This window comes from Ruegeria sp. CDSB086 (genome assembly GCF_059611065.1).
The window spans coordinates 166814-221326 of record NZ_JBXWOV010000007.1; the positions used below are offsets into that span (position 1 = coordinate 166814).

Consider the following 54513-nt stretch of genomic DNA (forward strand, 5'->3'; position numbering starts at 1 on the left):
AACGGGTTTGGACGTGTTGATTGACGGGCCTCCGCCAAGGCCGCCGGGCTCACATGCCGCGAGGAATGCGGCGGTTGCCAGGATCGCGGCGGATTTCGCCAGCTTGCGAACGGGCTTGCAAACGGTAAACATCTAAATGAAAACTCCCTGTCCCGGCGGCTTGGGGTACCACCAATCTGTTATGCCGCGATAATAAACGTCACGCTGTGAGGGTCCAGCTTTGAATTTTCAAAAAGTAAGATTGGGCGCGGGCCTGTATTTTGTTGCCACTCCGATCGGAGCGGCGCGCGACATCACGCTCAGAGCGCTGGATGTGCTGGCCTCGGCTGACGTCATTGCCGCCGAAGACACGCGCAGCCTGCGCCGGTTGATGGAGATTCACGGCGTACCGCTGGATGGGCGGCGAATCCTAGCCTATCACGATCACAGCGGCGCGGGCGCGCGCGGCAAAATCCTTGATGCGTTGCTGGACGGGAAGTCTGTCGCTTATGCATCTGAGGCCGGAATGCCGCTGATTGCCGATCCGGGATACGATTTGGGGAAGCAGGCCGCCGAAGCGGGTCATACGGTGACCTGCGCACCGGGACCGTCAGCGGCGCTAATGGCGCTGACACTGGCCGGGCTGCCGACAGATGCGTTCTTTTTTGCGGGCTTCTTGCCGAACGCGACGGGCGCGCGCCGGTCGCGGATCGAGGCATTGCGGGACGTGCCGGGCACACTGGTGTTTTACGAATCTCCGAAACGCGTAGCGGCGTGTTTGTCGGATCTTTCAACCGTGCTAGGCAATGACCGTCAGGCCGCAATGTGCCGCGAACTGACAAAGAAATTCGAAGAGGTTCGTCGCGGGACGTTGGAAGAACTGGCGGCCAACCTGCATGGGCAGACAGTCAAAGGTGAAATTGTGCTGCTCGTGGACCGCGGACATTCAGAAACTGTTAACGAATCCGACGTAGAAGAGGCGTTGAAACGAGCCTTGGAAACCCATTCAGTTCGCGATGCGGCCGATCTGGTATCAGAGATGTACAAGCTGCCGCGCCGCCCGATCTATCAGAAGGCTCTGAAATTGGGAAAGGGATGACATGGCTGCACGATCCGTTCGTAGTTCGGTGTCCTATCATGCCGGGCAGGCGGCGGAGCAGCAGGTTGCGTCAAATTATGAACAACGCGGCTATTCCATCATGAATCGCCGCTGGCGCGGCGCCGGTGGGGAGATCGATCTTATTGCGCGCGACGCTCACGGGATTGTCTTTGTCGAAGTGAAAAAAAGTGTCAGTTTCGATGCCGCTGCCGCCCGGATCAATCGGCGCCAAATGGATAGGATCTGCGCATCGGCGGCCCAATTCCTGGAAACCGAACCAAACGGGCAATTGACCAATGTGCGGTTTGACGCGGCTTTGGTGGATGCCTCGGGCGCCGTTCAAATTATCGAAAACGCCTTCGGTTTAGCCTGATCCCCATTGAACCCCCGACGTGGCTGGGCCATGTATCTGGCGTGAAACTGAGGGACACGCCATGAAAATCGCCTTTCAGATGGACCCAATCGGGGCCGTGGATATCAATGCCGACAGCTCATTCCGTCTGGCCGAAGAGGCGCAGGCGCGCGGACATACGCTGTTTTTCTACAGCCCGGATCAGCTGGCCTATCAAGAGGGGCGGATCACCGCGCGCGGTCAGGACATGAAAGTTCAACGGGTGGCGGGCAATCCGGCGGAACTTGGCCCCGAACGTGAAGTGGACCTGGCAGAGTTCGACGTGATCTGGCTGCGTCAGGACCCGCCGTTTGACATGCATTACATCACATCGACCCACTTGCTGGACCGTCTAAAGGGGCAAGTATTGGTTGTGAATGATCCGTTCTGGGTGCGGAACTACCCCGAAAAACTACTGGTTCTGGATTTCCCGGACCTGACGCCGCCCACAACGATTGCGCGGGATCTGCAGACCATCAAGGCGTTCAAGGAAAAGCACGGCGACGTCATCCTCAAACCGCTTTATGGCAATGGCGGTGCCGGAGTTTTCCGGTTGGATGCGAATGATCGCAACCTGACGTCTTTGCATGAGCTGTTCACCGGGTTCTCGCGCGAGCCTTTGATTGTTCAGAAATTCCTGCCGGATGTCAGCAATGGCGACAAACGTGTGATTCTGATTGATGGTGAAGCCGTAGGTGCGATCAACCGCGTACCGGCCGCGGGTGAAACACGTTCGAACATGCATGTAGGCGGTCGTCCCGAAAAGATTGGCCTGTCCGAGCGCGACCTGGAAATTTGTGCCGCGATCGGACCGCTGCTGAAGGAAAAAGGCCAGATATTTGTCGGCATCGATGTGATCGGCGATTACCTAACGGAAATCAATGTGACCTCGCCAACAGGCATTCAAGAGCTAGAGCGGTTCAACGGCGTGAACGTCGCCGAAAAGATTTGGCAGGCGATTGAAGCCAAGCTTTAAGATGCCGCCTTGGCGCTGATACGAAAGCTCAGCGCCTCGGCTATATGAGGGCGCCGGACATCCGGTGCCCCGTCCAGATCAGCGATAGTGCGCGCTACGCGCAGGATGCGGTGAAAAGCGCGGGCGGACAGGCCAAATCGCTCGGCTGCCTTCAGCAACAGGTCTTTGCCTTCAGCATCCGGGGCGGCAATTTCGTCCAGCTGCTTCCCCTCTACGTCGGCGTTCTGACGGGTGGACGGTGTATCGCGAAACCGCTCTGCCTGAATTGAACGGGCTTGTTCGACACGCGCGGCAACGGTGGCGGAACTGTCGCCAGAGGGTGGCAGGTCCAGATCGGTGAAACCGACCGGAGGCACCTCAATCCGCAAATCGAACCGATCCATCAGCGGTCCGGAGATTCGGCTCAGATAATCCTCTCCGCAAACAGGAGCGCGGGAACAAGCGCGCCCGGGATCGGTGAGGTAGCCGCATTTGCAAGGGTTGGCCGCCGCGACTAGCATGAACCGGCAGGGGTATTTCACATGGGCATTTGCACGCGCGACCATGACCTCTCCAGTTTCAATAGGCTGGCGCAGGGTCTCAAGAACCGTGCGCGGAAACTCCGGGAACTCGTCCATGAACAGAACGCCGTTGTGGGCCAGTGAAATCTCACCCGGCTTTGCCCCCCTGCCGCCACCAACGATCGCAGCCATGGACGCCGTGTGATGAGGTTCGCGAAACGGCCGGCTGCGGCTGATCCCACCTTCGTCCAATAGCCCGCACAACGACTGAATCATCGAAGTTTCTAACGCCTCGGTCGGTGTCAGCGGCGGTAAAATCCCGGGCAGGCGTGCAGCCAGCATGGATTTGCCGGAACCGGGTGTGCCGGTCATGATCAGATGGTGCCGACCTGCTGCGGCGATTTCCAGGGCGCGCTTTGCACGTTCTTGCCCTTTGACGTCGCGCAGGTCACGCGCGCTGGGCTCAAGTGTGACTTCGCCGGGCTGTGCGGCGGATAGCGGAGACTGGCCAGAGAAATGCCGCACCACGTCCCCAAGCGACCCAGCGCCGATCACCTGTGTTGCATCAACCCAAGCAGCTTCGGCACTGGAGGCGCGGGGGCAGAGCAAGGCCCGATCCTCAGCCGCCGCAGTCATTGCAGCGGGCAGGGCACCGACCACAGGCACCAGTGAGCCGTCCAAAGATAGCTCGCCTAGCGAAACCGAACCTTCGGCGGCGTCCCGCGGAATGATCTCTAAAGCAGACAGCAAGGCAACTGCGATGGGCAGGTCGAAATGGCTGCCCTCTTTGGGTAGGTCGGCAGGCGACAGGTTGATGGTGATCCGTTTTGACGGCAACGCGATCGCCATCGAGCTCAGCGCGCTGCGGACGCGGTCCCTCGCCTCCGACACGGCTTTGTCGGGCAGCCCGACGATGGAAAATGCGGGCAGGCCCGGTGAGACGGCGCACTGCACCTCGACCGGGCGGGCATCGACCCCTTGAAAAGCAACAGTGTGGGCGCGGGCAACCATGAATGACCTTTTTTGGTTAACAGGTCGTTGCTGCCACGGCTGCGGTTTAAGAATCGTTAACGGCGCGGGTCATCTCGGTGAATTTTGGCCAGGCACCGGGATCAGCGACTGTTTTGTCACGGCAAAACTGGTTGCAGAACCCCCAACGCTGGCCGTTCAGTTCAAGAACTGCGGTGATGGCTTTGCCGGAATAGGGGCAGGCGTCGTTGATTGACATATTTCCGTTCACGGCTTTTGCCTGAGAAGAACCGGCAATTGGCCAAGGTTCGGATGGCAGATCCACGGGGTATGGAAAAGGGTCGTAGTTGACCGTCAGCCCCATCGCACGCCACTGGCGGACAGAAACATCCGACAGCAAATCAAGGCAGTATTCACGATTGGCCTCAGCGACTGGTAAGCCATAGCCAATAATCCGTGCCGCGACCGGCGTATAGAACACGTCCGCAAGGGAATAGTGGCCGAACAAAGGACCGGAGTCCGCGCCTGACACATTACGGGCATGGGCCCACAAGGTCTCGATCCTTGCAAGATCGGTGCGTGTTTCGGTCGACGGAGCGAACCCCTGCCAGCACTGTTTGAGCTGCATTGGACACTGCCCGCGCAACGCGCCAAACCCGGCCACCATTTCAGCACATAGCCACCGCGCGGTGGCGCGCGCGGCGGGGTCTTTGGGCCAAAGCCCCGTTTCGGGATGTAACTCGGCAAGGGTTTCCGCCATCGCCAGGCTTTCCCCAACCACGGTGCCGTCGGGCAATCGCAGGGCCGGGACAAGGCGGGCCGGCGCGAGGGGTTTCATATCCTCGGCCATGGTACCGGAATAGAGGCCGATCATGTGGGAACGATAGGGCAAGCCGAACTTTTCCAGCATCAGCCACCCGCGCATGGACCAGCTGGAAAACAGGCGGTCTCCGATAAACAAATCATAAGTCATGCGGCTAGGATGGCGTGGCCGATCCATTCCGTAAATCAGTGATTTGTGCGCGGTTGCATCACGGAAGATGATTGATCGGTCCGACAGACCAGCGATCGCCGTGATGCGTGATTTCGGTAACCGAAAGGTTGTCGATGCGATGGCCAAAAGCCTCTTGCGCGTCAACGTCGAGCGCCCTTTGGACCTGGGTTAGGATCACGCCAAAATGCGCCACGACCACCAGATCGCATCCTGTGTGTTGTTGGATCAATTGGTCAACGGCTGCGTCGACGCGTTCGCGGACCTCGTTCCAGCTTTCCCCGTTTGGAGGGCGCACATCGCCGGGGTTGTCCCAATATGCAAAGGCAAGTTCGGGGTCTTCAGCCTCAATCTCTTTGAAGGCGCGCAGCTCCCAAGTGCCGAAATTGATTTCGCGCAGCGCAGACTGATGTTGCAGCCGCCGCCGTGTGCCTTGAATGGCCGATGCAGTATCGGCGGCGCGGCTCAGGTCAGAGGAAACAAAGATAGCGTCCGCAGGCAGGTGGTCATGCAACCGGGCAACGGCGGCACGATCGCTGAGGTCAGCAGGCAGGTCGGACCAGCCAACCATCGTTTTGGCGTGGGTCGGGCCGTGACGCACGAGATGCAGACGTGTCAATCCAGTCGCCCCTTCAATACCAACGGCAGGCCAGCCGTGACTTGCACCACCAGATCGGCTTCGGCGGCCAATGCGATGTTCAGCCGTCCCTGCGCTTCGCGAAACCGGCGGGACAGCGCGTTGTCAGGGACGATCCCTTGTCCAACCTCGTTCGAGACGATGACGACCTGTGCGGAACACAGGCGTAGCGATTGTAAAAGCGCGCTTTGCGTCTGTTCCAGATCGTTTTCTGCAAGCAGGTGATTGGTCAGCCACATGGTGGCACAGTCGATCAGACAGACAGAGTTCGGGGGCAAATCCGCCAATGTCGGGCCAAGGTCAAACGGTGCCTCGATCGTCTTCCAGCCTTCGCCCCGTTGGGAAACATGGCGCTGGACCTTATCTTGCATCTCGTCATCAAACACTTGTGATGTTGCAAGATAAACCCTCTTTTTTCCTGATGAAACAACAAGATGTTCGGCAAAAGCCGACTTGCCCGAGGCCGCGCCGCCCAACACAAAGGTTAAATCCGGACTCACGATAATTACCTTCCATGTGATCCACCCGGTTTTGTTTTGCGTATCGTTCATAGGTCGGCAAAGCAACCCCGGCCCGCGCCTGTGAAAAGGGGAGATTTCAATGGCACTGGACAATGCGAACGACTTCTCGATGTCCCGGAGGGCAATGAAAGCCGAGCTTCTGGACGCGGAAACCGAATTAAAGTTGGCATATGCGTGGCGGGACGACCGCGATGAACAGGCCCTTCACCGATTGATCACGGCCTATATGCGGCTGGCCATTTCGATGGCGGCCAAGTTCAAACGCTATGGGGCGCCGATGAATGATCTGATCCAGGAAGCCGGGTTAGGCTTGATGAAAGCCGCCGACAAGTTCGACCCCGACCGGGGCGTGCGGTTTTCGACTTATGCGGTCTGGTGGATCAAGGCGAGCATTCAGGACTATGTGATGCGCAACTGGTCAATGGTGCGCACCGGGTCCACGTCTTCGCAAAAATCCCTGTTCTTCAACATGCGACGTGTGCAGGCCCGGCTAGAGCGTGAGGCCGCGTCCGATGGCATGGATCTTGACCGTCATCAATTGCATCAGATGATTGCCGCAGAGATCGGCGTTCCGTTGCGGGACGTGGAAATGATGGAAGGTCGTTTGTCCGGCTCCGATTTCTCGTTAAATGCCGTTCAATCGGCAGATGAAGACGGCCGGGAATGGATCGACGCGCTGGAAGATGAGCGCGAACAAGCCGCTGAAGCTGTCGAAAACAGTCACGATACCCAGCAATTGCGTGAATGGCTGGTGACGGCAATGCAGGCTTTGAATGATCGCGAGAGGTTTATTGTCCGCGAACGCAAGTTGCGCGAACCCGCCCGAACGCTGGAAAGCCTTGGGCAGGAACTTAGCCTGTCCAAAGAACGCGTGCGTCAGCTTGAGGCTGCGGCTTTTGTGAAAATGCGCAAGAACCTTGAAGCCCAATCGCGTGAGGTGCAACACTTCATCGCATGAAACATCTTGCGATTCTGCTTTGTGCACTGGTGGTTATGGCCAACCCTGGCCATGCCGATGAGCTGATACCCGACGACGTTGTGTCTGCGATGACGTCTGCGGACGTCGTCATATTAGGCGAAATTCACGACAACCCGCAGCACCACATCATTCAGGCCGAGGCGTTGAAGGCCATCAATCCCTCGGCGGTTGTCTGGGAAATGGTGACTGAAGAAGGTGCTCAGAGATTGGCGGACAAGGCCATTTCCGATCCGGAAGAGCTTGCCAGAATACTGAAGTGGCTCGAATCCGGCTGGCCGCCGCTTAGCATGTACTACCCGGTCTTTCAGGCCTCAGACGCGCCGGTTTACGGTGCCATGGTTCCGCGCGCGGCGGCGCGCGCGGCAATGGAACGTGGCGCTGCGACGGCTCTGGGTGCTGATGCCGCCCGTTATGGATTGACGGTGCCACTGCCGAAGGATGAGCAGGTCGAGCGTGAGGCTGATCAACTCGCTGCCCATTGCAACGCAATACCAGAGACTGCGCTGCCGCAACTGGTCGCAATCCAGAGGTTGCGGGACGCGGTTCTGACAAGGGCCATATTGCGCGCTGTGGATGATACCGGTGGACCGGTTGCGGTGATCACTGGCAATGGTCATGCCCGTATGGACAGAGGGATTCCAACCTTTCTGTCCCGGCTACGCCCCGGTTTGAAAGTTTTCGTGCTGGGTCAGTCCGAGGATGGCGTCATTGACGGTGAGTTCGACGCTGTGATCGACAGCCCCAGCATCGAACGTGAAGACCCTTGTCTGGCGTTTGAGACACAGAATTAACCGCTGGAACTGTCCGTTGGCCTTGCCTAATGTCGGGCCGACCGGGACGGGAAGGGCAAAATATGCTGGCATCGAAACGCATTCTTCTAATCATCGGCGCTGGAATCGCGGCCTATAAGTCGCTGGATCTGATCCGGCGGCTGAAAGAGCGTGGTGCCTCTGTAACACCGGTTCTGACAGGCGCGGCCGAAGAGTTCGTGACCCCGTTGTCGGTGTCGGCGCTGGCCGGAGAGAAGGTTTATCGCGATCTGTTCGACCTGACGGATGAGGCCGAGATGGGCCATATTCAGCTGTCTAGGTCCGCCGATCTGATCGTGGTCGCACCGGCAACGGCGGACATGATGGGAAAGATGGCGGCTGGGCTAGCCAACGATCTGGCCTCGACCCTGCTGATGGCGACAGATACCCCGGTTTTGTGCGCACCGGCGATGAATGTCCGCATGTGGGACCATCCGTCAACACAGCGCAACTTCAAGCAACTACAGGCAGATGGTATTCGGTTCGTTGGCCCAAATGAAGGCGACATGGCTTGTGGAGAGTACGGCCCAGGTCGAATGTCGGAGCCTCTTGAGATTGTGGCCGCGGTCGAGGCGCAACTTGGCAACGGTCCGCTGAAGGGCAAGCGCATTCTGGTCACCTCCGGCCCGACACATGAACCGATCGACCCTGTGCGCTACATCGCCAACCGGTCCTCGGGCGCGCAGGGCACCGCGGTGGCACGGGCGTTGTCTGCGCTGGGCGCTGATGTGGTTTTTGTTACCGGCCCTGCCGATGTTTCGCCGCCCGAAGGGGTGCAGGTTATCCGCGTGGAAACCGCGCAGCAGATGTCTGACGCGGTCGACGCTACACTGCCGATAGATGCGGGTGTTTTTGCTGCTGCGGTTGCGGATTGGCGCATGGCGGCGCCTTCAGACAAGAAGCTGAAGAAAAGCCGCGATGGTCTTCCGGTGCTGGAGTTTGCTGAGAACCCGGACATCCTCAAACGCGTGTCCAGGCTGGATGCGGGGCGGCCGACCTTGGTGGTTGGCTTTGCCGCAGAAACTGACAACGTGCTTGAACACGCCACTGCGAAACGCGCGCGCAAGGGCTGTGACTGGATCGTCGCCAATGATGTCAGCCCTGCGACGGGCATCATGGGGGGATCGGAAAACGCGGTCACCCTGATCTCGGACGAAGGGGCCGAAGAATGGCCGCGCATGGACAAGGATGCAGTGGCGCAACGTCTGGCGCAAAAGATCGCCGACGCTCTGACAAGCTGAACAAGAGGTGCAGTGATGGTAGCAATTCGTGTGATCCGCGAAGACGGGGCCGATCCGGCCATCGCTTTGCCGTCTTATGAAACGACTGGCGCGGCGGGAGCGGATGTCAGGGCGAATCTGCCGAATGGAAATTCGATCATGTTGGAACCGGGGCAGCGCGCTTTGATTCCCACGGGGCTTCGGATCGAGATTCCAAATGGGTACGAGGTACAGGTTCGACCCCGATCCGGCCTTGCGCTGAAACACGGGATTACTCTGCCTAATACGCCCGGCACGATCGACAGTGACTATCGCGGCCCGCTGGGGGTGATCCTGCTGAACGCCGGTCAGGAAAGTTTTGAGATTGCGCATGGCGAACGAATCGCGCAACTGGTCGTCGCCCCAGTCGTGCAGGCTGCGTTTGAACCCGTTGAGGTGCTCAGCGACACGGATCGCGGCGCAGGCGGTTTTGGCTCGACTGGACGCGGTTGATGCTTCTGGTTCTGATCCTTGCCGGTGCTCTGTGGGGCATTGGGTACGTAGCGGGGGTGTCCCGAACTGCTCGCTCCGTGTCGGTCAGCGTTTTGCTGATCGGAGTACTTGTTATCCAACTGACGTTGCCGGGTGGGCACCCGCTGCGCGAGGCAACCGGCGGGTCTGCGGCATTGTGGTTGATCCTAGGTGGTGCCGCGGTTTTGGTATTGAGCTATGGCAAGGTGCTCAAAACGCTGCGCAACCGTGCCGCGCCACAGCCAGCCGAGGAAACCGCGATGCAGTCTGACAAGTTCTCTGAGACCGAGTTGGAGCGGTATGCCCGCCACATCGTCCTGCGCGAACTGGGCGGGCCGGGGCAGAAAAAGATGAAACAGGCTCGTGTGCTGGTGATCGGCGCGGGCGGTCTTGGTGCGCCTGCGTTGCAGTATCTTGCGGCGGCCGGTGTGGGCACCATCGGCGTGATCGACGACGATATTGTTGAAAACGCCAATCTGCAGAGGCAGGTGATTCACCGCGATGCCGACATTGGCATGCCCAAGGTTTTCTCGGCCCAGCAAGCCATGCAGGCGCAAAACCCGAACGTGATTGTTCTGCCCTACCATCGTCGTCTGACTGATGAGATTGCAGCAGACCTGTTCGCCGATTTCGACTTGATCCTCGACGGTACCGACAATTTTGACACGCGCTACTTGGCCAACCGTACTGCGGTCGCACTGGGAAAACCGCTTATTTCAGGTGCTCTGTCACAATGGGAAGGTCAGCTAAGCGTCTTTGACCCCGCCAATGACGCGCCTTGTTATCAGTGTATCTTCCCTGAGGCACCGGCCCCCGGTCTGGCCCCGTCCTGTGCCGAAGCAGGGGTTGTTGGCCCGTTGCCCGGCGTTGTGGGGTCCATGATGGCGGTTGAGACGATTAAGGTGATCACTGGGGCCGGGCAGGCTCTGCGCGCCGAAATGCTGATCTATGACGCGCTCTATGGCGAAAGCCGCAAGATCACCCTGACCCGACGCTCTGATTGCCCCATTTGCGGAGAAGTCGACGCGTAAGCCTACTGTCGCGCTAGATTGGCTAGAGATTTCGGCTGTATCGCGGGCACCCCCTCTGGACCATTTCGGCCCGCCTCCCTAGCTTGACCAGCAAAGGAGATCCGCATGACCAACCCGATCCTGTCCGCCTGGACCACTCCATTTGAAATCGCGCCATTTGCCGAGATTTCGGATGATGATTTTGCGCCTGCATTGGACGAGGCGTTGGCTGCCCATAACGCGCAGATCGACGCGATTGCCAACAACTCCGACCCAGCCAGTTTTGCCAATACAATCGAGGCGCTTGAGGCGGCCGGAGAGCAGATGGACAAGGTGCTGTCTGTCTTTTTCACCGTTTCGGGTGCCGACAGCAACCCGGCACGGGAAGAGCTGCAACGCGCGTTTTCGCCCAAACTCTCGGCGCATTTTTCGGGAATTTCGTCAAACAAGGCGCTGTTTCGGCGAGTTGCGGACCTGTGGGTGCGCAAGGATCTGCTTGACCTGACCGATGAACAGGCCCGCGTTCTGATGCTGACCCATCGCGGTTTTGTGCGCGCTGGTTCGGCTTTGGAAGGCAACGATGATACCCGCATGCAAGAGATCAAGTCGCGCCTTGCCACGCTGGGGACGTCCTTCACCCAGAACCTTTTGGCGGACGAGCGCGAATGGTTCATGAACTTGACCGAGAATGATCTGGAAGGATTGCCGGGTTTCGTCGTGGATGCAGCCCGCGCTGCCGGGGAAGAGAAGGGGGCTGATGGTCCTGTCGTCACTCTGTCGCGGTCGTTGATTGTTCCGTTTCTACAATTCTCACCGCGCCGCGATTTGCGTGAGAACGCGTATCGGGCCTGGACCGCGCGTGGTGCCAATGGTGGTGAAACGGACAACCGCGAGATTGCGGCCGAGATCCTGAACTTGCGCGAAGAACGGGCCAAGCTATTGGGATATTCCAGTTTCGCGGACTACAAGCTGGAAACTGAAATGGCCCGAACGCCGGACCGCGTTCGCGATCTGCTGATGCAGGTTTGGGGGCCGGCAAAGGCAAGGGCTGACGCCGACGCCGAAACCTTGACCGCGATGATGCAGGAAGACGGCATCAACGGTCCGCTCGAGGCGTGGGACTGGCGCTACTACGCCGAAAAGCGCCGCAAGGCTGAACATGATTTGGACGAGGCTGCGCTGAAGCCGTACTTGCAGCTGGATCGTATGATCGAGGCCGCCTTTTCCTGCTCCAACCGGCTGTTCGGGCTGGAGTTTGCCCCGCTGGATGTACCGCTTTATCACTCCGATTGCCGGGCTTGGGACGTAACACGCGACGGGCAGCATATCGCTGTTTTCATCGGTGACTACTTCGCGCGGGGTTCCAAACGATCGGGCGCATGGTGCAGCGCCATGCGGAGCCAGGCAAAGTTCCCCGAGGTACAGGCCCCCGTCGTGATCAACGTTTGCAACTTCGCCAAGGGCGACCCGGCGCTGCTGTCTTATGACGATGCGCGCACGCTTTTCCACGAGTTCGGTCACGCATTGCACCAGATGTTGTCCAACGTGACCTATGAAAGCATCTCTGGCACCAGCGTCGCGCGTGACTTCGTAGAGCTTCCCAGCCAGCTTTATGAACACTGGCTGGAGGTGCCCGAAGTACTGGCCGAATTTGCAACCCATGCCGAAACTGGTGAACCGATGCCGCAAGATATGCTTGAGAAAGTTCTGAAGGCCGCGAATTTTGATCAGGGGTTCCAGACCGTGGAATACGTAGCCTCAGCCTTGGTCGATCTGGCGTTCCACCAAGGCGAAGCGCCAGCTGATCCGATGGCGAAACAGGCCGAGGTTCTTGATGGTATCGATATGCCGCATGCCATCGGTATGCGCCACGCGACACCGCATTTTGCTCATGTCTTCGCTGGCGATGGCTATAGCTCGGGCTATTACAGCTACATGTGGTCCGAGGTCATGGATGCCGACGCATTCGCGGCCTTCGAAGAAGCCGGGGGAGCCTTTGACACAGAGCGCGCCAAAGCACTGGAGGACAATATCCTGTCCACCGGCGGCTCGCGCGAAGCTGAGGAGCTGTATCTGGCGTTCCGCGGGCGTTTGCCGGGGGTCGAGGCGCTGTTGAAAGGTCGCGGGCTTATCGCGACCTGACCGGATCAGTAGCCCAGATTGCGGTCGACGAGGTGGAGGAAGGGTTTGCCTTCCTCCCCTCGTATAATGTTCTGGCAGATCACCTGGGCCGCAGTTGTCGGACGGGTTTCCGACGCGATATGCGGCGTGACGGTCACATTGGCGTGCGCCCAATACGGGTGTTCCGGCGGCAGGGGTTCCACGCGGAATACGTCTAACGTGGCGTGGGCAATGTGTCCGGAATCCAGTGCGGCCAGCAACGCGTCGTCGTCGATCAATGGACCGCGACCGGGATTGATGATCCGAGCGCCTTTGGGCAGCAAGGCCAAAGTGTCCGCATTCAGTGCGTTTTCCGTTGCGGGGGTGTCGGGCAGCAACAGGACAACGATCTCGGCACTGGACAACGCGGCGCGCAAGCCGTCGGTGCCATGCAGGCACGTTACCCCCGGGATGTCCTTTGCGGTTCTGCTCCAACCGGTCACTTTGAAATTCAACGCGGCAAGCGCGGTTGCGGCGGCTTCTCCCAACGCACCAAGGCCCAGCACACACACATTCCGTTCACTGGCAAGCGGTGGGGCATCGGGCGTCCACACGCCGTCCTGCACGGTGATATAGCGGTCCATGCCCAGGTGATAGCGCAGCACGTGGCCGACGACCCACTCAGTCATGCCATGCATCAGCCCGTGGTCCACCATCCGGGCCAATGGCACGGTCAGCGTTTCGTTGCCCGCGATTTTTTCAACACCTGCCCAAAGACTCAGAACCGCCTTCAGTTGTGTATAGGGTGAAAAATCCAGCAGCCCGCTTGTTGGTGCATAGACAACATAGTCGACCTGATCAGGCGCAAACTCGGTTGCCAGACGGAAGTCCAGATCGGCCTGCGACAGCCCTTTTGTAAGTAGAGGTTCATACACGGGCCATTGTTCTGGGCGCGCGGAAAACAGGACGTTGACGGGCATGAGGGGCCTTTCAATTCAGCGGGGGCGGTGAATATGCGCGCTTTGAACAATGCCGAAGGCGGCCATTAGAACCAGCATGGCGGACCCGCCGTAGCTGACCATCGGCAGGGGCACGCCCACAACCGGCGCAAGGCCCATGACCATGGACATATTGACCGCAAAGAACAGGAAGAAGTTGAGCGCAACGCCCAAGGTGACCAGGGATGAGAACCGGTCCTTTGTCGCCAAAGCCGTAACCATGCAGAAGATAATAATCAGGGCGTATAGGGTCAGCAAAGTGATGCCTCCGACAAACCCGAATTCCTCGGCCAACGTGGTAAAGATGAAGTCCGTGTGCTTTTCGGGCAGAAAGTTCAGGCGCGACTGCGTCCCTTGCATGAACCCGCGCCCGTTCCAGCCGCCTGACCCCAGCGCAATTTTCGACTGGGTAATGTGATAGCCTGCACCCAGCGGATCGGTGGAGGGATCAAGGAAAGTGTCTATTCGGCGGAACTGATAATCCTTGAGCAACTGCCACTCGGTGCCCCGACTGTTGAACACGGTCGCAATCAAGCCGACCACTGCCGCGATAACGGCGGCGAAATAAGCCCAGTGCACACCAGCCAGGAACATCAGTCCCCCTCCCGCCGCTAACAACAGGATCGAGGTGCCCAGATCGGGCTGCTTCAGAACCATAGCCGTAGGGATCAGGATCAGGATGACCGGAATAAACACCCAGAGCGGTCGCGATGTCTTATGAGAAGGCAACCAATCGTAGTAGGCCGCCAGAACCATGACCAGTGCAATCTTCATGACTTCGGAAGGCTGGAGCCTCATGAAGCCAAGGTCGATCCAACGCTGCGCACCCATGCCGATGGTGCCGAAGAGTTCCACAAATATAAGCAAAACGATCGAGCCGAGATAGGCCAGGACGGACATGTTGCGCCAGAACCAGATCGGCACCAACGCGATGATGAACATAACGGTCAGTCCCAGTCCGAACCGCTCAATCTGGGGTTCGGCCCAAGGCATCCAGGACCCGCCCGCGACCGAGTACAGCATCAGGAATCCGGCGCTGGCGACGCTGATCAGCAACAAAGTCAGCGGCCAATTCATGTAGAGGAACTTGCGAAACCCCGTTGGCGTGGATTTGACGGCGTACTCAAGATAGCTCATGCGCGGTCCTTTTCATCAGGTCGCGCTTTGGGGCGACGGTCGCCCTCAAGCCGTTTTTGTTGTTCCTTGATGCGGTCACGATCTGCAACCGGATAAGCCTCAAGCGGTGGGGTGCCGTTGTACAGAGCCTGCAGCATGATGTCCCGCGCGACCGGGGCCGCTGCCTTGGATCCGCCACCGCCGTGTTCCACCACCACCGCCACGGCGTATTTCGGGTTGTCGTAAGGCGCATAGCTGACGAACAGCGCGTGGTCGCGCCGTTCCCACGGCAGGTCTTCGTTGCGGATTACGCCAGCCGCGCGTTCGGCCTTGGTGATGTTGCGTACCTGGCTGGTGCCGGTTTTACCGGCCATGCGGAATTCATCATTGATGATACGGCTGCGATAGGCGGTGCCTGCCCTATCGTTCGAGACCGAGAACATCGCTTTGCGCACCTGATTCAGGTTGTACGGATTGACGTCCAGCGGCTCACCTGCTCCTGACGGTTCCTCGACGCCATTGACGGACCGCACCAGACGGGGTGTCACGGCCCGGCCCGTGGCGATCCTTGCCGTCATGACCGCAAGCTGTAGGGGCGAGGCCAGCATGAACCCTTGCCCGATCGAGGCATTCGCGGTGTCGCCCACCAGCCAACCTTCACCGTGGACCCGCTCTTTCCATGCCTGATTGGGGGCCAAACCCGCGGCGACAGCTGACATCGGGATGTCGTGCTTGACGCCCAGTCCGAACTTGCGCGCCATTTCAGAGATTTTGTCGATGCCGGTACGCACCGCGACATCGTAATAGTAGACGTCGCAGCTGCGCTTTAGCGACAAATTGAGATCCACTGTCCCATGCCCGCCGCGCTTCCAGCAGTGGAAGCGGCGGCTACCGACCTTCAGGTGGCCGGGGCAATAGACGGTGTTGCCGGGGCCAACAACTCCGGCCTCAAGTGCGGCAAGCGCAGTGATCATCTTGAAGGTCGAACCCGGCGGGTAGGTGCCCTGAACCGTCTTGTTGGCCAGCGGGCGGTAGTTATCTTCAGTCAATGCCCGGTAGTCCGCGACCGATATCCCGCGCACGAATAGGTTCGGGTCGAAACTGGGTGCAGAACTGATGGCCCGGATATCCCCGGTTTCGCAGTCGATGACGACTGCAGCCGCGCTTTCACCGGCCAGGCGCGCCTGGGCGTATTGCTGCAGGTCCGCATCAACGGACAATTGCAGATCGGCCCCTGCCTCGCCTTCTTGCCGGTCAAGCTCGCGCATGATGCGGCCTGTGGCGTTGACCTCGACACGTTTTGCGCCAGCTTTTCCGCGCAGGCTGATTTCCTGTTTGGACTCCAGACCGACCTTGCCGATCTGGAACCGGGGGATACGCAGCACCGGTTCGGGATCTTCGATCAGGCTGAGATCATAGTCACTGACCGGCCCGACGTAACCAACGACATGAGCGAAATCCTCGTAGCGGGGATACTGACGGGCCATGCCCACCTCAGGCGTAACGCCGGGCAGGGCGGGCGCATTGACAGCGACCTTGGAGATATCCTCCCACGTGACCTGATCGGCCAGTGTGACTGGCAGGAACGGGGCAGAACGGCGCATCTCGGTCTTGGCGCGATTAATCTCTTCCTGAGTCAGCGGGATAAGCTCTGAAAGTTTGGCGATGACTTTGTCGACGTCGCCCGCATCTTCGCGGACCATAACAATACGATAGGACTGCGTGTTTTGTCCGATGATCTGGCCGTTGCGGTCATAGATGCGCCCGCGCGTTGGCGGGATCAGGCGAATGTTGATCCGGTTTTCTTCGGCCAGCAGACGGTACTCGTCAGCCTGATCCACTTGCATAAAGCGCATTCGCGCTGCCAGGCCGCCGATAAACGCAGTCTGCAACCCACCCAGGATCAACGCGCGGCGCGGCAGGCGTTTATAGGCCAATCCTTGCGCTTTGGGATTGCGTTGTTTCATGCCCTGGCCCCTCTTGTGCCGGGGTCCGACACTGACACGCGCCGAACGCCAAGCACATTCTGGCTGAGAAGTACGACGAGAGGATAAACCGCAATTGTCAGAACCACTTGTATCACCACAGGACCCAAAGCTGCTTGCTGTACCGATAGAATAGCAAGAATGACACGGTTCAATATGAAAATTCCCGCGATCACCACAGCGGCCGTTGTCCATTCAGCCATAAACCCGGCGTCGCGCATTCCGGGCGCGGCCGAGCGCAGATACGACGATCCCAAAACCACAAGTGCTGCCAGCAGGCCCGGAGGTCGTTGCAGCAGCAAATCGGCCATCAGCATCACCGCAGCAACCAGAAAAATGGGAACGTATTCCGGTCGGCGAAGAACCCAGGCGAACGTTAACGCAATAAGCATGTCCGGAAACGGCCACCGGTCCGGCTGTGTATCCAGAGGCAGAAGATGCAGGAACATAATCAGTAACGCCAGGAACACGTACAAACAGCGTTTGAGCCAAAGATGAGAGGTTTGCCTATCCATCGCCGACCTCCGGTGGGGTCAGGGCAGCCTCGGGTTGCCGTGGGCCCACGATGCCGCCAGGATCCGAGATCACCGGGGCCAAGTGGAAGCGCAGAACGCGAAGGAATTCCAGTCGTTCAAAATCTGCGGAGAGGCGCACCCGCAAACGCCCGCCTGGGTCTTCGGTGATCTGCCCGATCAGCAACCCTCCGGGGAACACGCCGCCATCACCCGAGGTTACAACGCGGTCGCCGGGACGTACCAGTTCGCGGTTTTCCAGAAACTCCACCGACGGGGATTGCGTGTTGTCGCCGGTGATCAGAGCGGTTTGGCCAGACGGTTGAATCGTGGCAGGAATTGCACTGGATGCATCTGTCATAAGGATGACACGCGCGGTGTCGGGGCCAACGCCCGAGATACGCCCGACGACGCCAATCCCGTCCATGGTGGCCCAGCCGTCCCTGATCCCATCCCTTTCACCCACGTTCAGCAGGACCGACTGGCGGAAGGGCGAGCCGCTATCGGCCATGACCACCCCGGTGATATAGGTCAGGCGCGGATCAAGACGCACGTTGTTCAGGTCCAGAAGCCGGGCATTTTCCTGCTCCAGCTGCAACGCGGCCTCTTTCCAGGCGCGCATGATGCGCAATTCGCTGCGCAATTCCTGGTTCTGATCACTCAGCCGTTGGTAACTTTGGAAATCGCGCACCAGATTGACGGCGGCGGTGACAGGAACCATGGCCCATTCCATCGACGGCACAACACTGTCCACGACCTGTGCGCGAAACCGTTCCACGCGCGGGCTGTCGATCCGCCAGATCAGAAAGATGCCTAGCAGACACAACACAACAATCCCCAGCAACAGGCGGCGCAAGGGGGTTGTGTATTCATCGCGCTGTGATCGGTCTTTTGCCACAGGACTCCTTCCCGTGCTGCTCGTGCCGAATTTACCCAATGTAGTAAAGGGTGCGCGCCTTAGCTTTCGTAGTCAATCGCGTGGCGCAGTTGTTTTTCGTATTCCAGCGCCTTGCCGGTGCCCAAAGCCACACAATTAAGGCTTTCGTCGGCTATCGACACGGCCAAGCCGGTCTGTTCGCGCAGGGCAAGGTCCAGATCGCCCAACAGTGCACCGCCGCCGGTCAGCATCACGCCCCGGTCCACAATGTCCGCCGCCAGATCAGGCGGAGTGGTTTCCAGTGCGGTCATTACCGCCTCGCAAATCTGCTGGACGGGTTCGGACAGCGCCTCGGCCACTTGGGCCTGGCTGATTTCAATTTCCTTGGGCACACCATTCAGCAGGTCGCGTCCGCGAATGTGCATCGACTGGCCGCGGCCGTCGTCGGGCATGCGCGCAGTGCCGATGGTGGTCTTGATCCGCTCGGCCGTGGATTCACCGACCAGCAGGTTCTGCTGGCGGCGCAAGTACGAGATGATCGCCTCATCCATACGGTCACCGCCGACGCGGACCGAGCGGGCATATACGATGTCACCCAGCGACAGAACAGCAACCTCGGTGGTACCCCCGCCGATATCGACAACCATGTTGCCGGTCGGGTCGGTGATGGGCATGCCCGCTCCAATCGCGGCAGCAATAGGTTCGGCAATCAGACCGGCGCGGCGGGCGCCTGCGGACAGAACCGACTGGCGGATCGCGCGTTTTTCAACAGGGGTCGCGCCATGGGGGACGCAGACGATGATTTTGGGTTTCGAGAAAGTTGACCGCTTGTGCACTTTGCGGATGAAGTGCTTGATCATTTCCTCGGCAGTATCAAAGTCGGCAATCACGCCTTCGCGCATCGGGCGGATGGCTTCGATCGATCCGGGGGTCCGGCCCAGCATCAGCTTGGCGTCTTCGCCAACAGCCAGAACCTTTTTCACGCCGTCCTTGACGTGATACGCCACCACAGAGGGTTCAGACAGGATAACACCGCGACCCTTGACGTAAACCAGCGTGTTCGCTGTACCAAGGTCGATAGCCATGTCCGCTGTGAACAGGCCGCCCAGATTGCCAAAGATCCCCATATTTTTCCCTGATCCTGTATGTCAGTTTTCTACTGCCCGCGACTCGACGGTTCCGGGACGGATGACTTATAGGGTGCCAACTCGCCCGGTAAAAGGGCTGATTCCGCGACAATCAGCACCTTTCCGCCTTAATTGCAGGGACTTTAGAAGGCATCATGCTCTCATATCAACATATTTACCACGCAGGTAACCTTGCGGACGTCCATAAGCACGCAATTTTAGCAGAAACGTTGGCCTATCTGACCCAAAAGGACAAACCGCTAAGCTACATCGAAACCCATTCGGGGCGGGGGCTGTACCAGTTGGACTCGGATCAAGCCGTTCAGACTGGTGAAGCAGCTGCGGGAATTGAACGTGCGTTGACCGAAGGCTGGTTTGACGCCGATCATCCCCTGAGCAGGGCCATTGCCGCTGTTCACGATCGGCATGGCAAAACGGCGTATCCGGGGTCGCCGCTGATCGCGGCGAACCTGCTGCGGCCGCAGGATAAGATGCATCTTGCTGAATTGCATCCGCAGGAATACCGCGCGCTGTCTGACGCCATGATCACGACCGGTGCCCGGACCTATCAGCAGGATGGCTTTGAACTGGCCCAGTCCCTGCTGCCGCCAACGCCGCGCCGTGGCGTTTTGCTGATTGATCCAAGTTATGAGATCAAATCCGATTATGACAGACTGCCCGGCATCATCGCATCGCTGAATCGGAAATGGAATGTGGGTGTGATCGCGCTGTGGTATCCGATACTGGCCAATGGGCGACATCAGGCCATGCGCGACGCTTTGGCGAAACGGGATTTCGCCAAGGTTCTACACCACGAGGTCCACTTTCCGGCCGCACGCGAAGGGCACGGTATGATTGGATCGGGAATGTTTGTTGTGAACGCGCCCTATGGTCTGAACGAGTGCGCCGAAACGCTGGACGGCCTGTTTGGCAATCTGCGCGGATGAGCAATCAGTGATCACATGTGATTTTCCTAAAGTAAGCCTCGCAGGTATGAAATCTGCTGTGACAGCAATGAGCTTTCAGGAAAAACCGTTTTTTTAAACACCGGGACCTTGATTTCCGGCGATGATCTCGTAAATAAACTATCACAGGTGACAGCAAACGGGAATCGGATTGCTTCGATGGACTTCCTAAGCCGCCATATCAGTGACTTTCATCTGAATTACTGGGAAACCTTGATTGACGATTGGTTCTTCGTCTTCGCCATGGCCTTTCTGGCCTTCGAATTGATCCGATACGCAGTCGTCAAAAAGCTGAATTGGCAGATGATGGGTGACACCGTCACCAATTTCATCACGCTCGTTTTCTTCATCGGTATCAGCTTTGTTCTGTTGGCTGGTTTCTATATCGGTGCCTATGTCTGGGCTTCGCAATTTGCCGTGTTCGATATTCCGACAACATGGGCTTCGTTCATCATCGTGCTGATCCTTGCAGACCTGGCCTATTACTGGGAGCATCGAATCCTGCATCGGATCAACTTCCTTTGGGCCACGCATTCTGTTCACCATAGCTCGCCCTTTTTCAATATCTCGGTCGCCTATCGCCATGGTCCGCTGGATGGTTTTTGGCCGCTGTTTTTCCACCTGCCGCTTGTGCTTTTGGGGTTCAACCCGTTCATGGTGCTGGTCGCGGAACTGCTGGTGCAGCTGTATCAGACGGCCCTGCATACCGAAGTTATCAAAAAGCTGTGGCGCCCGATTGAATACATCTTCAACACGCCGTCGCATCACCGCGTTCACCATGGATCAAACCCGAAATACCTGGACAAGAACTATGCTGGGATTCTGATCATCTGGGACCGCATGTTCGGAACGTTCGAGGACGAAAAGGAAGAGGTGGTCTATGGCCTCGTCAAACCGATCGACTCGATCAATCCCTTCGTCGCCTTCCTTCACGGCTTTGCCCGCTTGTTCAAGGATGTCCGGAACATGCCGGGGTTCGGCAACAAGCTGGGTGTTTTCTTCGGACCGCCGGGCTGGCAGCCAAAGAACGGCCGTAAACAGAGTAAACTCGCTAAGTAAGGCGTAGGAGCGCAAAAGATGCCAAGCAACACACAACGCATCGTGGCGGCCATCGTTACGGCAGGTCTGTTTGTCGGAGGCGCCTGGGTCGCCTCGGGGTTCACCACAGATATTGACCAAGCAGCGGCTTCCACCACAGGGACCTCGCAAGACAAGGGTCTGACCGTCAATCTGCATGGTGCGCGCAGCACCAAGGGCAACGTGATTGTCATGGCCTTTGACCAGGCGACAGCCTTCGACAAAATGGATTACACCAAAGCTGCTAGTTATCTTGAGGCACCAGCGTCCGAGGACCCGCTCCGCTTCGATTTTCCCGACCTCCACAGCGGGTATTTTTCTGTTATCGCGTTTCACGACGAAAACGGGGATTATGATCTGAACTATGACGCGAACTACATACCAACCGAAGGGTATGCAGTATCGGGGCTGAACGATCTCAACGATACGCCGGTGTATGACTACTCGTTGATCGGGACAGAAAAGCCAGCAGATCTGACCTTATTCTATTGGCCGTAATGCGGCTGGAGATAATAGAGAAGGGGCGGTCGACAATCGTCCGCCCCTTTTTTGTTCAAGTGAGATCTTTGTAGCTGATTTCCCGGGTATCTGCGCCCGGACCGGCCTTTTGTCGGCGCACGATCAGGCGGTTCAGCGCGTGGATATACGCCTTGGCCGAGGCCACGACTGTATCGGTGTTGGCGGATTGGCCGGTTGCGATCATGCCGTCCTCTTCCAGACGCACCGATACCGTGGCCTGCGCGTCCGTACCTTCGGTCACGGCGTGCACCTGATAAAGCTGCAGATGCGCCGTATTCGGATGCACAACTCGAATGGCGCGGAAGGCAGCGTCGACCGGGCCGTCGCCTTGTTCGGTGGCGATGATTTCCTTGCCGCCTACTTCCATCTCGATGGTGGCTTCGGCCTTGCCGACGGTTCCGCAGGTAACCTTCATCGAAACCAGTTGCAGGTGATCGTTGCCGTCGTCATCATCCAGCGTCATCAACGCGATCAGATCGTCGTCGAACACTTCTTTCTTACGATCGGCCAGTTCCTTGAACCGAACGAATATGTCCTTGAGCTGGTTGTCGCCAACCTCATAACCCAGCGTGTTCAGCTTATCACGCAGCGCCGCGCGGCCCGAGTGTTTGCCCAGCGGCAAGGATGTCCCGGACAGACCGATATCCTCGGGGCGCATGATTTCAAAGTTTTCGCGGTTCTTCAGCATGCCGTCCTGGTGGATACCGCTTTCATGCGCGAAGGCGTTCTTGCCGACGATGGCTTTGTTGAACTGCACGTTGAAGCCCGACACCGTCGCGACCCGGCGCGAGATATGCATGATCTTAGTCGTGTCGATGCCGGTGTTCCAGGGCATGATGTCATTGCGTGTGCGCAGTGCCATCACCACCTCTTCCAGCGCGGTGTTACCGGCACGTTCGCCAAGGCCGTTGATGGTACATTCAATCTGACGTGCACCACCTGCAACAGCAGCCAGCGAGTTTGCGGTCGCCAGGCCAAGGTCGTTGTGGCAGTGGGTCGCGAAGACCACCTCATCCGCGCCCGGAACCGTTTCGATCAGACGTTTGATCAGATCGGCGGACTCCATCGGTGCCGTATAGCCGACCGTGTCGGGGATGTTTATTGTCGTCGCGCCAGCCTTGATCGCAATCTCGATCACACGGCAGAGGTAATCCCATTCGGTCCGCGTGGCATCCATCGGTGACCACTGCACGTTCTCGCACAGATTGCGCGCATGGCTCACGGTTTCGTGGATTTTGTCGGCCATCTCGTCCTGCGTCAGGTTCGGGATGGCACGATGCAGCGGTGAGGTGCCGATGAAGGTGTGAATTCGGCTTTTACCTGCGTGTTTCACAGCTTCCCAACAGCGGTCGATATCGGCGAAATTGGCGCGGGCCAAGCCGCAGATTCGGCTGTTCCTTGACCGTTCGGCAATTTCGGATACGGCCTTGAAGTCACCTTCGGAGGCAATTGGGAACCCCGCCTCGATAATATCAACGCCCATATCGTCCAACAGCTCGGCAATCTCCAGCTTTTCCGAATGGGTCATGGTTGCGCCGGGGCTTTGCTCGCCGTCGCGCAGGGTTGTGTCAAAGATCAAGACGCGGTCTTGGTCGGTCACGATGGTCATGGGATTCTCTTTCTTCTTCTGTCCTAAAGCCTATGGCGCGCGGGCGTCCTCCTCTGAGCGGGCGCGCCGGATGGCACGCTCAGAGGCGGATTAGGATCAGTAGGCCACGCAGCGACGCACCGCGAAGGGCGGTGTCGGCAATCAGGATATCTGCGCGGTTGATCATGGGGTTGAGGTTATACATCGCGCGGCGGGAATGAAAAGAACGAATTTTCCTCCGGCATATGAAGAGATTTCTTTTTTCCCACATGTGTTGATCACGCATTGCCGACGGCTAGTTCAACCCGCATGGAAACAGCACTTATCATCGGCGCCTCGGGTGGGATCGGAGGTGCAATCGCCGACAGGCTTCGGCAACAGTCGGTCGACGTCACCACATTGTCCCGGTCACAGGACGGATTTGATTTGACCGACCCCGAGATCGTAGATCGGACGTTGGCGGGCGTTTCCGGCCCGTTCGACCTGATCCTGGTCGCGGCTGGCGCTCTTGAGGTTAATGGTGCCACCCCCGAGAAAACCATCAGACTGCTAACCGCGCCGGCGATGATGGATCAGTTCGCGCTGAATGCGGTCGGACCTGCGTTAGTTCTTGCGCATGCCGCGCGCTTGCTGCCGCGCGACCGGCGTGCCGTCTTTGCCGTGTTGTCTGCGCGAGTGGGGTCGATCGGTGACAACCGGCTTGGTGGATGGATCAGTTATCGGGCGTCCAAGGCGGCGCTGAACCAGATTGTGCGCACATCCGCGATCGAGCTTGCCCGGAGCCATAAACAGGCGATCTGCGTCGCCTTGCACCCCGGTACGGTCACGACAGCATTCACCCGGAAATATGTCGGGCGGCACCCTGCGGTTGCACCTGATGAGGCCGCCCGGAACCTGCTATCCGTATCAGCCGCGTTAAATGCGGCTGATACGGGTGGGTTTTTTGACTGGGCGGGAAAGCCAGTGCCCTGGTAGCTTGATTACCCGTCAGAGGCGGATGTATCAGGCTCGGTTTCGGTATCTGTCGCGTCGGGCGCACTTACGTTCTCACTGGGTAGGACGCCGTTTTCCCAAACGCCGGTTTCTTCCAGGCCATTGGCATAACGCATCGTGCCATTGCCGTGGCGTTTGTTATCCAAAAAGGTGCCTTCGTACACGTCACCGGTGGCATAGGTTGCCACACCCTGACCACTGATTTTGCCTTCGGCCCAGCCGCCGGTATAGCTGAATCCACGTGGGGTTTTGATAGTTCCCTCGCCGTGACGCTGACCGTCTTGGAAATCACCTTCATAGGATGTTCCGTCGGGAAATGTTGCCTTGCCTTTACCCTGACGGGCGCCATCTACCCAGTCGCCTTCGTACCGATACCCGTTCGCGAATGTCAGAACGCCCGTGCCATGGCTCAGACCGTTCTTGAACTGTCCTTGGTAAACAACACCATTGGGATACGTGGCCTTGCCGTTGCCCTCAAAGATGCCAGCCGTCCATTCGCCGTCATAGACGGTGCCATCCGGATAGGTCTGAACGCCTTTGCCATGCGGCAGATCTGCGCTGAAATCACCGGTATAGGTCGCGCCATCAGGATAGGTGACCTCACCCAGCCCTTCGATCTGGCCGTCCACCCATTCGCCGGTGTAATCAAACCCGTCGGTCCCAAGAAAGCGACCTTTTCCGTGGCGGCGGTCATCGGCATATTCGCCCTCATAAGTCGCACCGTTGGCATATGTGGCCTTGCCATTGCCCTGACGGCGGCCATCAACCAGATCGCCCTCGTAAAGGTCGCCATTGGCCTGCAACAAGCGGCCCTTGCCGGTCATGCTGTCCTGAGACCAATCACCGGTATATGTCATGCCATCCGGAACGGTCAGAGTACCCTGGCCATCGCGCAAGCCGTTGTTGATTTGCCCTTCGTAGATGCTGCCTTGCGTCGAGGTGATTTTGCCCTCGCCGTGCTTGACGCCATCCTTCCAGTCGCCATCGTAGACGTAACCGCTGGGGTCGGTCAGGACGCCTTTGCCGTGATAGCGGGCGTCTTTGAAGCTGCCCTCGTAACGGACGCCGTTGGTGTATTTTGCAATTCCGGTTCCGTTGATTGACCCTTCGGCCCAGTCCCCCTCATAGCTGCCGCCGTCGGGGTAGATGATCTTGCCCTGCCCCTCGGGTTGCCCCTTCGCGAACATCCCCTCATAGACCGAGCCGTTGACATAGCGCGCTATGCCATTGCCCTGAATTTCGCCTTCGACCCATTCGCCGACATATTCGAACCCGTTCGGCAGGCGGTAAGTGCCCTCGCCGTGTCGCAGGCCGTTCAGGAAAGTGCCCTCGTACACGCCGCCAACATCATCATCCGCAACGATAACCTGTCCGTCCTGCGCGAAGGCGGATGTAGCCAGCAAAGCCATCGCCGTGGCGGCCAAAGAAATGCGGATAGCGTTCATGGTTTTTCCTGCCTTGCCCGGTTGTCACGTTTTAAAGCAAAACTAAGATACCCGTGCGGACAGAGCAACGTGTTTTGCCGCATTTGACTTTCACTCGCGGTGCGATCTGCTAAATGGCATTAGGACTGACGAGGGCAAGAGGGCAGCATGGCCAACCGTTTCCGCATTACTCTGGCACAACTCAATCCCGTTGTTGGGGACATCCAAGGCAATTTGGACAAGGCGCTTGCGGCGTGGGAGCAGGGGCGCGAAGCTGGTGCCGACCTTGTGGCTTTCCCCGAAATGTTCATTACCGGTTACAACACTCAGGATCTGGTGATGAAGCCAGTGTTCCATCAAGCGGCCATGGCGGCGGTTCAGTCGCTGGCTGCGCAATGTGCCGATGGACCCGCCATAGCAATTGGTGGTCCGTGGACGGAAGACGGTAAGCTTTTCAACGCCTACCTGATCCTCAAGGGCGGTCGCATCGGCACCAAGGTGCTGAAACATCACTTGCCGAATGAAACCGTGTTCGACGAGGTGCGCCTGTACGACGCGGGCCCGTTGGGGGGGCCGTACTCGGTTGGCAACTCGCGGATCGGTAGCCCGATTTGCGAAGACAGCTGGCACCCGGATGTTTCGGAAACACTGGAAGAGACCGGGGCCGAGTTTCTGCTGATCCCCAATGGTTCACCTTACTTCCGCAACAAATATGATGTGCGCCTGAACCATATGGTCGCCCGTGTGGTCGAGACCGGTTTACCGCTGATCTATCTGAACATGGTGGGCGGTCAGGACGATCAGGTCTTTGATGGCGCGACTTTCGGCCTTAACCCGGGCGGAGAACTGGCTTTTCGAATGCCGGTCTTCGATGAGGCCGTAACACATGTCGATTTGGAGCGCGGTGATGAGGGTTGGCGTATTTTGCCTGCTGAAGTTGTGCCGCAGCCGGATGAATGGGAGCAGGACTATCGTGCCATGGTCCAATCCCTGCGCGATTACATGGGCAAGACCGGGTTCAAAAAGGCGTTGTTGGGGCTGTCGGGTGGAGTGGACTCTGCGTTGGTCGCGGCAATTGCTGTTGATGCAATCGGCGCGGAAAACGTCCGTTGCGTGATGCTGCCGTCGGAATACACCAGCCAGGCCTCGCTAGATGACGCTGAAGCCGTCGCCAAGGCGCTGGGCGTGCATTACGACTATGTTCCGATCTCGGACAGTCGGGCGGCGGTGACAGACACTCTGGCCCCGTTGTTTGCGGGCCGCGAGGCGGATTTGACTGAGGAAAACGTCCAATCCCGCCTGCGCGGTTTGCTGCTGATGGCGATCTCGAACAAGTTTGGCGAACTGCTGCTGACCACGGGCAACAAGTCCGAGGTGGCTGTGGGTTACGCGACCATCTATGGCGACATGAATGGCGGTTATAACCCGATCAAGGATCTGTATAAAACGCGCGTGTTCGAAACATGCCGCTGGCGCAATGCCAATCACCGTGACTGGATGATGGGCCCCGAAGGTGAGGTGATCCGACCGTCGGTCATTGATAAACCCCCCAGTGCTGAGCTGCGCGAAGACCAGAAAGACAGTGACAGCCTGCCGGACTACCCGGAACTGGACGCGATCCTAGAAATCCTGGTCGACCGCGATGGCTCGATCGCTGATTGCGAAGCAGCAGGATTCGAAGCAGATGTCGCCCGTCGCGTAGAGCATCTGATCTATATCAGCGAATATAAGCGGTTTCAGTCCGCACCAGGTACGCGCTTGACCAAGCGAGCCTTCTGGCTGGACCGCAGATACCCGATTGTGAATCGTTGGCGTGAACGGTCTTGAGCTGAAACCACGCGTATTTTTTTAAGTCTCCGATCGTTTCCAAAAAGGGTGCTTGAGGGCGCGCTTTTATTCATTGTCCCTGTGGTGGGGACAGTGCATATCTAGATTCGGCTTAGGCCGTTTAACGCGCTTGAAATCAGGACATTTTTCTGACACATTTTAGCTTAATTGCCGCCTCATGTGGGGCAGATGCGGCGCATTCTTAAGTGGCTCGATGTTTATGATCGAGTTTTGTTTGTTACGCATCGTGAATTGCGTGTCTGTGTTAACGATTTGGTGTGAAAATGCGTGAGCAATACGATAGACCACTCCACTCGCCACCTCCGTGGCGTTCGATGGAAACCAAGGGTCATGAACTAGACGAAGATCAGGTTGATTCTGCCATTGCCGACCTTTTGGGGGCTGAGATGTCGTCAGAGCAAAAATCGGAACCAGCGGAATCTGTGGCCTCTTCGGTTCTGCCTGAACTGCCTTCACAAGAAAGCATGGGCGAAGATTTGGCCGGCAACGATGCCGGATTGACAGCCACATTGCGTCAGAAGTGGGCTGAACTCTGCGGCGCGGCTTAACGGCCTGGACCTGTTGAATCCAACAGTGCCAGAGATCAATCTGGCACTATAACCACAGCTTGTGAAAATTGTGATCCATGCATCAGGCGGTATGTTGCCTATTGCCTGATACCGCGCATTCATTGCAGTCCGAGCAATGAAGTAAGAGCGGCGGATGCCCGGTCCAAAACCAACTCCTGTAGAACCTGATCTGCATCTGCCCAAGTCTGTTGACGTTGTGGTCATAGGCGGCGGAATCATCGGCGCATCAACAGCTTTAGAGCTGTCAGAGCGGGGCGCGTCAGTCTTGCTGTGCGAAAAAGGCCATATTGCGGGCGAACAAAGTTCGCGAAACTGGGGATGGGTGCGTTTGGGGCTGCGGGACCCTCGGGAAATCCCGCTCATGCTAGAAGCGCAGCAGATCTGGCAGGATCTGGATCAACGCACAGGGCGCCAAACCGGATTTGCGCGTTCCGGCATCCTTTTTGGCGCCTCGGGGAAGCGGGATCATGCAAATCTTGAACGCTGGATGCGCCATGTTGAAGGTCTGCACACTGGCGCTGAGATGGTTTCGGGTGCTGAACTGGATGGCTTGCTGCCCTACAATCAATCGGGGTTGAAAGTTGCCCTGCACATGCCATGGGATGGACGGGCTGAACCGCAATGGGCCGCCCCTGCGATCGCTGAAGCCGCACGAGACAAAGGGGCGTGCCTGATGACCAACTGCGCAGTGCGCAGCGTTGATGTCGAGAACGGTTATGTCTCAGGTGTGTTTACCGAACGTGGTCGGGTGGCTTGTGCACGGGTGGTTCTTGCCGGAGGCGCGTGGTCGCGGCTGTTTGCGGGCAATGCGGGGATTGACCTGCCACAGCTTAAGGTTCTCAACACGGTCCTACGCACTTCACTGGTGAATGGGCCGGAAACAGCAATATGGTCAGATGACTTCGCGATGCGAAAAAGGGCCGATGGCGGTTATACAATTGCATCCGGGCACGAGAATACGGTTGATATTGTCCCGGATAGTTTTCGGCTTGCGCTGCAGTTTGTTCCGGCGTTCCGACAGGAATGGCGATCCTTGCGTTTCAGGCTGTCCAAACGCTGGGCGGCAGAGGCCGGTGAGGACCGAACATGGTTGCACACCGACGTCACGCCATTCGAACATTGCCGTGTGCTGGATCCTGAGCCCTCGGCCAAGGTCTTGAGGCGGACATGGGCGCGCGCGCGCAAAGGGTTCCCGGTGCTGGAGCAGGCAGAGATCGTTCAAAGCTGGGCAGGTTTGATCGACGTCACCCCGGACGCCATTCCGGTAATATCTTCAGTCGATACCATGTCAGGGATGTTCATCGCCACGGGGTTTTCAGGTCATGGATTTGGAATCGGCCCCGGAGCGGGGCGTTTAATGGCCGATCTGGTTTGTGAAACCACGCCATGCGTTGATCCGGCCGCCTTTCGCCTGTCCCGATTTACGGATGGTTCAAAGGTGCGGCCGGACCCGGGATACTAGGGTACTATCCCATCATCTGGTAGCTGACCGGCACAAAGCGGAACCCGTCGCCACGGGGTTCAACGAAGCCAGCTGCCGGGAATGGCATGTGATAGCCGATCATCGGAACCTTGTCGGCGGCCAGCATGCCCAGCACGTCGCGGCGCGATGCCGTGGCGGCTGCTTTGTCCATGTCAAAACGGACCTCCCATTCCGGATGGGCAAAGGACCAGACATAGTGGTTTGCCAGATCGGCGGTCAGAACAAGACGCTGCCCGTTGCTTTCTAGATGATACACCGTGTGGCCAGGTGTATGGCCATAAGCTGCAACAGCGGTGATACCCGACGAGACTTCGCCGCCATTTTCAACAAAGGTCATCTTCTCGGCCAAAGGTGTGACCTTGGCCGCGACCAGATCTCCGACACGATTGCCCGCGTCCTGCGCCGCCCAGAAGTCATATTCCGGAGAGGAGGTGACATAGCGCGCGTTCGGGAAGGTCGGCGCGTCATTGGTCGTCATGCCGCCGATATGGTCGGGATGCATATGGGTGATGACGACGACATTGATTTGATCCGGTGTCACACCCGCATCGGCCAATGCCGCCTGAATACCACCTTGCCCCAGCCCCGTGTCGAACAGGACCAGCTCAGACCCGGTGTTGACCAGAGTCGGGGTAAAGAAGAACTGCGCGACATCCGGCGAGATGAAATTGTCTGCTGAGACTTTCGCGAAGTCTTCATCTGACGCTCCGCCGCCAAAGATTTCTTGGGCGCCATCGCGCGGCAGGCTGCCGTCCAGCAATGTCGTTACGGTAAAATCGCCCAACGCAAAAGATTTGGCGACGGTTGAATTTGCCTTTGTCTCAGCTCCGGCTGCCAGAACCGGCGCTGCAGCTGCGGCAAAGGGCAAAGCTGCCGCGGTACCCAGTGCCGCTCGGCGTGTCAATTTGATGGTCATTTTGGTTCTCCCTGTCAGAACAACATTCAGTGAGTTTAGGTCGGCGCGAGTCTCTTGCCAGTGTATACCCTTTTCAAATGGGCTGCGTGGATGAACATTACGTGTTAATTTTTGTTTATGGCGCGATCAAAAAACAAAACCGTTCCCACAGGGCAAAGTGTCGAGGGCTTTTTGGCGGCTGTTCAACCGGTGAAGAAGGCAGATGATGCGCGGGAGTTGGATGCCCTCTTTCGGCACGTGACCGGGTTTGAACCTGTTTTGTGGGGTGCGTCGATTGTGGGCTATGGTCGTTACCATTATCGCTACAAGTCCGGGCGCGAAGGAGAGTTTCTGGCAACCGGGTTTTCCCCGCGCAAAGCGGCTCTGTCGATCTACATCATGCCCGGCTATGCAGATTTCGGGGATATTCTGTCACGACTGGGTAAACACAAGCTGGGCAAGTCCTGTCTCTATGTGAACAAGCTGGCGGATATTGACACGAATGTTCTGTCTGAACTGATCTGCGCCGGGTTAAAGGACTTGGATCGGCACTGGCCGGTCCAGCCGACCTGAACGCCTTTGCTGGACAATTGGCCAATCCTGTGACAAGAGCCGCGCCAACAGGAGACACCTATGACAACCACCCGTTTTGCCCCGTCGCCCACCGGTTACATCCACGTGGGCAACCTGCGCACCGCCTTGATGAACTATCTGATCGCCCGTAAAGCTGGCGGCACGTTCATCTTGCGGATTGACGACACCGATCCAGAGCGGTCGAAAGAAGAGTATGTCGACGCAATCAAACAGGACATGGAGTGGCTGGGTCTGCATTGGGATCGGGTTGAGCGTCAGTCGGATCGTCTGGACCGTTATGCGGAAGCGGCAGACAAACTACGCGAGATGGGCAGGTTCTATGAGGCGTTCGAGACGCCCACCGAACTGGACCTCAAGCGCAAGAAGCAACTGAACATGGGCAAGCCGCCGGTTTATGACCGCGCTGCGCTGAACCTCTCGGATGCCGAGAAAGAGGCGCTGCGGGCCGAGCGTGGCAACGGCGTCTGGCGCTTCAAGCTGGACCACGAGCGGATTGAGTGGAATGACGGCATTCTGGGCGACATCTCGATCGATGCGGCATCCGTGTCCGATCCGGTTCTGATCCGGGGCGATGGTCAGGTTCTCTATACGATTGCGTCTGTGGTGGATGACACCGAAATGGGCGTCACCAACGTGGTACGCGGCTCGGACCATGTGACCAATACCGCGACCCAGATTCAGATCATCGAGGCGCTGGGCGGCACCTGCCCGCGTTTCGCGCACCACTCGTTGTTGACCGGCCCTCAAGGAGAGGCCCTGTCAAAACGTTTGGGCACGCTGGCCCTGCGTGATCTGCGTGAACAGGGCGTGCAGCCGATGGCGTTGCTGAGCCTGATGGCGCGTCTGGGCTCCTCCGACCCGGTTGAGCTGCGCTCGGAAATGGCGGAACTGATTGAAGGCTTCGATGTGAACCGTTTCGGGGCCGCGCCGACCAAGTTCGATGTGCAGGACCTGTTCCCGCTGACGGCAAAGCATTTGCAGTCCCTGCCTTTGGCCGACGTGGCCGAGGCCGTGGCTGATGCTGGTGTTCCTGCCGATCTGGCCGAACCCTTCTGGGCGATGGCACGCGAGAACATCACAACTTTGGCTGATCTCAAGGGCTGGTGGGAACTGTGTCGCGATGGGGCTGAGCCGCTGATCGCGGATGAGGACCGTGAGTTTATCGCCGAGGCTATGGCGCTGCTGCCTGAAGGTTCGTTCGATGGCGAAACCTGGGGCAAATGGACCAGCACGGTTAAAGAAGCGACCGGCCGCAAGGGCAAAGGGCTATTCATGCCGCTGCGCAAGGCGCTGACCGGCATGGAGCGGGGGCCTGAGATGGCCATTCTGTTGCCACTGCTGCAGGTGATCCGCGCAAAAGCCTGAGTGTACGGCAATAGAATGAGGAAGGGCGGGGTCATTCGATCCCGCCTTTTTTCTATGCGTTCTGCACAATCTGGGTTGAGAGAAGGCTGAGACGATCATCCACGAATTCGGTCTCAACCGATTTCAACTGTTGATGGCGCGGGTATCGGGGCTCGGCCCGGTCGTTCAGGATCGGCGCATCCCATCCATCTGTGGTGGCAAAGAAACGATCTGCGCCGTCTTCACCAAATGCGCGCAGGTATCCCTGCACGACCACATCAATGTAACTCAGTAGCAATGGGTGGTGATTGCTTGGAGCATTGTGCCGGTCAAGAGGCACAGCGTAGACGGCAATCTCGACCTCATGCTTTACCGGGTGCGTGACGGATTGTGTGGCGGGAATTCGTTTATAGGCCCATTCCCGTTTGTCTAGGGCGATCCAATCATTTTTCGGCACATGCGCAATCATGCCTTCGATTTCGGACGCAGGGTCCGAAACTGCCGTCAGAAAGGCGACCGGTCGCAGGTCAGTGTGTCGCCACGCGCGCCGCCAGCCTTTTAGCCGGGCAGGATGCGGATCGGGAAAGTCGTGCGTCGAAAGGTTCACAAGGCTGCCGTAGCCAAAGAAATAGGGATCTGCCATGGGCCTGTGCGTCCTTTCCTGACGATTGATGTATGTCAAACCGCTTTTATGCCGGACATGCAATAAGTCTGCATCTTGAAACTTGGGAGGTCACGATGCGGATAACCAAACGGACGAACATTGCGGTACGGCTGCTGATGTATTGTGCAGCTCATCAGGATAGGCTGGTTACCAAGTCCGAGATTGCCGAAGTCTGCAATATTTCCGAGAACCATCTTGCGCAGGTCATCAATCAGCTAAGCCAGTTGGACTATCTTAGCACCCAACGCGGTCGTAACGGTGGTATGGTTCTGGCGCGTTCGGCCGAACAGATCCGGATCGGATCGGTGTTTCGTGATGTCGAAGGCAACCTGCCGCTGGCCGAGTGTTTTGCGGATGCCGACAACACCTGCCCATTGACGGATGCATGTCGATTGCGGATGGCGCTTCAGGACGCGGCTGAGGTCTTCTATGCCTCACTGGACGAGATCACGCTCGACGCCCTGATCTGCGACAACGATCCTTTGCTGCAGATCCTGCAACCGGTTGCCTGCGCGCGCGCCGGTTAATCGCTGGCACGCAGGATGCGGGCAGGGCGGACGGCCAGGGGACGCAGGGCAAAGATCAGCCCCGCGCCAAGCGTCACGATGATGCCCGCCAGAACAATTCCGATTGCGGACGGCCAGATCACCGAGAATTTCGTGTCGAAAATATAGGTGGCAACGGCCCACCCACCTAGGATGCCGGTCAGTAGCGCAACGCCACCAGCAGCCGCGCCCAACAGCGCGGCGCGCAGGGCAAAGCTGAACAGGATGCGCCGCCGGTCCGCGCCCAGTGTTTTGAGGATGGCGGCCTCATATCGGCGCGCGGGTTCCCCGGCCGCGGCAGCACCGATGAGGACCAAGAAGCCGGTCAGCAGAGAAATACCCGCGCCATAAGACGTGGCTGCTGCGATGCCCGCCAGCAGGCCCGAGACGCGGTCAATCGCATCGCGCACCCGGATCGCCGTTATGTTGGGGAACTTCCCGGCCAAATCGCGCAGAATTGCAGTTTCGGCCTTTTCTTCGGCATAGACCGTCGCGATGAAACTGTGCGGGGCACCTGCAAGGGCCGATGGATTCATCGACATGATAAAGCCCATACCGGCGTTCGAGAAATCAACCTCGCGCGTTGATGTGAGTTCTGCGGTAATGTCCCGGCCTAAAATGTTCACGGTCAGTTGGTCGCCGAGCTTCAGGCCCATTTCTTCCGCCTCCTCGGCTGCGAAACTCACCTGTGGGGTACCGGTATAGTCATCGGCCCACCATTCGCCCGAGGTGATGCGTGCGTTTTCGGGCGGACGGACGGAATAGGTGACGCCCCGGTCGCCATCCAGAACCCAATGATCGCCTGCCATTTCGCGGGCGGGTTTGCCGTTGATCTGTGTGATGATCCCGCGCAGCATCGGTGCGCTTTCGATCCGGCTGACGCCGGGGTCGGTAGTCAACCTGTCATTAAATCCCGGCATCTGGTCCTTCTGGATGTCGACGAAGAAGTAAGACGGGGCAATGTCCGGCAAGTTGCCGGAAATTGCATTGCGCAAGGTGCCGTCGATCTGTCCAACGGCCGCTAGAACCGAAAGCCCAAGACCCAGAGATAGTACAACGGATGCAGCGCCCTCGCGTGGGTCGGAAATGGCAGACAAGGCCCACCGAAGGGCCGGACGCCCGCGCGCTGATGGGGTGCAAAGCCGAGCCAGCCGGCGCACCGTATAGGCCGCCGTGGACAGCAGCAGCAACGCGCCCACCAACCCTCCGGCAGTCCAGAACGTCAGACGCGCCGAGCCGCTGAACCAGGCGGCTGATGCGATCAGCAGCGCGAGGCCGAAACCAGTTGCGATGAGGTATACCCCTCGCGGAACCGCGCGCGCCGAGGTCAAAGCATCCCGAAACAGGGTCGCGGCGCGGACGTCTTCGGTGCGGGCAAGGGGCCAGAGCGTGAACAGAAAGGCCGTCAGTAAACCGTACAACGCGGCTTCAGCAAGCGGTGCCGGATAAAATGAGAAAACCGCCGGTACAGGCAGCCGGGCTTCAATCAATGGGGCCAGCAGCAGCGGCAGCAACCCGCCCAAGGCAAGGCCCAGCAAGATCCCGATACCCGACAGGACACCGATCTGGATCATATAAGTTTGGAATATCGTCGCCTTGTCAGCGCCCAGTGTGCGCAGCGTCGCGATGGTCTCTGTCTTTTGGGACAGATAGGCGCGCACGGCTGCGGAAACTCCGACGCCGCCGACTGCAAGGCCTGATAATCCGACCAGAACCAGAAATGCGCTGAGCCGCCCGACGAATTCCGCAATCCCCGGCGCTCCGTTGCGAGCATCAGTCCATCGCATACCGGTGCCCTCAAAATTCTGACGCGCTTCTACCGCTAGATCTTGCAGATCGGTTCCTGATGGCAGGGCCAGGCGGTACTTGGTGGAAAACAGAGTTCCCGGGGCCAACAGGCTGGATGCTTGCAAATCTTCGGTCCGCACCAGCGTGCGAGGGCCCAGACCAAAGCCATCTGCCGCCCCGTCCGGTTCATGGATCAATGCGGCGGTCAGGATGAATTCTTGCGTCCCCAGTGCAAAGCGATCTCCGACGGAAAGACCCAACCGGTCAATTAGCGACGGATCCATAACTGCGCCCGGAAGTCCTTGATGCGTCCCTAAAGCCGCCGGCAGGGGCAGTACAGGCTGCAAAACTGGAGATCCCAATAACGGGTACGTGTCGTCGACCGATTTGACCTGAGTCAGCGCGCGTTGCGTTTCAGCGCCCTGATCTGCAACGGCCATTGAGCGAAAATCGACCACTTCAGAGACAGCTGTTCCGGTCTGGTCCATCCAGGCGCGTTCGTCATTTGTAGCAAACCGGTAGGTGAATTCCAGTTGCGCATCCCCACCCAACAGGGCCGCGCCTTCCTCGGCCAATCCAGCCTGGATCGCGTGGCGCACCGACCCAACTGCTGCGATTGCTGCGACACCCAGCGCAAGACACGCGAGGAAAATGCGAAACCCACGCAGCCCGCCCCGAAGTTCACGGCGTGCCAGCCGCCCGGCCAGCCGAAGGCTCATTCCGCGGCCTTTTGCTGGCTGTCTTCCGAAATCCGCCCGTCGCGCAAGCGCACCACCCGATCGCACCTGCGCGCCAGACTATGACTATGGGTTACAAGCACCAGAGTGGCACCGTGTTTGTCGCGCAGGCCGAACAATAGATCGACGATCGCCGCGCCGTTCGTTTCGTCCAGATTTCCTGTTGGCTCATCCGCCAGCAAAATCTGCGGACGCGGTGCGGCGGCGCGGGCCAGTGCAACGCGTTGTTGTTCGCCGCCTGACAATTGCGCCGGATAATGATCGCGGCGATGCGACAGGCCAACCGCGTCAAGTTCTGCCGCGGCGCGTTGAAACGCATCCTTGTGTCCCGCCAATTCCAGCGGCGTGGCCACATTTTCCAGGGCAGTCATCGTTGGGATCAGATGGAAGTTCTGAAAGACGACCCCCATCGCATTGCGTCTGAAACGGGCCAGAGAATCTTCATCCATGCCAGTCAGATCCTGGCCAAGGGCTGTGATCTTGCCTGCGCTTGCCTGTTCCAACCCGCCCATCAGCATCAGCAGCGAGGATTTACCGGACCCGGACGGCCCGACAAGCCCGAGCGTTTCGCCTTTTGCGACGGTCAGGGTAATATCGTGCAGGATATTGACCCGGCCGGCATTGCCATCCAGCGACAAAGCGGCATTTTGAAGCGAAAGAACAGGTGTCGTCATAGGTACTTCCAAAAGGAGGCGGTCATTTTGGGATATGGAGTGGTTCAAAAAATGCGCAAGGCTCTGATGGCTTTACTGTTTGCGTGTTGCGGCTTTGCCGCCACAGCGGAACCGTTGGTCATCGCGGCCCTCGGGGACTCGCTGACACAAGGATACGGGCTGCCGGAACAGGACGGGTTCGTACCACAGTTGGATCAGTGGCTGAAGGATCAGGGCGCTGATGTGCAATTGATCAATGCCGGAGTTTCCGGGGATACGACGGCCGGCGGCGCGGCGCGTGTCGATTGGACACTGACACCTGACGTGGACGCGATGATTGTGGCGCTGGGCGGCAATGATTTGTTGCGCGGTATCGATCCGGCTGTGTCGCGCGCGAACCTTGAGACAATCGTAACCTCCGCCCGGGCGGCGGAGGTAGAGGTTTTGCTGATCGGAATGCAGGCACCGGGGAATTACGGGGTCGATTACAAGCAGGCATTTGATGCGATGTACCCGGATCTGGCCAAGGCATATCAACTTGTGTTTGCAGAAAGTTTTTTTGAAGGGTTGCAGCCAAACGGCGACCCGAACGCAGTCCGGCAGTTCATGCAACCGGATGGAATTCACCCCAACAAAGAAGGCGTGGCGCGGATCGTAGCAGAGCTTGGGCCTTACGTGTTGGAGTTGGTCGAAACCTCGGCCAAGAAGGATTGAGAAGATGCCCGGGCGATTTTTTCTGACACGGCCAATGTCTGAGGTCGCGCAGGCACTGAACGTCCGATGTGATGTGGACCTGCAGCCGCCGCGAAAAAACATTCAACCGGGTCAGGAATTGATCGTCCTGACTGCCCACGGCCTGACACCCATGCGATGGGGCATGATCCCGGTTGGGCGCGTCAATGCGGGCGGTCGGCCTGTGATGGAAACTATAATCAACGCCCGGTCCGAAACCGTCTTTGACAAAACCGCCTTCGACGGCGTTGGCCGGGCCGTGGTTCCGGTGGACGGGTGGTACGAGTGGACGGGTGAAAAACGTCGAAAAACCGCATGGCGCATCACCTCAGCGAACGGTTCACCTCTGTTCTTCGCTGCGATCACCGACAGTTGGCAGGCTCCGGGCGGTCTGCGGGTTGACCAGTTTGCAGCTGTGACCTGCCCACCTAATGCTGATCTGGAGCCGATACACCATCGAATGGGCGTCCTGCTGGACCCTGCCGACATTCAGACGTGGGTTACAGGAACCGAGGACGACGCCAAGGCGCTGGCGCAGCCTTGGCCTGACGGGTTGTTGCAGATCGAAGAGGCGACGGACGTCGACTGGTCCGGGCCGTGACTGCCTCAGACCACCGTGACCACAGTTCCGACCGGTACACGCTCATACAAGTCGATGACATGGGCGTTCAGCATCCGAATGCATCCGTTTGAGGCCGCGCGCCCGATGGTTTGCGGCTGCGTCGTGCCGTGGATACGGAAATAGGTGTCGACCCCATTCTGAAACAGGTAGAGCGCGCGTGCCCCCAGAGGGTTACCATCACCGCCCGGTTGAACATAATCATTGTCCTTGAATTTAGCGTAAGTCAGCGGTTCACGTTCGATCATCTCGTTCGTGGGGCGCCAAGTCGGCCACTCTTTCTTGACGTCGATCGTGGCTGTGCCGGTGAATTCCAGACCTGCCTTGCCAACGCCGCACCCATAGCGGATCGCCTTGCGCGGTTCTGTGATGAGATACAGGTAGAAGGACCGTGGCGCGACCAGAAGCTGCCCCGGCAGAAATTGTTTCTTGACCCGAACGAACTGGGGCGTGGGGTCGTATTCAACGGCTTTCTTCTTGGCCGAAGCAATACCGGGTGTCAGGCCAGCGGCAGCAGATGCTGCAAGGAAAGTGCGACGTGTGAACATATCGGTTCTCTTAAGGACAACAGGAAAATCGTAAACCAGTGTCGGAATGATAACCGATCTGGTCAATCATCTGCCAAGAGTAACCGTATTGTGATGTAATCGCAGGGACACACTTGTGTTGCAGTTTTGTCCCGCGTGATGTGAAAAGGGCAGAGGTGACCTCTGCCCTTTCATGGCCTTAGGCCAGTGCGATATCGTCGGCGCTTTCGCGGCCGTCACGACCAGCGCGCAGCTCGTACGTGACTTTCTGGTTGTCGGCCAGACCGGTCAGGCCCGAACGCTCGACAGCCGAGATGTGAACGAAGATGTCTTTGCCGCCATCTTCAGGTGCGATAAAGCCAAAACCTTTGGTGGTGTTGAACCATTTTACGGTGCCTGTGGGCATATCCGTTGTCTCCTGTTTAGTGCTGCCCACGGAGTTGCGGCAGCCCGGCGTCGTTGTCTGTATCGATAGACTGAGCGCCGGAAACGGTGACAGTGGGTCGAAATAGAAAAACGTAAGCCCCATTGATATGGCATCGGGGTGGGCGTGTGACAAGGGATTTTGTGCGTTTCGTACAAGGGTTTGAGGGCCAGTTTCCCGATTTGCACAAGAATCCGCCGACGGGTTTGGTTATTGGTTCAGCGGTCTTTCATAAAGAAAAGCTATGCGATCGGGGCGCTGGATGGGCATTTAGAAACCTTTGACCAAGCTTGTGATCAGGTTGCGGCATGACGAGTTACTGCCGCATCCGAATGCCCGGAGTCAGGTACATTCCCACCGTGTCTCTGGCCGATCGATCATCGGAGCAGTTAGTGCACGAGGTGGCACATTTGCGGGCGGCCTTTGTGATGACGCAGAGAGAGCGGCCATTCTGGTGTGATGCGTTTATTGTGTTGCCCGATCATCTGCACGCGGTTTGGACCTTGCCAACGGGGATGCGGATAATTCCACACGGTGGTGGTTAATAAAAAGTCGCTTTGTGTGGGGCGTCGGCGCGTTTGGCCCGCGGAGTGGGTCGAAAGTTGTCAAACAGGAACGTGGGTATTGGCAACGCAGGTTTTGGGAGCACTGGATCCGTGATGGACGAGATTATCGCAATCACATGGCATATTGCTGGGTTAATCCCATCAAACACGGATTCGTAAACCATCCAACCCATTGGCCATGTTCGCCGATGTACCGCGATATTCGTGCGGGTCGGGTTGATCTGGAATGAAGAGGCTGCGTCACCAAAAGGAAGCTTGGGGGACCGTAGGGTCGGTGAATTCCCCCATCCTTTTTATAGTTGGATTCTTTAAAACTGAGGAATGAAGGCTGCGAGCACCCATCCCGCGCTGCCGAAAAACCTCAGTTTAGAATCCAGACAATCCGCAAAAGAAGCACCCAAAACTATCAGCAATAAATAGTGTCGTAACGTCACAATTGGGGCAGCGGCATGAGCTTTAGCTCGCAAAGCCGCATCACAAAATGACTTTTTGACAGGCTATTCAAAAATGATGCGGAGCGCGGTTTTCTTCCCCGTTGGCGCTTGATCTTTCTTTCATATGTACGCCGCACCGCTGCGGGTGGCCACTCACGGAAACACGGTCCTTGAGCCGACGTCCACCGCACGCTCGGATCGGCCCGCAGCGGAACATTGCAACGAATATTCAGTTTCAAACAATTTCCAGAAACCCAACACGCACGGGGAAAGATATGTTTTTCAAGTCGATCCTAGACCATATTTTCAAGTCAGCGGAGCAGGCAAATTCGATGTCCAAAGAGCTTGCCGGGAAAGCGCAAATTGCAAATTCTGGAGCGGTTAACAAAAAAGAACTGACTGTGCTTTTTGGAGATGTTCTGAACAAGAAACAGGTTGGGATTGGTGAAAACCAACAGCCAGTCGGCCAGTCGCAAAAGTAACTGATTTCTGCCGGCTGTTGTAAGGCACAGATCGAGAATGCGCGGACAACCTGATTTATGTTGTGAGAGGCTGAACTCTGACCGGCTGCTTGAGGCTCACAAGTGGTCTGGAGAAGCTGAGAAAGATAGCAGCACGCACCGGTCAAACCGTATTACCGATATCTACGCTGCTACTCACTCCAAACAGGCTATTTGAGGCCCGGAATCACATCCGTTGGTTCCGGGCTTCAAACAAAGTTCTTAACGCGCAAACTTCTTATGCTTCAACCGCTTGGGCTCCAGCGCGTCCGGGCCCAGGCGGCGCTTTTTGTCCTCTTCGTAGTCCTCGAAGTTGCCCTCGAACCATTCCACATGGGCATCGCCCTCAAACGCCAAAATATGCGTGCAAATCCGGTCGAGGAAAAAGCGGTCGTGGGAAATGACCACGGCGCAGCCGGCGAAATCGACCAGGGCGTCTTCCAGCGCGCGCAGGGTTTCGACGTCCAGATCGTTGGTGGGTTCGTCGAGCAGCAGGACGTTGCCGCCCTCTTTCAGCAGGCGGGCCATGTGGACGCGGTTGCGCTCACCACCGGATAGCAGTGAGACCTTTTTCTGCTGATCGCCGCCCTTGAAGTTGAAGGACGAGCAGTAGGCGCGGGAATTGACCTGTGCGTCGCCCAGCTGGATGATCTCGGCGCCGCCGGTGATCGCCTCCCACACAGTGTCGTTGTCCTTGAGGTCGTCGCGGGACTGGTCGACATAGGACAGCTCGACCGTGTCGCCCAGGGTGATGGTGCCGCTGTCGGGCTGTTCCTGCCCGGTGAGCATCTTGAACAGGGTCGATTTACCGGCGCCGTTGGGGCCGATGACACCGACGATGCCGCCGGGGGGCAAGGCGAAGTCCAGACCTTCGATCAGTTGCTTGTCGCCCATGTGTTTTGATAGGCCCTCGACCTCGATCACCTTGCCGCCAAGGCGCTGGCCGTTGGGGATGACGATTTGGGCGCGGGTCAGCTTTTCGCGTTCGGACTGGTCTGCCAGTTCGTTATAGGCGTTGATCCGGGCCTTGGATTTGGCCTGGCGGGCCTTCTGGCCCTGACGCATCCATTCCAGTTCGCGCTGTAGGGTCTTCTGCTTGGACTTGTCCTCGCGCGCCTCCTGCTCCAGCCGTTTGGCCTTTTGTTCAAGCCATGCGGAGTAGTTGCCCTCGTACGGCAGACCCCGACCACGGTCGAGTTCAAGGATCCAGCCGGTGATGCTGTCCAGGAAATAGCGGTCGTGGGTGACGATTAGGATGGTGCCCTTGTAGTCGATCAGGTGTTGTTGCAGCCAGGCGATGGTTTCGGCGTCCAGGTGGTTGGTCGGTTCATCGAGCAGCAGCATGTCGGGGGCCTGCAGCAGCAGTTTGCAGAGCGCGACGCGGCGTTTCTCACCGCCCGAAAGGTTGGCGATGTTGGCGTCGTCGGCCGGGCAGCGCAGCGCCTCCATCGAGACGTCGATCTGGCTGTCGAGGTCCCACAGGTTCCGGCTGTCGATCTCGTCCTGCAGTTTGGCCATCTCATCAGCGGTTTCGTCGCTGTAGTTCATCGCCAGTTCGTTATAGCGATCAAGGATCGCCTTCTTTTCGGCCACGCCCAGCATGACGTTTTCACGAACGCTGAGGGTTTCATCCAGTTTCGGTTCCTGCGGCAGATAGCCGACCTTGGCACCCTCTGCGGCCCAGGCCTCGCCGGTGAAGTCCTTGTCGAGGCCCGCCATGATCTTCATCAGCGTCGATTTACCGGCGCCGTTGACGCCGACAACACCGATTTTCACACCGGGCAGAAAGCTCAGGTGGATGTTTTCAAAGCACTTTTTGCCACCGGGATAGGTCTTGGAGACACCCTGCATGTGGTAGACATATTGATAGGCGGCCATGTCGCGTCCTCTGGGTCGGGGAAATCAAGTTGGGCGGTGTGATAGCGGATGGTTGGGATGGGGGCAATCATGAACAATCAGGCCGGATGAAGCCGTCTGCACAGTTTGCAGGGACGTAGTGCCCAGTGGTTAAAACCAGCGGGTTCCGGGTGCTGGGGATTTCCTCTGTAAGGATTGCTGTATACACACAACCCAAACGGGAGATTGGTAAAAGAAGATGAGCAGTTATGTGATAATTTCGATGGCTTTTTTTGCTTTCGGCGCGATCAGTTCAATGGCGGCTCGTGCTGAAAATTTGCCGGACTGTAAGGCGTACAAAGACGCAACTTATTGCTCAACATACAATGTGGCGCAGATGTCGACGTCTCAAATCGAAGGGGGTGATTTTGCTTCTGCAGGTATTTTGACTATGCTTAGTGTTTCGAATGCGTCAGATCACGATATCAGGTACTATGTTACCTTTAATTTCATTCAATCACTTGCAAATATCGAGGAAAAGTTCGCACTGACCGAAGACTACCGACAGCTCAAAAAGTCACTTTTGCACCAGATGCTTAAATATGTAGCCTTGACTGGTGATGAGATCAGAGCTCAAGTCTATTTGGCATACTTGGAATTTTTCATCGAACCGAAGTTGGAATTGCCAAAGAGCGCTAATTATCCTCAGATTGAATGGAAGCAGCAGTCAGCGGATTCCAAGCTTCATATTAAGTGTATTGTCGAAAGCGATGTTCCATTTTTTGCCGCTGAAAGAGATTGCTGAATCCGCCGAATTCAAAACATGTATGAACGGATAAACCGGAGGTTATTTGTCCCTGAGTGTATTGATATCCAACTGGTGCAAACCTGGCCGTATTGACTGGTTCGGTCTGCGACCTGAGCGTCGTGCGGAGATGGTCGCGGTTAAGGAAGGCATGATCTCCACCAATGGGCTTGAAGGCGACCGGGGCCGCGCAGGCAAGCGGGCGGTGACGCTGATCCAGCAGGAGCATCTGGCGGCGATTGGGTCATATCTTGGGCAGGGGCCGGTTACTCCGGACATCCTGCGTCGCAATCTGGTGGTGTCAGGGATCAATCTGGCGGCGCTCAAGGGGCGTGAGGTGCAGGTAGGCGAGGCCGTTCTGCGTTTTACCGTTATCTGCGCGCCGTGCAGCCGGATGGAGGAGGCGCTGGGCAAAGGCGGCTATTCCGCCGTGCGGGGGCATGGTGGGTGGTGCGCCGAGGTGGTGCGGCCGGGGCGGGTCACGTTGGGCGGTGAGGTTCAACCGGTTGATTGACAACGTTGTCCAGTTCTGAACATCAGCAAGGCATGGATCGTTTTAGTATTCCATACGCGCGACCCGGGCAGGTCATCGGGCTGTTCGGAGGGTCGTTTGACCCGCCGCACCAGGGGCATGTGCATGTCACGCTTGAGGCGATGAAGGCGTTTGGACTGGATCGGGTGTGGTGGCTGGTGTCTCCGGGCAACCCTTTGAAGGCGCGGGGGCCTGCGCCGCTTGCGCAGCGAATGGCGGCGGCGCGCGGGCTGATGCAACACCCTGGGGTCGAAGTGACGGATATCGAGGCGCTCACCAGGACGCGCGCAACAGCGGATACGTTGGCCGAACTGCGGCGTCTTTATCCCAAAGTGCGGTTTGTCTGGATCATGGGCGCGGATAATCTGGCGCAGTTCCATAAGTGGAAAGATTGGCGGTTGATCATGGACAGCGTGCCTGTGGGTGTGATTGCGCGCCCCGGCGACCGGATTTCTGCGCGGATGTCCCCGGCTGCGCGGCTTTATGCCAAGTACCGCATAGATGGGCAGGCGCGGCGTCTGTTGGGGCGCGCCGATGCGCCCGCGTGGTGTTTCGTGAACGTACCGATGGTCGATGTAAGTTCCAGCCAAATCCGGGAGCGCGGTGGCTGGGGCGCTGAGGTGTTGCCGGAATAGCCACATGCGCGCATAATCCATATCTGTGGTTGTGCGTATTTAATCTGTGAGATTTTATTCGACTTATGACTGACCGATTTTCTCGACGTGGATTTTTAGCGGGGCTGGGGGCAGCTTTGATCCCTTCTGCTGTGCTGGCCGAGGCGCCTTTGGTCTCGTTGCGCCCTCAATTGCGCGGCGACGTACCGACCGGGGTCGAGCGACTTGTCCAAGCGGCCGGGCTGCGTGGTGAGGTGGTGTTCGCGGTGGCGGATGCAACAACGGGCACGCAGCTGGAAGAGTTCAGCGGCGATCAGGGGCTGCCGCCAGCAAGCGTGGCCAAGGCGCTGACAGCTCTTTATGCGTTGGATGTCTTGGGATCGGACTACCGGTTCGAGACCGCCCTGATGGCGGATGGACCGATCGAAAATGGTATCCTGAAAGGTGACTTGATCCTTGTGGGAGGTGGCGACCCGCTGCTGGACACCGATGCGTTGGCCAATATGGCAGCCAATCTGCGCGAGGCTGGGATTTCCGAGGTTCAGGGTGCGTTCAAAGTATACGAGGGGGCGCTGCCTTATGTGTTCAGCATCGATCCGGGGCAGCCGGATCATTTGGGCTATAGCCCTTCCATCAGCGGCATATCGTTGAATTTCAACCGGGTGCACTTTGAGTGGAAACGTGATGGTACCCGTTATGACGTGTCCATGGATGCGCGCAGCGCGCGGTACAAACCGTCGGTCGATGTGGCCTCTATGCAGATTGAGAAACGAAAAGCGCCTATCTACACCTATGAATCCAGCGCGCGGCAGGACCGCTGGACCGTGGCGCAAGGGGCGCTTGGGACTGGTGGGGCGCGGTGGTTGCCGGTGCGCAAGCCTGCGCTTTATGCGGGGGATGTGTTCAGGACGCTGGCGCGCGCGAATGGGATCCAGTTGGGTCGCGTACAGGTCATGCGCGAAGCGCCGAAGGGAACCTTGCTTGTGGTGCATCACAGTGATCCGCTGGACAGTATCTTGCGCGGCATGCTGAAGTATTCGACCAACCTGACGGCTGAGATGGTTGGTATGGCGGCCTCGCAAGCGCGCGGTGCAAATCTGCAAACCTTGGCGGATTCTGCGGCCGAAATGAACCGTTGGGCGACCGAGACATATGGCGTAACGGGGATCGCGATGGTGGACCACTCGGGTCTAAGCGATGCGTCCCGAATGGCACCGGGCGCTTTGGTGACAGCACTGGTCGCGGCGAAACAAGCGGACGCATTGAAACCATTGCTGAAAAAATTCACCCTTGCGGACAGTCAGGGGCGGCCGGTCAAAGATCACCCGATCAAGGTCGATGCCAAGACCGGTACGCTGAATTTTGTATCTGGTCTTGGCGGCTTCATCACAACGCCGGACGGCTCCGAATTGGCCTTTGCCATTTTCACCGCCGATGTCGACCATCGGGCCACGATCCCGCGCGCGCAGCGCGAACGACCGCAAGGCGCGCGAAGCTGGAACAATCGCTCGCGCAAACTCCAACGCGCTCTGATCGAGCGCTGGGGGTCTATGGCCGGAAGCTAAGATCAGGTGGTGTGACGTGCCCGCGCGCCGCGTTCGATCGCGGCGGCATGCAGGCGATCAATGCTCAGTTCGTAACGAATTTCTTCAAGCAGGCGCAGCTCGGATTCCGCCAGCGAGCCGTCGGCGGCGGCCACATCACAGGCCAGTGCATAGGCGGTTTCGTTCAGCCGTTCGGGCAGATTGTCGCGGATCAGGCCGAACAGCGCATCCAGCCCGTCTTCTTGTTCAAACAGGTCAAACACAGTTTGCGAAACGCGGCGGGTTCGGTCGATGTCATACTCGGCAAAAACCGGCAGCATATTGACCGCGCCTTCGATCTTGACCAGCTCAGCGGTGCGGATGGTCTCATCAGACGCAGAGATCGCAACCATGATCGCAACAAGGCAATCCTGTGGGGACATTGGATGGGGTACTTGTTCGGTCATGGTGTGGTCCTGATTAGGCTTTCTGCGTCAGCACGATAGGTGGGCAAGCGGGCAGGTTCAACGGGTTTCGCTTCGGCGAGGCTAGAGAATGGGCAAAGGACCGCGCGTTTTGGTTTGCCGCAGTACAAAATTGCTGCGTGTGTCGCGCACAAGGCCGGATTTCAATAGTCGCTGCATAATGAAGTGCTCAAGCTCTTCCGGCGTCTTGGCATAGACTTTCAGTATGAAATCGTGATCCCCTGTGATTGAGGCACACTCGACGATCTGAGGTTCGGTTTCAATCAGGCGCAGGAACGCGTTGATGCTGTCCTCCTGATGCTCGCGCAAAGCCACGTGAACGTAGGCTATGGCGTTCAACCCAACAGACTTGGCGCGTATCTGCGCGGTATAGCCGGAAATGATACCAGCGGCCTCAAGGTCACGCACACGCCGCCAGCACTGCGAAGCGGATAACCCCGTGCGATCCGCAAGGTCCTGCATGGATTGACGGCCATCCTTCTGAAGTTCTTGCAATATGGCGATATCGGCGGATTGAAGGATTTGTCTCATAAATCATGACTCAATGATATGTGTTTGCCAAATTACTGGTGTTCGACTGTTAATCCAAACCAAATTTTTCAATCAGAGGGCGTATTCTTTTCATAAGGGAGAAAAAGTGATGCCCAAGTCGACCAAATACGCCGCAAAGGTTGCCGATGCGCGCGGCCATATCGCGTATACGCCGGAAGAGGATGCTGTTTGGGCCGACCTCTACGCGGCGCAAGAGGAAAACGTTCAGCGCTATATGGCGCGGGACTACTTGGACGGGCTGCAGCGGCTGGACCTGCCAAAAGCCACCGTGCCGTCCTGCGCCGATATCTCTGAGCGGCTTTTGGATATGACCGGCTGGCGGGTGCAACCGGTGCCTGCGCTGATCGGGTTCAAGACTTTTTTTGGCATGTTGGCGGACCGGGTGTTTCCCGCGGCATCCTTTATCCGGTCGCGCGAGGATTTCGACTATATCGAAGAACCGGACATTTTTCATGAGATTTTCGGCCATACACCTCTGCTGAGCGATCCCCGCTTTGCAGCCTTTAGCCACGCCATCGGAAAAGCCGGGGTTCAGGCCGGTGAGAAAGACTACTCATGGCTCATCCGACTATATTGGTTCTCGATCGAGTTCGGGTTGCGCCTTCAGGATGGTAACATCAAGGCGCTTGGATCCGGACTTGCGTCTTCGCCGACCGAGCTTGTCTATGCTGCCGAGAGTGACATCCCCGACCGGGACCGGTTCGATGTCATGACGATTCTGCGTACCCCCTATCGGATCGACATGCACCAGATGGGCTATTTCGTGCTAGACTCGCCCGAGGAGTTGTTCGCAGCCGCCGATCGTGACCTGTTGGCGGATGTGCGCAGGGCACAAACCCTTGGGTTGCTGCCGAACAAGTTTCCGGAAAAAGTAACCGCAGCGGAGTGAACGGATCATGTCTTCAACAGGAGAAACCTGCAGCCTATCGGACCGTACCTGCGTTCCTTGTTCCGGCGGCGTCCCGGCTTTAACGCGCGATGAGGCTGACAACCACATGGTCGAGCTTTCCGATGATTGGCATTTGGATGCAGGTGCAAAGATGCTGAGCAGGCATTTCAAGTTCAAGGGTTTTGCCAAAGCAACGTATCTAGCAAATCTTTGTGCGTGGTTGGCTGATCAGCAAGGGCATCATCCTGATGTCAGCTTCGGTTGGGGATATGTGGACGTCAAACTGACGACCCATGAAATCGGTGGACTGAGTGAGAACGACTTTATCTGGGCTGCGAAACTGGATCAGTTGACCGCTTAAATCGGCCTTTCCATCAGGAATAACAGCGCGCTTTATTGACTCATGCTGCACCGGCACAATAGGAGGGGTCGGTCGGTTGCATGGGGCGACTGGCACTGTTTTTCCCGATGGAGCAAATCTGATGTCTGAACTGCGTGAAACCGCAATGTCGTCCAAGGCCTGGCCTTTCGAAGAGGCGCGCCGGTTGCTCAAACGCTATCAGAAAGGGGCTCCGGAAAAGGGATACGTTCTGTTTGAAACAGGTTATGGCCCTTCGGGTCTGCCGCATATCGGCACGTTTGGCGAAGTTGCGCGGACCACGATGGTCAAACGTGCATTCGAGGCGCTGTCGGACATCCCGACCAAACTGATCTGTTTCTCGGATGATTTGGACGGCATGCGCAAGGTGCCAACCAATGTGCCAAACCCAGAGATTCTAGAACAGCACTTGCAGCGTCCATTGACCTCGGTGCCGGATCCGTTTGGCACGCATGACAGCTTTGGCGAACATAACAACGCGATGCTGCGAAGGTTCCTTGATACCTTTGGGTTCGAGTATGAGTTCTACTCGGCCAAGGAATTCTACGAATCCGGACGGTTTGACGAGATCCTGAAGCGTGCGGTTGAGCGTTATGACGAGATCATGGCGATCATGCTCAAAAGCCTGCGTGACGAACGTAAGCAGACCTATTCGATCTTCCTGCCACTGCACCCCGAAAGCGGGCGGGTCATGTATGTGCCGATGAAAAAGGTCTGTGCAGAGACCTACACCGTGACCTTTGACGATGAAACGGGCAAGGAATGGACCGTTCCGGTCACAGGCGGCCACGTCAAGCTGCAGTGGAAACCGGATTTCGGCGCGCGCTGGGCTGCTTTGGGTGTCGATTTTGAGATGTACGGCAAGGAACACGCTACGAACGAAAAGATATACGACGCGATCTGTCGTGCGCTGGGTGGCCGCGCGCCCGAGCATTTCTCATATGAGCTGTTCCTGGACGAAAACGGTCAGAAGATTTCCAAATCTTCGGGCAATGGTGTGTCGATCGACGAATGGCTGACCTATGCGCCGACCGAAAGCCTGACTTACTTCATGTATCAAAAGCCCAAGACGGCCAAGCGTATGCATTTTGATGTGATCCCGAAGGCATATGATGAATATCATCAGCAATTGCGAGCGTATCCTGGGCAGGATCTGAAGGCACAGCTGAACAATCCCGTCTGGCACATTCACGGCGGGAACGTTCCGGAATCCACCCTGATCGTGCCATTCGCGATGCTGCTGAACCTTGCGTCTGTGTCCGGGGCCGAGGACAAAGAGGCGCTGTGGGGCTTTATCCGTCGCTATGCGCCCGAAGCCACGCCCGACACCCATCCTGATCTGGATCAGGCTGCGGGCTTTGCCGTGCGTTACTTCAACGATTTTGTCAAACCCACCCGCCAGCACCGCGCGCCGACCGATCAGGAACGCGAAGCGCTGGAGGCTTTGAAAGCCGCGCTTGAGGCCTATGATGGCCCGGTCGAGGACGAGGCGCTGCAGTCGGTGGTTTATTCCGTCGGGCGGGAACGGTTCGACCCGATGCGCGGTTGGTTCACTGCGCTTTATGAGGTGCTGCTGGGTGCCTCGCAGGGTCCACGCTTTGGCGGGTTTATCGCCCTTTACGGCGTGCCCGAAACCATCGCACTGATCGACAAGGCTTTGGTCGGGGATCTGGCCTGATTTGACCTGAAACCGCATGGGGCTACTCTTTCAACAGGAGGTGGCCCCATGCGTCGTTTACTACTTGCTGTATCACTCAGTGCCGGACTGGCCTCGGGCGCGTTTGCCCAAAATGCCGAGATTGAGGCAAATATTGCGGCGCAAATACAGGCGTTTAAGGCAGATGACTTTGTCAGGGCCTTTACCTTTGCAAGTCCCAACATCCAGAACTTTTTTGGGACGCCCGAGAACTTCGGAGCCATGGTCCGCAATGGCTATCCCATGGTTTGGAGACCTGCTGATGTTCGCTTTCTGGAGCTGCGAGAGGTTGCTGGTGCATTGTGGCAGAAGGTCATGATCACGGATAGCAACGGGCAAGTGCACGTTTTGGACTATCAGATGGTCCAGCAAGAAAACGGCTGGAAGATCAATGGTGTGCAGCTTCTGGGAAATTCAGATCCGGCTGCATGACGCAACACCACCGTTACGGTGACATGAGCGGCGGTTAATCCCTATTCGGTACTCAGGCTTTTGCGTTCGGGCAGCCCCGGACACTGGGTTTGTGCGCGTGGTGACCTACTGCGCGCGATTGGGAAAGGGATCTCTATGAACAAGGCAATCACCGACGGCATCGTCTTCATGCCGCCTGCTTTCGCGAATGGTCTGAGCGTCTGGTCCAGAGGCGACGGGACACCAGGTTCGCCAACCTATGACGGCGCACCGAACGGGGCATTTGTTCCGGCGGATCCGGATTTTGGCGGTTGTCTGGAAATCCTGAAGGTGCAGGCCACGCAACAGCTTCGCTATATGGGACAGACGCCCCTGATCCCGGGATGCTATTTGCAAATCAAGGCGCGGGTCAAAGCTATCAGCGGTCCCTTGCCGCAGGTTCGTATTGCGGCTTGGGCGGGCGGGGCCGGGGACCAGCATGTAACCGGTGTGGTCGATCAGGGGCCGGTCGCGCAGCTTTCGGGTTACGGCACCGTGCATGAAATCACGGCCATCGTTGGCAATGGCAAACGCTCCGGTGTTGATATGCCTTGGGGCGTCGCGGCACTTTATGGGCATTTTGGTTTGAACATTGACGGAGCAAACGGTTCGGTCATTCGGGTTGATGATATCGAGATCACCGATGTCACCAGCATTTTTCTGCGCGAGATGATCAGCACTGTCGACGTGCGTGACTATGGTGCAATCGGCGATGGCGTCGTCGACGATTCCGTAGCGTTCGAAGCAGCGGACCAGGCCGCTGGCGGTCGCAGGATTTATGTCCCGAAAGGCACTTATTTGCTGGCGCAGAACACGTCGATGTCGTCCGAGATGGATTTCGAGGGCACAATCATCATGCCCGACGACAAGATGTTGTTGCTGACAAAGAATTTCGACCTTCCGGCTTACATCGCAGCATTCGGGGACGAGGAGCTGGCGTTCAAAAAAGCGTTTCAGGCGTTGTTGAACAATTCGGATCATGAATCGCTCGACATGGGCGGGCGCAAAATCTCGGTCACAGCGCCAATTGACATGGCCGCTGCCGTTCCGAACCGGCAGGGCGGTTTTTCGACCCGGCGCATCATCCGTAACGGGCAGTTCGATGTCAAAAGCAGCTCGGCCTGGGATACCGAAACCTTCACCTCGGTCGCAACCTACAACCCGGCGGATTCGACCAAGCTGACTAATGTGAAGAACATCGCCAACATTCCGGTTGGCGCGCTGGTGCAGGGCAATGGTGTTGGGCGCGAAATCTATGTGCGCTCCAAGGATGTCGGTGCCGGAGAGATCAGGCTGAATGACCCGCTCTATGATGCGGCGGGGACGCAAACCTTCACGTTTCAGTCGTTCAAATACCTGTTGGATTTCAGCGGTTTCAGTACGTTGCGCAAATTTGGCATGGAAGAGATCGAATTTCAGTGCAACGGTCGCAGCAGCGCAATCCGGCTTGCGCCGTCCGGCAGTACTTTTGCGGTGACGAATTGCTTTATCAGCCGGCCCAAAGATCGCGGCATCAGCTCGCACGGAACCGGATGTCAGGGGATGTTGATCGACAATTGCCAGTTCCTGTCGACCGAAGAATCCTTCAACGTGTCTGACCGCAAATCCATCGCGTTGAATGCCAATGCAAACGATATCAAACTACGGCACAATCGCGCCGTGCGGTTCCTGCATTTTGCTGTGTTGGCCGGATCCAACAACCTGATCTTAGGCAACCACTTTTTCCAGGGTGACAGCATCCCGCAGGGTATCCGCAGCGCCGGGTTGATCATGACCGGGACCTATAACAGCTCGACCATTTCCGAGAATTATATCGATAACTGCTTTGTCGAATGGACCAATGAACGGGATGCAAACCCGGTCTACACGAGCGGGTATTCCTTCAGTTCGATGACTATTTCGGACAACATCTTTTATGCCAGCGAAGTCGCACCGTGGTTCAGTCAGATTGTCATTCGCCCTCATGGAGCCGGGCACTATTTGAACGGAGTGGTCGTGACCGGGAACAAATTCCGTTCAAGCAGTGGTCGCATCGACCGGGCCGACCGGGTAGATACTAGTTTTGCCGATCTGAACCATTCGGCGCATCTGAACGTGATTTTCGAAGACAACACGTTCAATGGCATCAACGCAAAGGTGGAAAACCCGTTGCGGATCCGACGCTCGCAACAATCGGCATCCTCGGTTTGGACCATTCCTTCTGACGGCCGGTTGCCCTTTGGCGGCAAGGCCCGCGGGTGCGATGCGGTTACGGTGTTGGGGCCGCTCAGAAATGCGGGCGGGCAGATCGTTCACGCCACGCCCTATGTCGAGCTAGAGCAGGGCGCAAATCAAGACACTATCCAACTACGTTGGCCTTTGCCTGCCAGCGGATCGGTGTCGGCCATCATGCGTATGGAATACTAAGCGGCGCGTGCAACAGGCGTTCTAGAACGTATTCCAGATTGCCAACCTGATGCCCGTATTCTTGCGGGCATCATTGCGCTCCAAGCCCAGAACCCATGTGGTGGGGCTGCCCTTGGTGCGGATCATGATCGAGGGCCTGATCCTCCAGTGCAGAGGGTGGTCGCTTTGGTAAGCGGTTTCGATCTGCAGCAGGGGGTTAATAAGGCGCGGGGATGACAGGCCTGCAGTAAGGTCCAACTTGCGATATACCGCATCATGCGTTCGAAATTCCACCGCAGCGTCAATGGCGATCCAGCCATTGCCCCAGCCGGTTTGAAACCCCTTGCCGTACGAGAGCGTGGCTTTGTACAAGGCCCAGGCTCGCATCTGGCGATGATGGGCACCGATTGCAATCTCGGCAGCAAAGCGCCCTGCCTGTTCGAATTCGGCGACAGGCAAGCGGGCAAACACCAGAGCATGCCCATAAATGTCGCGGTGCTCTTCAACGTCCAGGCCAAGTGTTAGCTTCTCTCGCAACCCGTACTCGGCATAAAATGACCCTTTGTAGTCGTATCCGTAATCCGGTTCCTTAAACGCCGTTACGGCAGTCGATACAAAAGATGCGCTCTTATCCCGCAACCAAGCACCAGACCAGGCTGGCGAGGCTGCCAAGAGCAAAATCAGAAGGATCGACACCCGGCGCATGCGCGCAGCATCTGTCAGCATGGTTAACGGATCGTTACGATTTGGCCCAAATCTGCAGGAACTTCATGCCGCTGAATGGCAAAGGAAACACAAGACCTTTTTAAAACCTATGTTAGGTTTGAAACAGATAGAGGAGAATCCAGATGCCGAAGATTGCCAAAGACACCAGCGTCCAGACAGTTATCACGACCTTTGAAATGACGCCCGGCACCTGCCAGGACCTGCTGGAAGCTCTGACGGATGCTTATGCGGAATTCATCTCAAAACAGCCCGGATTTGTCGCCGCGGGACTGCACGTGAATGACGCGCAGACGCGGATCGCCAACTATTCGCAATGGGAACGCCGCGAGGATTTTCTGGCTATGCTGCGCACCACGGAAATGCGCAACCGCAATCGGCAGATTAACGAGCTGTGCAAAAGTTTTGAGCCGGTGATGTATGAGGTGGCCGGGACCTTTGGTGGAGCCTGATCTGAATCAATGCCTAACAGCCTGAGATGGTGCAGGGTTCAGGCGTGAAAACGGAGGTGCGCGTCATGTATCACAATATTCTTGTCCCCATTTCCTTTGATGCCGAAAGGGATATCTCTGGGCCGTTGAAGCTGGCCGAAATACTGGCGACATCGGATGCACAGGTCACGTTGCTGCACGTGGTCGAGCATATTCCAAGCTACGCCATTTCTTACATGCCGCCCGAGTATCTGGCCGAAGCTCGCAAGGCGCTGCAGATGGAACTGGACGCGCTTGCGGAAAAACTGCCCAACGCCAAAGGTGTTCTGGTCGAGGGTCATTCGGGGCGGACAATTCTTGACTGGGCAGTCGAACATAAGCCTGACCTGATCATCATGGCATCTCACCGTCCGGGGATG

At 57.8% G+C, this 54513-nt stretch carries 57 protein-coding genes (2 of these 57 only partly in view); 34 read left to right on the forward strand and 23 right to left on the reverse strand.

Annotated elements, in window-relative coordinates:
- On the reverse strand, nucleotides 1-132 hold the beginning of the coding sequence (locus tag AC2FIO_RS15840; protein WP_282120139.1) for a penicillin-binding protein activator. It extends 1041 nt beyond the left edge of the window; the window shows 132 of its 1173 coding nt (coding positions 1-132); its start codon is at nucleotides 130-132; its stop codon lies off the left edge, out of view.
- 88 nt (nucleotides 133-220) lie between these two features.
- Here AC2FIO_RS15840 and rsmI point away from each other — a divergent pair, with 88 nt between their 5' ends.
- The 3 genes from rsmI (at nucleotide 221) to gshB (ending at nucleotide 2445) form a co-directional block, all read left to right on the forward strand.
- Entirely contained in the window at nucleotides 221-1078 is an 858-nt protein-coding gene (rsmI, locus tag AC2FIO_RS15845; protein WP_496698805.1) for a 16S rRNA (cytidine(1402)-2'-O)-methyltransferase, read from the forward strand.
- Nucleotide 1079: 1 nt separating this feature from the next.
- Nucleotides 1080-1451, forward strand: a complete 372-nt coding sequence (locus AC2FIO_RS15850) for a YraN family protein (RefSeq protein ID WP_496698807.1) — start codon at nucleotides 1080-1082, stop codon at nucleotides 1449-1451.
- Nucleotides 1452-1512: 61 nt separating this feature from the next.
- Nucleotides 1513-2445, forward strand: coding sequence for a glutathione synthase (gene gshB, locus AC2FIO_RS15855; protein ID WP_496698809.1), 933 nt, complete (start codon nucleotides 1513-1515; stop codon nucleotides 2443-2445).
- On the opposite strand, the gene AC2FIO_RS15860 is transcribed toward gshB, so the two are convergent.
- The 4 genes from AC2FIO_RS15860 to cobU are packed head-to-tail and all read right to left on the reverse strand — an operon-like array spanning nucleotide 2442 to nucleotide 6093.
- The gene (locus AC2FIO_RS15860; protein ID WP_496698810.1) at nucleotides 2442-3956 is read right to left on the reverse strand and encodes a YifB family Mg chelatase-like AAA ATPase; all 1515 of its coding nucleotides are present in this window, start codon (nucleotides 3954-3956) and stop codon (nucleotides 2442-2444) included. The genes gshB and AC2FIO_RS15860 overlap by 4 nt on opposite strands.
- A 46-nt stretch (nucleotides 3957-4002) precedes the next feature.
- Nucleotides 4003-4887, reverse strand: coding sequence for a glutathione S-transferase (locus AC2FIO_RS15865; RefSeq protein WP_282120245.1), 885 nt, complete (start codon nucleotides 4885-4887; stop codon nucleotides 4003-4005).
- A gap of 58 nt (nucleotides 4888-4945) precedes the next feature.
- Nucleotides 4946-5524 (reverse strand): histidine phosphatase family protein, encoded by a 579-nt coding sequence (locus tag AC2FIO_RS15870; protein WP_496698813.1) that lies wholly within the window; start codon nucleotides 5522-5524, stop codon nucleotides 4946-4948.
- A complete protein-coding gene (gene cobU, locus AC2FIO_RS15875) occupies nucleotides 5521-6093 on the reverse strand; it encodes a bifunctional adenosylcobinamide kinase/adenosylcobinamide-phosphate guanylyltransferase (RefSeq protein ID WP_496698815.1) in 573 nt (190 codons plus the stop codon). The genes AC2FIO_RS15870 and cobU overlap by 4 nt, the downstream gene beginning before the upstream one ends.
- 49 nt (nucleotides 6094-6142) lie before the next feature.
- Here cobU and AC2FIO_RS15880 point away from each other — a divergent pair, with 49 nt between their 5' ends.
- The 6 genes from AC2FIO_RS15880 (at nucleotide 6143) to AC2FIO_RS15905 (ending at nucleotide 12733) form a co-directional block, all read left to right on the forward strand.
- The gene (locus AC2FIO_RS15880; protein ID WP_058273490.1) at nucleotides 6143-7021 is read left to right on the forward strand and encodes an RNA polymerase factor sigma-32; all 879 of its coding nucleotides are present in this window, start codon (nucleotides 6143-6145) and stop codon (nucleotides 7019-7021) included.
- A complete protein-coding gene (locus tag AC2FIO_RS15885) occupies nucleotides 7018-7833 on the forward strand; it encodes a ChaN family lipoprotein (protein ID WP_058273489.1) in 816 nt (271 codons plus the stop codon). The genes AC2FIO_RS15880 and AC2FIO_RS15885 overlap by 4 nt, the downstream gene beginning before the upstream one ends.
- 62 nt (nucleotides 7834-7895) lie before the next feature.
- The gene (coaBC, locus tag AC2FIO_RS15890; RefSeq protein ID WP_496698818.1) at nucleotides 7896-9092 is read left to right on the forward strand and encodes a bifunctional phosphopantothenoylcysteine decarboxylase/phosphopantothenate--cysteine ligase CoaBC; all 1197 of its coding nucleotides are present in this window, start codon (nucleotides 7896-7898) and stop codon (nucleotides 9090-9092) included.
- A 15-nt stretch (nucleotides 9093-9107) separates the two neighbouring features.
- The gene (dut, locus tag AC2FIO_RS15895; protein WP_282169778.1) at nucleotides 9108-9563 is read left to right on the forward strand and encodes a dUTP diphosphatase; all 456 of its coding nucleotides are present in this window, start codon (nucleotides 9108-9110) and stop codon (nucleotides 9561-9563) included.
- Nucleotides 9563-10612, forward strand: a complete 1050-nt coding sequence (locus AC2FIO_RS15900) for a HesA/MoeB/ThiF family protein (RefSeq protein WP_496698820.1) — start codon at nucleotides 9563-9565, stop codon at nucleotides 10610-10612. The genes dut and AC2FIO_RS15900 overlap by 1 nt, the downstream gene beginning before the upstream one ends.
- A 105-nt stretch (nucleotides 10613-10717) precedes the next feature.
- Nucleotides 10718-12733, forward strand: coding sequence for a M3 family metallopeptidase (locus AC2FIO_RS15905; RefSeq protein ID WP_496698822.1), 2016 nt, complete (start codon nucleotides 10718-10720; stop codon nucleotides 12731-12733).
- Between the two features lie 5 nt (nucleotides 12734-12738).
- Here AC2FIO_RS15905 and AC2FIO_RS15910 read toward each other — a convergent pair whose 3' ends face one another.
- The 6 genes from AC2FIO_RS15910 to AC2FIO_RS15935 are packed head-to-tail and all read right to left on the reverse strand — an operon-like array spanning nucleotide 12739 to nucleotide 19306.
- Entirely contained in the window at nucleotides 12739-13671 is a 933-nt protein-coding gene (locus tag AC2FIO_RS15910) for a 2-hydroxyacid dehydrogenase (RefSeq protein ID WP_496698824.1), read from the reverse strand.
- 15 nt (nucleotides 13672-13686) lie between these two features.
- Nucleotides 13687-14826 (reverse strand): rod shape-determining protein RodA, encoded by a 1140-nt coding sequence (gene rodA, locus AC2FIO_RS15915; protein WP_496698826.1) that lies wholly within the window; start codon nucleotides 14824-14826, stop codon nucleotides 13687-13689.
- Nucleotides 14823-16772: a penicillin-binding protein 2 gene (mrdA, locus tag AC2FIO_RS15920; RefSeq protein WP_496698828.1), complete on the reverse strand. Its 1950-nt coding sequence runs from the start codon at nucleotides 16770-16772 to the stop codon at nucleotides 14823-14825. Before mrdA ends, rodA begins: the two co-directional genes overlap by 4 nt.
- Nucleotides 16769-17305: a rod shape-determining protein MreD gene (locus tag AC2FIO_RS15925; RefSeq protein WP_282120150.1), complete on the reverse strand. Its 537-nt coding sequence runs from the start codon at nucleotides 17303-17305 to the stop codon at nucleotides 16769-16771. Before AC2FIO_RS15925 ends, mrdA begins: the two co-directional genes overlap by 4 nt.
- A complete protein-coding gene (gene mreC / locus AC2FIO_RS15930) occupies nucleotides 17298-18200 on the reverse strand; it encodes a rod shape-determining protein MreC (RefSeq protein WP_108860807.1) in 903 nt (300 codons plus the stop codon). The genes AC2FIO_RS15925 and mreC overlap by 8 nt, the downstream gene beginning before the upstream one ends.
- A gap of 59 nt (nucleotides 18201-18259) precedes the next feature.
- The gene (locus AC2FIO_RS15935; RefSeq protein WP_039523195.1) at nucleotides 18260-19306 is read right to left on the reverse strand and encodes a rod shape-determining protein; all 1047 of its coding nucleotides are present in this window, start codon (nucleotides 19304-19306) and stop codon (nucleotides 18260-18262) included.
- Between the two features lie 155 nt (nucleotides 19307-19461).
- On the opposite strand from AC2FIO_RS15935, the gene AC2FIO_RS15940 reads away from it, so the two are divergent.
- The 3 genes from AC2FIO_RS15940 (at nucleotide 19462) to AC2FIO_RS15950 (ending at nucleotide 21846) form a co-directional block, all read left to right on the forward strand.
- The gene (locus AC2FIO_RS15940; protein ID WP_496698830.1) at nucleotides 19462-20253 is read left to right on the forward strand and encodes a 23S rRNA (adenine(2030)-N(6))-methyltransferase RlmJ; all 792 of its coding nucleotides are present in this window, start codon (nucleotides 19462-19464) and stop codon (nucleotides 20251-20253) included.
- Between the two features lie 147 nt (nucleotides 20254-20400).
- Nucleotides 20401-21330, forward strand: coding sequence for a sterol desaturase family protein (locus AC2FIO_RS15945; protein ID WP_496698832.1), 930 nt, complete (start codon nucleotides 20401-20403; stop codon nucleotides 21328-21330).
- 18 nt (nucleotides 21331-21348) lie between these two features.
- Nucleotides 21349-21846, forward strand: a complete 498-nt coding sequence (locus AC2FIO_RS15950) for a DUF2141 domain-containing protein (RefSeq protein WP_496698834.1) — start codon at nucleotides 21349-21351, stop codon at nucleotides 21844-21846.
- Nucleotides 21847-21901: 55 nt separating this feature from the next.
- Here the strand turns inward: AC2FIO_RS15950 and AC2FIO_RS15955 are convergent, their stop codons facing one another.
- Complete coding sequence (locus tag AC2FIO_RS15955; protein WP_496698836.1) at nucleotides 21902-23476, reverse strand: 2-isopropylmalate synthase; 1575 nt, start codon at nucleotides 23474-23476, stop codon at nucleotides 21902-21904.
- A 288-nt stretch (nucleotides 23477-23764) separates the two neighbouring features.
- Between AC2FIO_RS15955 and AC2FIO_RS15960 the strand changes: the two genes are divergently transcribed.
- The gene (locus tag AC2FIO_RS15960) at nucleotides 23765-24430 is read left to right on the forward strand and encodes an SDR family NAD(P)-dependent oxidoreductase (RefSeq protein ID WP_496698838.1); all 666 of its coding nucleotides are present in this window, start codon (nucleotides 23765-23767) and stop codon (nucleotides 24428-24430) included.
- Nucleotides 24431-24435: 5 nt separating this feature from the next.
- Here the strand turns inward: AC2FIO_RS15960 and AC2FIO_RS15965 are convergent, their stop codons facing one another.
- Nucleotides 24436-25893 carry an MORN repeat-containing protein gene (locus AC2FIO_RS15965; protein WP_496698840.1) on the reverse strand — a complete coding sequence of 486 codons (1458 nt, stop codon included), beginning with the start codon at nucleotides 25891-25893 and terminating at the stop codon, nucleotides 24436-24438.
- Between the two features lie 147 nt (nucleotides 25894-26040).
- Here AC2FIO_RS15965 and AC2FIO_RS15970 point away from each other — a divergent pair, with 147 nt between their 5' ends.
- The 3 genes from AC2FIO_RS15970 to AC2FIO_RS15980 all read left to right on the forward strand — a co-directional run bounded on the left by AC2FIO_RS15970 (nucleotide 26041) and on the right by AC2FIO_RS15980 (nucleotide 29751).
- Nucleotides 26041-27699, forward strand: a complete 1659-nt coding sequence (locus AC2FIO_RS15970; RefSeq protein ID WP_496698842.1) for an NAD+ synthase — start codon at nucleotides 26041-26043, stop codon at nucleotides 27697-27699.
- A gap of 284 nt (nucleotides 27700-27983) precedes the next feature.
- Nucleotides 27984-28268 (forward strand): hypothetical protein, encoded by a 285-nt coding sequence (locus AC2FIO_RS15975; RefSeq protein WP_496698844.1) that lies wholly within the window; start codon nucleotides 27984-27986, stop codon nucleotides 28266-28268.
- A gap of 154 nt (nucleotides 28269-28422) precedes the next feature.
- Entirely contained in the window at nucleotides 28423-29751 is a 1329-nt protein-coding gene (locus AC2FIO_RS15980; protein WP_496698846.1) for an NAD(P)/FAD-dependent oxidoreductase, read from the forward strand.
- A 4-nt stretch (nucleotides 29752-29755) separates the two neighbouring features.
- Here AC2FIO_RS15980 and AC2FIO_RS15985 read toward each other — a convergent pair whose 3' ends face one another.
- Entirely contained in the window at nucleotides 29756-30688 is a 933-nt protein-coding gene (locus tag AC2FIO_RS15985) for an MBL fold metallo-hydrolase (protein WP_496698848.1), read from the reverse strand.
- Between the two features lie 117 nt (nucleotides 30689-30805).
- Between AC2FIO_RS15985 and AC2FIO_RS15990 the strand changes: the two genes are divergently transcribed.
- Both AC2FIO_RS15990 and gltX read left to right on the forward strand, forming a co-directional pair.
- A complete protein-coding gene (locus tag AC2FIO_RS15990; protein ID WP_282120161.1) occupies nucleotides 30806-31240 on the forward strand; it encodes a DUF1801 domain-containing protein in 435 nt (144 codons plus the stop codon).
- A gap of 60 nt (nucleotides 31241-31300) precedes the next feature.
- The gene (gene gltX / locus AC2FIO_RS15995; protein ID WP_496698850.1) at nucleotides 31301-32626 is read left to right on the forward strand and encodes a glutamate--tRNA ligase; all 1326 of its coding nucleotides are present in this window, start codon (nucleotides 31301-31303) and stop codon (nucleotides 32624-32626) included.
- Between the two features lie 52 nt (nucleotides 32627-32678).
- On the opposite strand, the gene AC2FIO_RS16000 is transcribed toward gltX, so the two are convergent.
- Nucleotides 32679-33248, reverse strand: coding sequence for a gamma-glutamylcyclotransferase family protein (locus AC2FIO_RS16000; RefSeq protein ID WP_282169763.1), 570 nt, complete (start codon nucleotides 33246-33248; stop codon nucleotides 32679-32681).
- A gap of 95 nt (nucleotides 33249-33343) precedes the next feature.
- Here AC2FIO_RS16000 and AC2FIO_RS16005 point away from each other — a divergent pair, with 95 nt between their 5' ends.
- A complete protein-coding gene (locus AC2FIO_RS16005) occupies nucleotides 33344-33796 on the forward strand; it encodes an RrF2 family transcriptional regulator (RefSeq protein ID WP_282169762.1) in 453 nt (150 codons plus the stop codon).
- Here AC2FIO_RS16005 and AC2FIO_RS16010 read toward each other — a convergent pair.
- Together AC2FIO_RS16010 and AC2FIO_RS16015 are read right to left on the reverse strand one after the other, a co-directional pair.
- Nucleotides 33793-36321 (reverse strand): ABC transporter permease, encoded by a 2529-nt coding sequence (locus AC2FIO_RS16010; protein WP_496698853.1) that lies wholly within the window; start codon nucleotides 36319-36321, stop codon nucleotides 33793-33795. The two genes, AC2FIO_RS16005 and AC2FIO_RS16010, sit on opposite strands and share 4 nt — an antisense overlap.
- On the reverse strand, nucleotides 36318-37013 hold the full coding sequence (locus tag AC2FIO_RS16015) for an ABC transporter ATP-binding protein (protein WP_282120166.1): 696 nt from the start codon (nucleotides 37011-37013) through the stop codon (nucleotides 36318-36320). Before AC2FIO_RS16015 ends, AC2FIO_RS16010 begins: the two co-directional genes overlap by 4 nt.
- 66 nt (nucleotides 37014-37079) lie before the next feature.
- Between AC2FIO_RS16015 and AC2FIO_RS16020 the strand changes: the two genes are divergently transcribed.
- A complete protein-coding gene (locus AC2FIO_RS16020; RefSeq protein ID WP_496698855.1) occupies nucleotides 37080-37706 on the forward strand; it encodes an arylesterase in 627 nt (208 codons plus the stop codon).
- Nucleotides 37707-37710: 4 nt separating this feature from the next.
- Nucleotides 37711-38325 (forward strand): SOS response-associated peptidase, encoded by a 615-nt coding sequence (locus AC2FIO_RS16025; protein WP_496698857.1) that lies wholly within the window; start codon nucleotides 37711-37713, stop codon nucleotides 38323-38325.
- Nucleotides 38326-38330: 5 nt separating this feature from the next.
- Here AC2FIO_RS16025 and AC2FIO_RS16030 read toward each other — a convergent pair whose 3' ends face one another.
- Both AC2FIO_RS16030 and AC2FIO_RS16035 read right to left on the reverse strand, forming a co-directional pair.
- The gene (locus tag AC2FIO_RS16030) at nucleotides 38331-38891 is read right to left on the reverse strand and encodes a L,D-transpeptidase (RefSeq protein WP_058278724.1); all 561 of its coding nucleotides are present in this window, start codon (nucleotides 38889-38891) and stop codon (nucleotides 38331-38333) included.
- Nucleotides 38892-39069: 178 nt separating this feature from the next.
- Nucleotides 39070-39276 carry a cold-shock protein gene (locus AC2FIO_RS16035; protein ID WP_058273677.1) on the reverse strand — a complete coding sequence of 69 codons (207 nt, stop codon included), beginning with the start codon at nucleotides 39274-39276 and terminating at the stop codon, nucleotides 39070-39072.
- 577 nt (nucleotides 39277-39853) lie between these two features.
- On the opposite strand from AC2FIO_RS16035, the gene AC2FIO_RS16040 reads away from it, so the two are divergent.
- Together AC2FIO_RS16040 and AC2FIO_RS16045 are read left to right on the forward strand one after the other, a co-directional pair.
- Entirely contained in the window at nucleotides 39854-40090 is a 237-nt protein-coding gene (locus AC2FIO_RS16040; RefSeq protein ID WP_496698982.1) for a transposase, read from the forward strand.
- Nucleotides 40091-40569: 479 nt separating this feature from the next.
- Nucleotides 40570-40776, forward strand: a complete 207-nt coding sequence (locus AC2FIO_RS16045; RefSeq protein ID WP_496698860.1) for a hypothetical protein — start codon at nucleotides 40570-40572, stop codon at nucleotides 40774-40776.
- Between the two features lie 240 nt (nucleotides 40777-41016).
- Here AC2FIO_RS16045 and ettA read toward each other — a convergent pair whose 3' ends face one another.
- On the reverse strand, nucleotides 41017-42672 hold the full coding sequence (gene ettA, locus AC2FIO_RS16050; RefSeq protein WP_058273460.1) for an energy-dependent translational throttle protein EttA: 1656 nt from the start codon (nucleotides 42670-42672) through the stop codon (nucleotides 41017-41019).
- A gap of 217 nt (nucleotides 42673-42889) precedes the next feature.
- On the opposite strand from ettA, the gene AC2FIO_RS16055 reads away from it, so the two are divergent.
- The 4 genes from AC2FIO_RS16055 to dacB all read left to right on the forward strand — a co-directional run bounded on the left by AC2FIO_RS16055 (nucleotide 42890) and on the right by dacB (nucleotide 46146).
- A complete protein-coding gene (locus tag AC2FIO_RS16055) occupies nucleotides 42890-43435 on the forward strand; it encodes a hypothetical protein (RefSeq protein WP_496698862.1) in 546 nt (181 codons plus the stop codon).
- A 46-nt stretch (nucleotides 43436-43481) separates the two neighbouring features.
- On the forward strand, nucleotides 43482-43949 hold the full coding sequence (locus AC2FIO_RS16060; RefSeq protein WP_496698864.1) for an MOSC domain-containing protein: 468 nt from the start codon (nucleotides 43482-43484) through the stop codon (nucleotides 43947-43949).
- A 32-nt stretch (nucleotides 43950-43981) separates the two neighbouring features.
- On the forward strand, nucleotides 43982-44602 hold the full coding sequence (locus AC2FIO_RS16065) for a nicotinate-nucleotide adenylyltransferase (protein WP_496698866.1): 621 nt from the start codon (nucleotides 43982-43984) through the stop codon (nucleotides 44600-44602).
- Nucleotides 44603-44667: 65 nt separating this feature from the next.
- On the forward strand, nucleotides 44668-46146 hold the full coding sequence (dacB, locus tag AC2FIO_RS16070; protein ID WP_496698868.1) for a D-alanyl-D-alanine carboxypeptidase/D-alanyl-D-alanine endopeptidase: 1479 nt from the start codon (nucleotides 44668-44670) through the stop codon (nucleotides 46144-46146).
- A gap of 2 nt (nucleotides 46147-46148) precedes the next feature.
- Here dacB and AC2FIO_RS16075 read toward each other — a convergent pair whose 3' ends face one another.
- Nucleotides 46149-46571, reverse strand: coding sequence for a tellurite resistance TerB family protein (locus AC2FIO_RS16075; RefSeq protein ID WP_058273455.1), 423 nt, complete (start codon nucleotides 46569-46571; stop codon nucleotides 46149-46151).
- Between the two features lie 81 nt (nucleotides 46572-46652).
- Complete coding sequence (locus AC2FIO_RS16080) at nucleotides 46653-47120, reverse strand: Lrp/AsnC family transcriptional regulator (RefSeq protein WP_496698870.1); 468 nt, start codon at nucleotides 47118-47120, stop codon at nucleotides 46653-46655.
- Between the two features lie 109 nt (nucleotides 47121-47229).
- Here AC2FIO_RS16080 and AC2FIO_RS16085 point away from each other — a divergent pair, with 109 nt between their 5' ends.
- The 5 genes from AC2FIO_RS16085 to AC2FIO_RS16105 all read left to right on the forward strand — a co-directional run bounded on the left by AC2FIO_RS16085 (nucleotide 47230) and on the right by AC2FIO_RS16105 (nucleotide 52961).
- Nucleotides 47230-48030 carry a phenylalanine 4-monooxygenase gene (locus AC2FIO_RS16085; protein WP_496698872.1) on the forward strand — a complete coding sequence of 267 codons (801 nt, stop codon included), beginning with the start codon at nucleotides 47230-47232 and terminating at the stop codon, nucleotides 48028-48030.
- Nucleotides 48031-48037: 7 nt separating this feature from the next.
- Nucleotides 48038-48391 (forward strand): 4a-hydroxytetrahydrobiopterin dehydratase, encoded by a 354-nt coding sequence (locus tag AC2FIO_RS16090; RefSeq protein ID WP_496698874.1) that lies wholly within the window; start codon nucleotides 48038-48040, stop codon nucleotides 48389-48391.
- Between the two features lie 121 nt (nucleotides 48392-48512).
- A complete protein-coding gene (locus AC2FIO_RS16095) occupies nucleotides 48513-50087 on the forward strand; it encodes a lysine--tRNA ligase (protein WP_496698875.1) in 1575 nt (524 codons plus the stop codon).
- 48 nt (nucleotides 50088-50135) lie between these two features.
- Nucleotides 50136-50537 carry a DUF4864 domain-containing protein gene (locus AC2FIO_RS16100; RefSeq protein WP_282169750.1) on the forward strand — a complete coding sequence of 134 codons (402 nt, stop codon included), beginning with the start codon at nucleotides 50136-50138 and terminating at the stop codon, nucleotides 50535-50537.
- 135 nt (nucleotides 50538-50672) lie between these two features.
- Nucleotides 50673-52961, forward strand: a complete 2289-nt coding sequence (locus AC2FIO_RS16105) for a glycosyl hydrolase family 28-related protein (RefSeq protein WP_496698876.1) — start codon at nucleotides 50673-50675, stop codon at nucleotides 52959-52961.
- Nucleotides 52962-52982: 21 nt separating this feature from the next.
- Here AC2FIO_RS16105 and AC2FIO_RS16110 read toward each other — a convergent pair whose 3' ends face one another.
- Complete coding sequence (locus AC2FIO_RS16110; protein WP_496698878.1) at nucleotides 52983-53666, reverse strand: hypothetical protein; 684 nt, start codon at nucleotides 53664-53666, stop codon at nucleotides 52983-52985.
- A 122-nt stretch (nucleotides 53667-53788) separates the two neighbouring features.
- On the opposite strand from AC2FIO_RS16110, the gene AC2FIO_RS16115 reads away from it, so the two are divergent.
- Together AC2FIO_RS16115 and AC2FIO_RS16120 are read left to right on the forward strand one after the other, a co-directional pair.
- Nucleotides 53789-54115, forward strand: a complete 327-nt coding sequence (locus AC2FIO_RS16115; RefSeq protein ID WP_058273448.1) for an antibiotic biosynthesis monooxygenase family protein — start codon at nucleotides 53789-53791, stop codon at nucleotides 54113-54115.
- Between the two features lie 65 nt (nucleotides 54116-54180).
- Nucleotides 54181-54513: the 5' portion of a universal stress protein gene (locus AC2FIO_RS16120; RefSeq protein WP_108860159.1), read on the forward strand. It continues 75 nt past the right edge of the window; only the first 333 of its 408 coding nucleotides appear in the window; its start codon is at nucleotides 54181-54183; its stop codon lies off the right edge, out of view.

Coding starts and splice junctions, on each gene's coding strand:
- AC2FIO_RS15850 (WP_496698807.1), top strand. CDS start 1,080: ATGGCTGCACGATCCGTTCGTAGTTCGGTGTCCTATCATGCCGGGCAG.
- gshB (WP_496698809.1), top strand. CDS start 1,513: ATGAAAATCGCCTTTCAGATGGACCCAATCGGGGCCGTGGATATCAAT.
- AC2FIO_RS15860 (WP_496698810.1), bottom strand. CDS start 3,956: ATGGTTGCCCGCGCCCACACTGTTGCTTTTCAAGGGGTCGATGCCCGC.
- AC2FIO_RS15865 (WP_282120245.1), bottom strand. CDS start 4,887: ATGACTTATGATTTGTTTATCGGAGACCGCCTGTTTTCCAGCTGGTCC.
- cobU (WP_496698815.1), bottom strand. CDS start 6,093: ATGAACGATACGCAAAACAAAACCGGGTGGATCACATGGAAGGTAATT.
- AC2FIO_RS15880 (WP_058273490.1), top strand. CDS start 6,143: ATGGCACTGGACAATGCGAACGACTTCTCGATGTCCCGGAGGGCAATG.
- AC2FIO_RS15885 (WP_058273489.1), top strand. CDS start 7,018: ATGAAACATCTTGCGATTCTGCTTTGTGCACTGGTGGTTATGGCCAAC.
- coaBC (WP_496698818.1), top strand. CDS start 7,896: ATGCTGGCATCGAAACGCATTCTTCTAATCATCGGCGCTGGAATCGCG.
- dut (WP_282169778.1), top strand. CDS start 9,108: ATGGTAGCAATTCGTGTGATCCGCGAAGACGGGGCCGATCCGGCCATC.
- AC2FIO_RS15900 (WP_496698820.1), top strand. CDS start 9,563: ATGCTTCTGGTTCTGATCCTTGCCGGTGCTCTGTGGGGCATTGGGTAC.
- AC2FIO_RS15905 (WP_496698822.1), top strand. CDS start 10,718: ATGACCAACCCGATCCTGTCCGCCTGGACCACTCCATTTGAAATCGCG.
- AC2FIO_RS15910 (WP_496698824.1), bottom strand. CDS start 13,671: ATGCCCGTCAACGTCCTGTTTTCCGCGCGCCCAGAACAATGGCCCGTG.
- rodA (WP_496698826.1), bottom strand. CDS start 14,826: ATGAGCTATCTTGAGTACGCCGTCAAATCCACGCCAACGGGGTTTCGC.
- mrdA (WP_496698828.1), bottom strand. CDS start 16,772: ATGAAACAACGCAATCCCAAAGCGCAAGGATTGGCCTATAAACGCCTG.
- AC2FIO_RS15925 (WP_282120150.1), bottom strand. CDS start 17,305: ATGGATAGGCAAACCTCTCATCTTTGGCTCAAACGCTGTTTGTACGTG.
- AC2FIO_RS15935 (WP_039523195.1), bottom strand. CDS start 19,306: ATGGGGATCTTTGGCAATCTGGGCGGCCTGTTCACAGCGGACATGGCT.
- AC2FIO_RS15940 (WP_496698830.1), top strand. CDS start 19,462: ATGCTCTCATATCAACATATTTACCACGCAGGTAACCTTGCGGACGTC.
- AC2FIO_RS15950 (WP_496698834.1), top strand. CDS start 21,349: ATGCCAAGCAACACACAACGCATCGTGGCGGCCATCGTTACGGCAGGT.
- AC2FIO_RS15955 (WP_496698836.1), bottom strand. CDS start 23,476: ATGACCATCGTGACCGACCAAGACCGCGTCTTGATCTTTGACACAACC.
- AC2FIO_RS15960 (WP_496698838.1), top strand. CDS start 23,765: ATGGAAACAGCACTTATCATCGGCGCCTCGGGTGGGATCGGAGGTGCA.
- AC2FIO_RS15965 (WP_496698840.1), bottom strand. CDS start 25,893: ATGAACGCTATCCGCATTTCTTTGGCCGCCACGGCGATGGCTTTGCTG.
- AC2FIO_RS15970 (WP_496698842.1), top strand. CDS start 26,041: ATGGCCAACCGTTTCCGCATTACTCTGGCACAACTCAATCCCGTTGTT.
- AC2FIO_RS15975 (WP_496698844.1), top strand. CDS start 27,984: ATGCGTGAGCAATACGATAGACCACTCCACTCGCCACCTCCGTGGCGT.
- AC2FIO_RS15980 (WP_496698846.1), top strand. CDS start 28,423: ATGCCCGGTCCAAAACCAACTCCTGTAGAACCTGATCTGCATCTGCCC.
- AC2FIO_RS15985 (WP_496698848.1), bottom strand. CDS start 30,688: ATGACCATCAAATTGACACGCCGAGCGGCACTGGGTACCGCGGCAGCT.
- AC2FIO_RS15990 (WP_282120161.1), top strand. CDS start 30,806: ATGGCGCGATCAAAAAACAAAACCGTTCCCACAGGGCAAAGTGTCGAG.
- gltX (WP_496698850.1), top strand. CDS start 31,301: ATGACAACCACCCGTTTTGCCCCGTCGCCCACCGGTTACATCCACGTG.
- AC2FIO_RS16000 (WP_282169763.1), bottom strand. CDS start 33,248: ATGGCAGATCCCTATTTCTTTGGCTACGGCAGCCTTGTGAACCTTTCG.
- AC2FIO_RS16005 (WP_282169762.1), top strand. CDS start 33,344: ATGCGGATAACCAAACGGACGAACATTGCGGTACGGCTGCTGATGTAT.
- AC2FIO_RS16010 (WP_496698853.1), bottom strand. CDS start 36,321: ATGAGCCTTCGGCTGGCCGGGCGGCTGGCACGCCGTGAACTTCGGGGC.
- AC2FIO_RS16015 (WP_282120166.1), bottom strand. CDS start 37,013: ATGACGACACCTGTTCTTTCGCTTCAAAATGCCGCTTTGTCGCTGGAT.
- AC2FIO_RS16020 (WP_496698855.1), top strand. CDS start 37,080: ATGGCTTTACTGTTTGCGTGTTGCGGCTTTGCCGCCACAGCGGAACCG.
- AC2FIO_RS16025 (WP_496698857.1), top strand. CDS start 37,711: ATGCCCGGGCGATTTTTTCTGACACGGCCAATGTCTGAGGTCGCGCAG.
- AC2FIO_RS16030 (WP_058278724.1), bottom strand. CDS start 38,891: ATGTTCACACGTCGCACTTTCCTTGCAGCATCTGCTGCCGCTGGCCTG.
- AC2FIO_RS16035 (WP_058273677.1), bottom strand. CDS start 39,276: ATGCCCACAGGCACCGTAAAATGGTTCAACACCACCAAAGGTTTTGGC.
- AC2FIO_RS16045 (WP_496698860.1), top strand. CDS start 40,570: ATGTTTTTCAAGTCGATCCTAGACCATATTTTCAAGTCAGCGGAGCAG.
- ettA (WP_058273460.1), bottom strand. CDS start 42,672: ATGGCCGCCTATCAATATGTCTACCACATGCAGGGTGTCTCCAAGACC.
- AC2FIO_RS16055 (WP_496698862.1), top strand. CDS start 42,890: ATGAGCAGTTATGTGATAATTTCGATGGCTTTTTTTGCTTTCGGCGCG.
- AC2FIO_RS16065 (WP_496698866.1), top strand. CDS start 43,982: ATGGATCGTTTTAGTATTCCATACGCGCGACCCGGGCAGGTCATCGGG.
- dacB (WP_496698868.1), top strand. CDS start 44,668: ATGACTGACCGATTTTCTCGACGTGGATTTTTAGCGGGGCTGGGGGCA.
- AC2FIO_RS16075 (WP_058273455.1), bottom strand. CDS start 46,571: ATGACCGAACAAGTACCCCATCCAATGTCCCCACAGGATTGCCTTGTT.
- AC2FIO_RS16080 (WP_496698870.1), bottom strand. CDS start 47,120: ATGAGACAAATCCTTCAATCCGCCGATATCGCCATATTGCAAGAACTT.
- AC2FIO_RS16085 (WP_496698872.1), top strand. CDS start 47,230: ATGCCCAAGTCGACCAAATACGCCGCAAAGGTTGCCGATGCGCGCGGC.
- AC2FIO_RS16090 (WP_496698874.1), top strand. CDS start 48,038: ATGTCTTCAACAGGAGAAACCTGCAGCCTATCGGACCGTACCTGCGTT.
- AC2FIO_RS16095 (WP_496698875.1), top strand. CDS start 48,513: ATGTCTGAACTGCGTGAAACCGCAATGTCGTCCAAGGCCTGGCCTTTC.
- AC2FIO_RS16100 (WP_282169750.1), top strand. CDS start 50,136: ATGCGTCGTTTACTACTTGCTGTATCACTCAGTGCCGGACTGGCCTCG.
- AC2FIO_RS16105 (WP_496698876.1), top strand. CDS start 50,673: ATGAACAAGGCAATCACCGACGGCATCGTCTTCATGCCGCCTGCTTTC.
- AC2FIO_RS16110 (WP_496698878.1), bottom strand. CDS start 53,666: ATGCTGACAGATGCTGCGCGCATGCGCCGGGTGTCGATCCTTCTGATT.
- AC2FIO_RS16115 (WP_058273448.1), top strand. CDS start 53,789: ATGCCGAAGATTGCCAAAGACACCAGCGTCCAGACAGTTATCACGACC.